Source organism: Vibrio sp. Vb1574, assembly GCF_033338675.1.
Window position 1 is genome coordinate 1 of sequence record NZ_JAWOTC010000045.1, and the last position, 44,702, is coordinate 44,702.

Here is a 44,702-nt window from a genome sequence, read left to right on the forward strand (position 1 = left end):
AATGTCTCACATGTTATCGCCGTACCGTCAGAAACATAGAACACATCACGACTTTGGTTATTTATTTGCATTTCTGTTTAATTTTTCAAAATCTTTTGAGTAGGATGGTAAACATAATATTAATAAATCAGTTTGGCTTTCAGTTAGGTTCACCACAGCTTTAAAAATTCTTTTGAATTTTTTTCAGCCAGAACGTAATCGTTTGCCTTTGATATCAATCTAAATGAAGCAATGTATGGTCAACGTGTAATAACAGCCAACATGCGATTGTTTAGAACGATTTAAGTCCCCCTACTAAGCTGCAATGTTTCTGGAGAAAGACATGCAAAAGAACACCCTCTGGTTCAATGGCCTATCCATGGATGATGTCGACAAAGTCGGCGGTAAGAATGCTTCACTTGGCGAAATGGTTTCTAACCTAGCGAACGCAGGCGTTTCTGTACCAAATGGTTTTGCGACAACCTCATACGCGTTTAACCAATTCCTTGACCACGAAGGTTTGGATGAGCGTATTCACCAATTACTTGATGAACTAGACGTTGAGGATGTGGAAGCTCTGCGTAAGACAGGTGCAACCATCCGTCAATGGGTATTAGAGGCCCCTTTCCCTGCGGACCTTGAACAAGAAATCCGTGAAAACTACCAAGAACTGATTGAAGGCAACCCTGAGCTTTCAGTCGCAGTTCGTTCATCTGCTACGGCAGAAGACCTGCCTGATGCCTCTTTTGCTGGTCAGCAAGAAACGTTTTTGAACGTGAAAGGCATCGACGCAGTACTAGAAGCAACTAAGCACGTTTACGCTTCTCTATTTAACGACCGTGCGATCTCTTACCGTGTACACCAAGGTTTCGACCACCGTGGTATCTCGCTATCGGCGGGTATCCAACGTATGGTGCGTTCAGACAAAGCTTCTTCGGGTGTAATGTTTACGCTTGATACTGAGTCTGGTTTCGACCAAGTTGTCTTCATCACCTCTTCATGGGGCCTAGGTGAAATGGTCGTTCAAGGCGCAGTAAACCCTGATGAATTCTACGTTCATAAGCCAATGCTTGAAGCAGGTGAGCACCCGATCGTTAAGAAAACATTTGGCTCTAAGTTGATCAAAATGATCTACTCAGACAACCAAGAGATCGGCAAACAAGTTGATATCGTTGATACTTCTGATGAAGAGCGCAACACGTTCTCATTGAACGACGACGAGATTAAAGAGCTCGCAAAACAAGCAATGATCATCGAAAAGCACTATCAGCGTCCAATGGACATTGAATGGGCAAAAGATGGCATTGATGGCAAGCTGTACATTGTTCAAGCGCGTCCTGAAACCGTATGTTCACAAACGGAACAAAACGTGATTGAGCGCTACGAGCTACAAAACAAAGCGGATGTTTTGGTTGAAGGTCGTGCAATCGGTCAGCGCATCGGTAAAGGCGTGGTTCGCTTGGTTGACTCTCTGGACCAAATGTCTTTAGTCCAAGAAGGTGACGTGCTAGTTACAGACATGACTGACCCAGATTGGGAACCAGTGATGAAAAAAGCATCTGCAATCGTAACCAACCGTGGTGGCCGTACTTGCCACGCTGCCATCATCGCTCGTGAGCTTGGTATTCCTGCAATCGTTGGCTGTGGCGATGCGACAAGCAAGTTAACCGATGGCGCAACCGTGACCGTATCTTGTTCAGAAGGTGAAACGGGCTACGTTTACCAAGGTGAACTTGAGTTTGATGTAAAACGCTCTTCTGTTGATGAACTGCCACTGCTACCAACAAAAGTGATGATGAACGTGGGTAACCCTGATCGTGCGTTTGACTTCGCACAAATTCCAAATGAAGGTGTTGGTCTTGCTCGTCTTGAATTCATCATCAATAAGATGATTGGTATCCACCCGAAAGCATTACTTAACTTTGATGCACAAAGCGATGAGCTAAAAGCAGAAATCACTCAGCGTATTCGTGGTTACAAAGATCCTATCGATTTCTACGTAAGCAAGCTGACAGAAGGTATCGCAACCATTGCTGCGGCATTTTGGCCGAAACGCGTTATTGTTCGTATGTCTGACTTTAAGTCTAACGAATACAGCAACTTGGTTGGCGGTAAAGCATACGAACCGCATGAAGAAAACCCAATGCTTGGCTTCCGTGGCGCGTCTCGTTACATTTCTCCAGTGTTTGAAGACTGCTTCGAGCTAGAAACTCAAGCAATCAAACGCGTTCGTAACGAAATGGGTCTGAAAAACGTTGAAATCATGATCCCATTTGTGCGTACACCAAGCGAAGCAGCATCAGTGATTGATTTGCTAGCGAAGTTTGATCTGCGCCGTGGCGATCAGGGTCTTAAAGTCATCATGATGTGCGAACTGCCATCCAACGCGGTCCTTGCCGATGAGTTCTTGAAGTACTTTGATGGCTTCTCGATTGGCTCAAACGACATGACTCAGCTAACGCTTGGACTTGATCGTGACTCTGGCGATGTTGCACATCTATTTGATGAGCGCAACCCAGCGGTTAAGGTGATGCTTCAGATGGCGATTGATGCGGCAACAAAAGCAGGCAAATACGTTGGTATTTGTGGTCAAGGCCCATCAGACCACGACGACCTAGCGGAATGGCTAATGGATCAAGGTATTAGCTCTGTATCACTAAACCCAGATACGGTTATCGATACTTGGTTAAAACTCGGTAAAGTTAGCAGCAAGTAACACACGATAAACTCTAGCCCTCACACTCCCCTTGTGAGGGCTTTGTTATTCACACGTCATTTCACAATCAGTTCGTGATTCCTCTCTCAAGTTCGTCATTTAGTCAATTTCATTATCAAAGTCTGATGACCTAAAATGAATGGTATATCGATAACTCCAGAGAGAATTTGATGAAAAAGCCTATCGCACTCCTTACTACATTGATGCTCCTGGCATCCCCTGCTTATGCCGATTGGGATGAAATTTCCAATAAAATGTCTGAGCTTGGCGACGCAGTTTCTGATACTGCCCAAGATGCTTGGGACGACACCAAAGCGTTTTCAAAACAAGCGTGGCAAGATTTCACGAATTGGTCCGAGGAAGCGATCAATACCGCAGGCGAATGGACAGAAGCCAGCATCGAGAAAAGCAAAGAATGGATAGATGCTGCCGACAAAAAAATTGATGAGCTGATGGAAGGCGATACGCCAGAAGAAGCTCGCCAAGCCGTGGACTTAATGGCAGATAGCGCTTTGCTCAAGTTATTTAATGAAAAGCCGGAGGCAAAAGCTATTTACGACAACGCGTACGGCTACGCGGTCTTTGATTCTCGTAAATTATCTTTGCTGTTTCACACCAACTCAGGGTCAGGAGTCGCAGTGAATAAGGAAACAGAAGAACGCACTTATATGAATATGTTTGGTTTGGGCGTTGCACTTGGGGCTGGCGGCAAATTTTACCAACAAGTGGTTCTGTTTGAGAGCAAAGAAGACTTTGATACGTTCGTCAACGAAGGATGGGAGGCCACAAGTGAAGCCTCTGCTGTTGCGGGCGAAGATTCAGAGCAACTTTCAAAACAATTTAACAGCGGCGTCGCCGTCTATCAGTTGAACGCTAAAGGTTTGCTCATCGATGCTAACGTGTCTGGTTCTAAATATTGGGTTAACGAAGAGCTCACTAACTCGCAGTAATGCATAGCAACTAATCGCTTAAATAAAACCGTTGTTATGCACCCTTATCAATAAGTTAACGGGGATATGATTCCTCAAAACTGAGCACTTACGCAACTTTCTCTATGGAAGTCACCAGAAGATGGCGACTTCCCTTTCTCGTTGGATTGCTTTTGGTTATGCTTGCGCAAAACCACCTGCAATTCGGTATCCCATGCCTGACAATAACTTTAATAATCTGCTAGCAGAAGCAATTTCTGCTCTTAACACGCCTAACTTTACTCCTAAACTTATGCGTGTCATTCGCACTCTTTTTCATTTTGATTGCGCAGTTATTTTAGGTTACCGAGAAGGTAAACATCCTATTTATCTCTACGACTCAATTGAGAACGAGCGAGAGTTACTTTTTCAACGCTACCTTACTGACTCATTTCAAAATGACCCTTTTTTTCTCAAACTAAACGAGACAAAGCAACAAGGCGTATTTACGCTCAAAGACGTGGCGCGTAAAGGCGTTGACTTCACCTCATACTGCGAGCAGTTCTATCATCAAACAGGGTGGAAAGACGAGCTTAGCATGCTAGTCGAAGTTGAATCTGGCCGTTGGGTCATGCTGTACTTCGGATATATGACTGATGGAAAATACTTTTCTCAGCAACAAATCAATAAGCTAAAGCCCTATTTCCCGATAATTCAGTCGCTTTGTCAGCAGCATTGGAAACAAACGGAATTTACCTTTTCTGAGCCTGTTTTTGCACAGAGTGCTTATTCTGGCAGTATGCGATTAGCCATTGAGCAAGCTTTAGCAACGTTTGGCGTAGAATCACTCACCCGTCGCGAACAAGAGGTGGCTTCGCTTCTCGCTCAAGGGTTTGACACCAAAGAAATTGCCGCGCGGTTACACTTAGTTCAAGGCACGGTCAAAAATCATCGAAAGCGAATTTACTCGCAATTAAATGTGTCTTCATTGAGTGAGTTATTCCAGCTTTTCCTCAATCACCTCATTCTCCATTCAAGATAAAAACTGTCCCTTAAGGGATATATCGAGAAAAGGTGTCGCGTTTTAGTCTAAATGTAACAACCACTAAGACAGACAAAAAGAATGACGACACCATTACTGCAAGATTTACAAGATCGTGGCTTGATTGCACAAGCCAGCGATTTGGAAGAAATTCAGACACTTCTCTCACAGCCACAAACCGTTTACTGCGGCTTCGATCCTACAGCTGGCAGCTTGCATATCGGCCACCTCGTGCCTTTGATTATGCTTAAGCGCTTTCAAGATGCCGGACACCAAGCTGTTGCCTTGATTGGCGGTGCAACGGGCATGATTGGCGACCCAAGCTTTAAAGCGACTGAGCGCAGTCTGAACTCAGAGGAAATCGTCTCAGGCTGGGTTAACGATCTTTCTAATCAAATTCAGCAGTTGATGAATCACCAACTGACCAAGCCGATGATCATGGTGAACAACGCTGACTGGATGAAAGCGATCAATGTGATCGACTTCTTCCGCGATGTGGGTAAGCACTTCTCGATCAATACTATGGTCAACCGAGAATCGGTAAAACAACGCCTGCAACGACCTGACCAAGGTATCTCCTTCACCGAATTTAGCTACGCCCTACTGCAATCGTACGATTTTGCCGAGCTAAACCGTCGATACGGTTGCCGTTTGCAAATCGGTGGCAATGACCAATGGGGAAACATCGTCAGCGGGATCGATTTAACTCGCCGTCAAAATGGTGAGCAAGTATTTGGCTTAACTCTGCCGCTGATCACCAAATCCGATGGTACCAAATTTGGCAAAACCGAAGGCGGTGCAGTATGGCTAGATCCTAGCAAAACCTCTCCTTACGCGTTCTACCAGTTCTGGCTTGGCGCAGAAGACGCAGACGTTTACCACTTCTTGCGTTACTACACATTCTTGAGCTGCGAAGAAATTGCCAGCATTGAAGCGCAAGACCAAGCAAGCCAAGGTAAGCCACAAGCACAACGTATCCTCGCTGAGGAAATGACGCGATTTGTTCATGGCGAAGAAGGCCTAGCTAGCGCCGAGCGCATCACTCAAGCTTTATTCAGCGGTAATGTGCAACAACTGAGTTTGGGTGAATTAAAACAATTGGAGTTGGATGGTTTACCAAGCATTGAGAGCGCACAACAAGATTTGGTTGAGCTGTTGATTGAGTCGGGTTTAGCAAGTTCGAAGCGTGTTGCACGCGAACACATCAGCAACAACGCCATCAGTGTAAACGGTGAAAAAGTGTCGGCTGATAACCCAAGTTTGAGCTTCCCACTGTTTGATCAATATTGGTTACTGCAACGCGGTAAAAAGCACTTCTGCCTCGTGAAGCGTGCCGCGTAGTAACACTCGCAGTACAAAGCCCATAAAAATTCCCCTCACCGCTTTCGTGATGAGGGGAATTCAAATTTGAACGATTTTAAGCCTAACAATAGGCAAAGGCGTTGCTTATTGCGTTCTTAAACGTTGCCAGTACTTTTCGTAAATCGCTAACGTTTCTGCGCCAACATCATTAATAAACTCGCCTTTTTTCATGTCTTCTGATGAAGGGAAAATAGTACGGTTATTTTTCAACTCTTCTGGCAATTTGTCACGCCCAGCGTTCGTTGCCGACGCATAACCCAAACTGGTCACGATTTCCGCTTGGTTCTCTGATTGGTACATGAAATTAATAAATTTATGCGCCAATGCTTTGTTTTTACTGCCAGACGGAATAGTGAAGTTGTCCATCCACAATACCGCGCCCTCTTCCGGCATCACGAACTTCAGCTCAGGCATTTCAACCTGTCCTTGGAATGCGTTGCCGTTCCATTGCATGCCGACCGATGTTTCACCGGACACGTAAGGGACTTGCGGCGCATCTGAGTTGTACAGTAATACGTTGTTTTTCAGCGCTACTAGAGAATCAAAAGCCTGCTCGATTTCAGCTTCGTCTTTTGTATTCACGCTATGGCCATTTTTCTTCAGCGCCATACCGAACACGTCGCGGACGTCATCAATCAACATAACTTGTTGTTCGTATTGAGACTCCCATAAGTCTGCCCATTTGGTCACTGGTTGCTCAACTATGGATTCGTTGTAGCTGATCCCTGTAATGCCCCAAATATAAGGCAGAGAGTAATCATTTTTCGGATCGTGCGCTTGGCCAAGTAAGCCGTCCATTGTGTCTTGCATGTTTGGCACTTGAGCGTGATCTATTTTCGAAAGCAGTCCTTCTCGACCCATTTTTTCAATGAAGTACGCAGAAGCAAAAACCACATCGTAACCAGAACCTTTTAGCAATTTTAGCTTGGTATACATTGATTCATTATTCTCAAAGGTCGAATAATTAATCGTAACGCCTTCTTGTTTTTCAAACGCTTTTAACGATGCTTCCGGCAAATAGCCACCCCATGCATAAACGTTCAACGTTTTGCTATCTGCATGAGCAAACATGCTGAGCACAAGAGCACTCAGCCCCAATCCTTTGATGATTAATTTCATGGTATGCGATCCAACCAGTCCAGCGACGCGCTGGGATTCGGGTGCATAATTAGGTAATTATTACCCAATTGAAAGAAAATTTAATTAATCTTTAACAGCAAAAATATTTATCGAATTTATAAAATTAACGCATGTTTTTAATAGCGACTGTGCATACCAAAATGATGAGACATTCCATCTTCCATTCGGCCACCTTTCCAGCCACCAGAACCGAGTAAATTAAGCACATCTTGAGCGGTATAATCGGCACCAGAAAAGAAATCATGCGCCACGTCTGAGCGTATTGCTTGCAACTCTGGTTGGTTTTCCAAATCAAGATGTTGCGGATCCGCATATAATGCCAACGCAATTTTTTGTTGGCACGCGCTTAACTCGCTGGTGCTCGTCTTTACCTGACCAACCGAAAAGTACTCACGACTGCCGTATCCCACCACCAATCTGGTACTCATTAGTTTAATCACTTTCTTAATGCGGCGACGTTGTATAAATCTCAACATGTTTTGTTATTCCTGTATTAAGTTGGCTATGGTCGTATTCTTTTGTTCGAATTAAAACACTCTGTTTTATCCGCGAAATTTCTCTAGCGCTTTTCGCGATGATCGGTTGTATAATACGATCCTGAAATATTTTGTTACCTCGGTAACCCCTGAGACTGCAACATGAACAACAGCAGATGGGTCGGCTTTATAGGCGGCACGATTGTCTTACTTAGTACCTTTATCCTCTTCGGATCTTCCGTCCACGCTGCTTGGTACCGAATCCCTGCGGAAGCCATTCATGGTATCGCCTTCACTTTGGCTTTTGGTTTAGGGTTAAACAGCCTGCTGGCGTACGCGACGGCAGTGATTACTCTTGCTGCACTATTCTACATTGGCTTTGTCGTTAGCTATCGGGTCCATCAGAAACTTAAATAGTCTTCTGTCTCAACCTGAGCTTAATAACGGATACTTGGTAACTAAAAAGGGAGCAAACGCTCCCTTTTTAGTTATCAGCATATAGATGTTCTATGCCCGCTTTAATCATTAAGGTGGCATACCCTCAACGACTGCTGCATACCTGAAACATCATCACCTAAATACTCAACCGTCATTGGAACATTGACCAACAGAGTAAAACTAGAGTCACTGAACCTTCCATCAGCATCACTCTCCAAATGAACAAAAAACGCAGGCTTATCCGCAATCAATGTAATTCGCCTCCCTTCAATAGAGACATCTATATTGGCTTTCACTATCGGCAAGGTTTTTAGCTCGTGAGTACTAAACCATGTGTTGCTTATTCTGTCTTCACCGATTTGCGCTTCAACATAGAAGAAGCCTGACGTAAGTTCATCCTTCTCGATCAATTCATCCAACTGCCACAAAATCGTATTGCTGTCTGCTATGACTGTTTGTTCTAAGCTCCAACATTGCTTTTCTTCCCCTTGCCAATCTACCCACTTAAGCAGTGCGTTGACGCTTGCGGACTCTTTTGCATCATTGAGCAAATGTAGGCTCAACTTGCCTGTATGCTCGGAAAATACCAAATACTGCGGCGCAAAAAAGCGTTTTGCATGGTAGTGCAACTGCTTCCATCGACCACTGTATTCCAAACTAGACCAAGAACTGACAGGCCAATTGTCGTTGAGTTGCCAGTACAGCATGCCGCGACAAACTGGAGAAATGGCACGCCAATGATCGCATGCAGTTTTGATCGCGATTGCCTGCTGAACTTGACTTAAATACAGCATGCTCTCAAATCCAGAGGGAAAACGAAAATAGCGCGTGAACATCTCTGTGATAATACTATTACCACGAGGGTTCTTCTGATGTTGTTCGAAAGTTGGGGATGTAATATTCCAGTCTTGCTCAGGGACAAACCGCTTAACTTCAGCAAAAGATGGCCAAGATTGAAAACCAAACTCAGAGCAAAAACGAGGATTCACGTCAAAGTAGGCACTGAATGATTTTCCTGAATGCCAAACGTCCCAAAAGTGCATATCGCCTTTACTATCATCATGCCACGCATCACCGAAATCCAGTTCACCATTACATGGGGAACTTGGCCAGAAACGGCGAGTGCTATCTTGCTCGGTAATCTCCTTCTCAATCATGCGGTTGAGGCGATCGTAGTTAACCGTGTATTTGACTTTGCTGCGCTTAGATTCGTCATACCAACCAATAGCTCCAATCACTTCATTGTCACCACACCAAAGTGCGATTGATGGGTGCTCCTTGAGCCTAGGGATTTGGAATCTAAGTTCTTCTTCTACCTCTTTTAAAAACTCGTCGTTTGATGGGTACAACGAGCAGGCGAACATCATGTCTTGCCACACCAACAAGCCAAGTTCATCACAAAGGTTATAAAAGATTTCACTCTCGTACTGACCACCGCCCCATACGCGAATCATGTTCATGTTGGCGTCAACCGCACTTTGCAAAAGGTTGCGATAACGTGTTTCGTACTCTCGCCCCGGCATTGCGTCAATAGGGATCCAGTTGGCACCTTTAGCATTAATCGGTACGCCATTGACGATAAATTCCATTGCAGAGCCGTGCTCATCAGCTTGATTATTTAGAGTTAGCTGACGCAAACCAATGTTGTGCGTTAACTTTTGCTCTCTGCAAGAAATGGTAATGGGATAGAGATACGCTTCGCCATAACCCGATGGCCACCAGCGTTGAGGCTCCAAAATGTGGAACTGGCAATGATAGTGACCACTTCCTTTTGTTTGAATACATTGACGCTCACCATTAAATTCAACCATCATTTCATGGCGTTGACTGTCCGTTTCCACTTCAACTACTACATCAAGAAACACACTCCCATCGGCTTGCCATTGCTGCTCTGTCGAGAAGCCTTTGAGCCAAAGCTCATTCACAATGTCGATTTGAATGGGGTCGTAAATACCCGATACCATCAAGCAAATGCCCCAGTCCCATCCGGAATGGCATTGTGTTTTGCGGATCAAGTTCATGTGTGGAATTTGGTTGTTGCCCATTGCCGACGGAATAGGAAATGGCAGTTTTTTTGCTCTTGCGATACCTTCTAAATCCGCCCGAGCAAACTCAACCCGAATCGTGTTAGTACCTTGCTTTAAATGCGGTTTAATATCCACACGTTGCTGGGTAAACATGTTGCTGCAAGTTAGTGCTAGCTCACCATTAACATAGAAGGTTGCCAAGGTATCTACACGAGTTAGCGTCATCCAAATTTGCTTGGCAGACAACGTAAACGCGTCGACGTCAAACTCACGTGAGATATGCCACTCACACTCTTCAATCCATCGAACTTTGTTTTCATTATCGGCAAAATAAGGATCTGGAATCTGCTCTGCTTGTAAAAGCGCCGACACATTATCGCCCGGAATAAACATTGGAATTTCAAGATTGGGACGCTGTGGCGAGGTAAGCATCCACTGCCCGTTAAGTTCGAAGTGAGTCATCGAGTTAAACCTTAGCTTGGGAAAAACATATTTTCTCAATGTAATCCTGATAATCCCATGCAAAAACAAGGGAAATGTTAATTACATACGAAATGCGGTGCATTTCACGTAAAAACTCTTTCTTTTGATCTCTACCCAAAAATCAGCAACTTGGCTAACCTGTTAAAAATTAATCGAAATCTAAGGTTATATTTGCAACTTCGACATGTTAACATCATCGGCTTTTTGAACATCCTCACACTTTTCGTTGAAACGATGTGAGGGGAAATGCACGGCTTCATAGCCCTAAAAAGCGAAGTAATTATGTCAAATATGACGAATGCCGCCTCCCACACAGCGCCTATTCAGGATGCTGACTATTCTGCTATTCATCCCCCATCTTTACTCAAGCGCCTCGAACTCACCAATCCTGTCTTTTGGTTAAGTGGTAGCTTCCTCACTCTATTCGTTTTACTTGCTCTAACGAATACCGACTCTCTAACCGCAATGGTTAACACCGGCTTCGGCTTTGCTACTAAATATTTCGGAGCTTACTGGCAAGTACTGCTTCTTCTGAATTTCCTAATTGGTTTGGCTCTTGCGTTTGGTCGCACTGGTTATGTGCGCCTAGGTGGTCTAGCGAAACCTGATATTGATAACTTTAAGTGGTTGTCAATCGTACTCTGTACTCTACTTGCAGGTGGTGGTGTGTTCTGGGCCGCAGCTGAGCCTATCGCGCACTTTGTGACTGCTCCGCCTCTATACGGGGAAGCCTCACCGAAAACTGCCGCAATCAATGCCCTATCTCAGTCTTTTATGCACTGGGGCTTCTTAGCTTGGGCGATCCTTGGTGGTCTATCTTCCATTGTCTTAATGCACTTGCATTACGATAAAGGCCTGCCTCTTAAGCCGCGTACTCTGCTTTACCCTGTTTTTGGTGATAAAGCCATTAAAGGCTGGATTGGTGATGTTGCTGACGCATGTAGCATCATTGCAGTAGCAGCAGGAACCATCGGTCCTATCGGCTTCTTAGGTTTACAAATTAGCTACGCGCTAAACTCATTGTTTGGCCTGCCAGATACGTTCGTAACGCAAAGCATGGTTATCATGGCGGCGATCCTGATGTATACCCTTTCCGCACTGAGCGGTTTGAGCAAGGGTATTCAAATCGTCAGTCGTTACAACATCATTTTGTCTGTACTATTAATTGGTTACATCCTGTTCTTCGGGCCGACAAGCTTTATCGTTGATGGCTACGTGCAAGGCGTTGGTCGTATGGTGGATAACTTCTTCCCTATGGCACTTTACCGTGGTGATACAGGCTGGCTAAGTTGGTGGACAGTATTCTTCTGGGGTTGGTTTATCGGTTATGGCCCAATGATGGCGATCTTTATTGCTCGTATCTCTCGTGGTCGTACAATTCGCCAATTAATCATGTCTATTAGCATCGCGGCACCGCTGATTACTTGCTTCTGGTTTAGTATCGTTGGTGGCAGTGGCCTTGCGTTTGAACTTGATAACCCTGGTTTGATTTCATCTGCGTTTGAAGGCTTTAACTTGCCTGCAGCACTGCTAGCGATTACTGGTGAATTACCTTACCCAATGATCATTTCGGTTCTGTTCCTGATCTTAACGACAACATTTATCGTGACGACGGGTGACTCGATGACTTACACAATCAGTGTAGTGATGACGGGCTCAACAGAACCAAACGCAGTGATTCGCTCGTTCTGGGGTCTGATTATGGGTATTGTCGCTATTGCGCTCATCTCAATGGGCTCTGGTGGTATTTCTGCATTGCAGTCTTTCATTGTAATTACTGCCGTACCTGTGTCTTTCATTTTGCTGCCAAGCATTTGGAAAGCACCCGGCATTGCAAGCAGAATGGCGAAAGAGCAAGGCCTCGTTTAAACCGCCTCTCTAACCAATATGCGAAAAAGAGCCCTTCATTGGGCTCTTTTTAATTCTGCGCTTTATCCTACGCTATCAATGCGAATCATCACTGCGTCTGGACGCCAATACTCGAATTCGCAGTCCATTAAATGCCCATCTTGTTTGTAGTTTACCCGCCGAATTTTCAGAACGGGTTGTCCTTCAGCTAGGTTCAACGCCTTAGCGACATGAGCAGGAGCTGACGTGGGAATCACATCAAAACGAGAGCGCTTTGTCTCGTAACCATACTTCTCACGATAAATGCCTGTCAGGGACATGGTGAGGTTCTCAGACAATATACCCTCAAACAGTGCCGCTTTGAGCACGTTCTCAACAAACAATACCGCTCGCCCATCAATAAAACGTAACCGTTCAATTACATAAATTGGGGTAATTCGCTCAACCTCTAACGATTTGGCATACTCACCTGCGGCCATTTCACTTCGCACGTTGAGTAGCTTAGTTTCTGCAATACGATGCTGCTCTCGAATCATCTGATGGAAGTGAGAACGAGACAACGGGTTGTAACAGATACGCTCAGGAGATACATACCAACCCCGGCGCTCTTCTCGATAAATAAGACCTTCCGTTTCCAAAGACACCAACGCATCTTTGATAGTGATTCGAGTCGTAGAAAACAGCTCACTGAGCTCTCTCTCTGACGGCAGTTTTTGTCCTTCCGACATGATGCCGGAAAGAATCTGCTGTTTTAAGCTGCTTCTAATTTTTCCTAATTGGGTACCAAATTGTCCGGTGCCTGTCGCTCTCATTCTGATCTAGTCCAACGATAATTTGACGAATAACATAAGGCGTTTACGTAACAAAAATATGACATTAATCAACAGAACACATACTGAACGTATGAAATATAAGTGCCATATAAAATCAGCAAAACTGTCAAATTACTTGCGCTAAATCGTCACATTCCATCCATAGCATACAAAGCGAACTTACTGACCTAGTCCAGAAGGATGGAGACAATGAAAACTTTGCTAAGTCGTTCAATTACCGCACCAGCGGCAATCATTGCGGTAACGCTCGCTACGCCAACAGTAGCGAAAGAAGCCGATATTGAATCTTTGGTAGCTGCAGCACAAAAAGAAGGGGCGGTTTACAGTGTGGGTATGCCTGACAGTTGGGCAAACTGGAAAGACACTTGGGCTGATTTAAAGTCAAATTACAACCTTAAGCACCAAGACACGGATATGAGCTCGGCTCAAGAAATCGCAAAATTCGAAGCTGAGAAGAAAAACGCGACCGCAGACATTGGTGACGTAGGCTTTGCCTTCGCACGTGTAGCGGTTAAAAAAGGCGTCACTCAGCCATATAAACCAACAACTTGGAATGACATCCCAGATTGGGCAAAAGACGAAGATGGTCATTGGGCACTTGCTTACACTGGCACTATTTCTTTTATCTCCAACAATAACCTCGTAAAAGACGCGCCAAAAACGTGGGATGACCTATTAAAAGGCGACTACAAAGTGACCGTAGGTGACGTAGGCGTAGCAGCACAGGCAAACAACGCGGTTCTCGCCGCAGCGTTCGCCAACGGTGGGGACGAATCCAACCTCAAGCCTGCGCTCAAATTCTTTTCTGAACTCGCGAAGCAAGGTCGTCTTTCATTTACCGATCCGAACATCGCCAACCTAGAAAAAGGCGAAGTGGAAGTGGCGATCATGTGGGACTTCAATGCATTGAACTACCGCGACAAAATTGACCGCGACCGCTTTACAGTGAGCATTCCTCAAGATGGCTCTGTGATTTCTGGTTATACAACCATAATCAATAAATACGCGAAGAACCCTAATGCAGCAAAACTTGCTCGTGAATACATCTTCAGCGATCAAGGGCAAATCAACTTAGCAGAAGGTTATGCGCGTCCAATCCGCACCAACATCACACTGCCTCAAGCAGTGCAAGACAAGCTAATTGCTAATGACCAATACAGCAATGTTCACCCAGTGACTGACTTCTCAGCTTGGGAAAAGTCCGCACGTAAGCTGCCACGTCAATGGCAAGAAAGTGTCTTAATCCACCAGCAATAAGAGTAAGTCGTTATGAGCAATAAGGTCATCCTTGTTGTTCTAGATGGACTGAACTATCAGGTAGCCCGTGATTGCATGGGCTACCTCAATGGTCTTCTAGAACAAAGTCGTTCCCAACAAGAAACTCGCGCAACGCTTTATCCTGTGCAGTGTGAGCTGCCCTCTATGTCTCGCCCACTTTATGAGTGCATTTTAACGGGCGTTCGCCCTGTAGAAAGCGGCATCGTAAACAACAATATCGTTCGTCTATCCAAACACGATTCCATTTTCAGTTTGGCAAAAGCCCAAGGAAAAGTGACCGCTGCGGCTGCCTACCACTGGGTAAGTGAGCTTTATAATCGCGCGCCGTTTGAACCTGTTCGCGATCGTTTCACGCATGATGAAACCCTGAATATCCAGCACGGCTGCTTTTACCATTGGGATCATTATCCTGATGAAGCCTTGTTCCTGGACGCAGAGTATTTACGCCGCAACTATCAACCTGATTTCTTACTGATCCATCCGATGAATATCGACGATACAGGACATAAGTTTGGCCTAGACTCTCGCCAATACCGCAATTGTGCGCGAGGTGCAGACATTATTCTTTCCAACTACATCGATCAATGGCTTGCTGATGGGTATCAAATCATTGTGACTAGCGATCATGGCATGAACAACGATCTTTCTCACGGTGGGATTTTACCTGAAGAGCGAGAAGTTCCCCTGTTTGTCATTGGTGATAAGTTTACCCATCAAGATTGTCATATTAAGCAAACTGATATTTGTGGCACCGTTTGTCAATTGCTAAACCTTGACCACACGAAGCCATACACTCAGGAATTGTTAGCACTATGAGCAGTTCAGTCCTCTCCCCAAGCTCCAGCGAATCACGCTCAAATTTGGCAAGTACTTGGTTAAAGCGCTTTAAGCCAGCCATTTGGTTGGTGCCTTTCGCGCTGTTTTTCTACCTATTTCAACTCGCACCGATGATTTGGGTACTGTTAAACAGCTTTATCTACGATGGCGAGTTTGCCTTCGATAACTACATTGAAGTGCTCGACTCCGCCTTTATGATGCAGGCGTTTGGCAACAGTTTGTGGTTAGCTGTATGGTCGAGCATTTTTGGCTTAGCCATTGCGACTCTGTTGGTCTCTTCTCTGCGCAGAGTCGATTCTAAAGTCCGCGACGGTGTGATTGCGTTTACGAACATGAGCAGCAACTTTGCAGGCGTACCTCTGTCATTCGCTTTTATTATTATTTTGGGCACCAACGGGGCGATTACCCTTTTGCTCAAGCAGTATGGCTTACTAGGTGATTTCGACCTTTATGGTAAATGGGGCCTGCTGGCCATTTACATCTACTTCCAAATCCCGCTGGCGGTATTGTTGATCTACCCTGCGTTCGACGCGTTGAGTGATGATTGGCAAGCTGCTGCTGCGCTACTGGGAGCCAAAACATCACAGTATTGGGCGAAAATCGCGCTGCCAGTGCTCTCACCAGCCTTATTCGGTACCTTTATTATCTTAATAGCCAACGCAATTGGCGCTTATGCGAGTGTTTATGCGCTGACCTCCGGTAACTATAACGTCATCACAATTCGAATTGCGAGTCTGGTATCGGGAGACCTGTTCCTTGAACCTAATCTCGCCGCTGCAATTTCGGTGATTCTAATGGCGTTACTTGCCTTTATCACAGTGATTAACCAATGGCTCATTTCGAAAAGCTATGCAGGTAGGAAGTAGTCATGAACAACGTTAATACTCGATTCCATAAAACGGTGGTTTATTCCATTGTTGGGATCATGCTCATCCCGATTTTAGCGACCTTTGTCTATTCGCTTTCATCACGCTGGGGCGCCACGGTGCTTCCAGATGGTTTCACTTTTGATTGGTACGTTAAATTGCTGACCGACCCACGCTTTTTGCAAGCATTTGGGCGTTCGCTGTTTATTTGTATTGCTTCGCTAACCCTCAGTGTGATTCTAGTTCTGCCAGCGATATTCGTGGTGTTTTACTACTTTCCAAGGCTCGATAAGCTCATGAACGTATTGATTTTGCTACCATTCGCTGTACCACCAGTGGTGTCCTCCGTCGGCTTGCTTCAACTTTATGCTGACAGTGAAATCTCCCTTATCGGTACTCCTTGGATTCTAGTAGGTACTTACTTCACCATCGCGTTACCGTTCATGTATCGTGCGATTTCTAATAGCTTCGAAGCAATTAACCTTAACGATTTAATGGACGCTGCACACTTGCTAGGAGCAAGCACAACCAAAGCGTTTTTGATGGTCATTTTACCTAACCTCAAAAAAGGACTGATGGCATCGCTTTTCCTTTCATTTTCATTTCTATTGGGAGAGTTTGTGTTCGCCAATATTTTAGTCGGCACACGTTATGAAACCCTGCAAATCTACTTGTATAACATGCGTCAGACGAGCGGCCACTTTACGTCTGCCTTAGTGATGACTTACTTCCTATTTATTTTTTTACTGACTTGGTTGGCAAGTCGTTTCAGCCGAGGAGTCAAACAATGAGCTACGTAACAGCGAAAAATCTGACTAAACGTTTTGGTGATAACACCGTATTTGAGGACATTCACTTTAACATCGAGCAAGGTGAATTCATTACGCTTTTGGGCCCTAGCGGTTGTGGTAAATCGACACTACTTCGCAGCCTTGCTGGGCTTAACCCTGTCGATGGAGGCGAGATTTGGGTAAACGGAGAAGATATCACGCATCAAGTCCCGCAAGAGCGTGGTATTGGGATGGTCTTTCAATCGTATGCGCTGTTTCCCAATATGACCGTCGAAGGCAACATTGCATTTGGCTTAAAAATGAAAAAGCTTGCGAATGATGATATTCGACGTGAAGTGGCTAAAGTCATCAAACTGGTGGATCTGGCAGGTAAAGAAAAACACTATCCGCATCAACTTTCTGGTGGTCAGCGCCAGCGTGTCGCACTCGCTCGAGCGTTGGTGGTGAAACCTCGCATATTATTGCTTGATGAACCACTTTCTGCGCTTGATGCCAAAATCCGCAAACACCTTCGTCAGCAAATCCGAGATATTCAGAAAGAGATGAATCTCACCACTATCTTCGTAACTCATGACCAAGAAGAGGCGATGATTATGTCTGATCGTATCTTCCTAATGAGTAAAGGAGAAATTGTTCAAGCAGGAACACCTGAAGAAATTTATACTCATCCTGCTAACGAGTTTGTGGCCGGTTTCATGGGGCACTACAACCTTGTAGAGGCCAATAAAGCCAAGCAACTCTTCAACATTGATACCGAATGGAAAGTGGCGATTCGCCCAGAGTCTATATATGTAAAAGAGCAAGGTCGTCAATATGATAGCCACATCTCAGCGCCACAAGTAGGTACGATCACCAACCACCAGCTTCTAGGTAATGTTATTCGCTATCAAGTGAACGTTGAAGAGTGTGAGCTCACTGTTGACTTGCTTAACCGCTCTTCAGAACGCTTACTAGCGAATGGCAGCCAACTAGAGCTACTCTTTAACCTAAACGAAATTCAACCAGTGAGAGCCTAAACATGTCCAAACCTTTGTATGTTTTTGATATGGATGAAACCCTAATAAACGCTGACTGCGCAATGATTTGGAACGAGTTTATGGTTGATAGAGGCATCGCGACTGATCCTTTATTTATTATGGAAGATCAGCGTCTAATGGCCTTGTACTCTGAAGGCAAAATGGACATGGAAGATTACCTAGCGTTCTCCATGAAGCCACTAGAAAACATGCCGATTGAAGAAGTAAACGCCTTGGTTGAAGAATGTGTTGAAAGCCATATTCTGGCTAAACAGTTTCCTCAAGCCAAAACCCTGATTGAGCAACTGTCTCGTGATGGTATAGATATGGTTATCATCTCTGCCAGCGTCACTTTTTTGGTGGAAGCCGTTGGTCGCCGTCTTAATATTCCAACCGCACTCGGAATTGATTTAATCGAGAAAAACAACCGTTATACTGCTGAAATCGACGGTATTCCGAGTTATCGTGAAGGCAAAGTCACGCGATTAAAACAGTGGCTAGAAAATCAGCCTGAGCCTTATTCCGAAATCCATTTCTATACCGATTCAATCAACGATTTACCGCTTTGTGAATACGCGAACTACGCTTATCTGGTAAATCCATGCCCACAACTAAAAGAACACGCCAACAGACCGAATTGGAGTGTGTTAAGTTGGGGGTGATCTAGCCTCAAAAGGCCGTTCTTCCTAAGTAAATACTTTTCTATTTGTTCAAAGAGCAGTTCTTTCTGCTCTTTTTTACTTCTCTTCATCACAAATTAATCACTTGATTAAATACTGATTAATTTTTCACATGTCGCATGAGAAATCAGCGTCTTATAATTAATCAAATGTTTAATATTTTGAGAGAAGATTGTGACGGAAGCGCATCGAAGGGCGGGAAGACCCACAGATAATATCGACGCACGGGAAAAACTGATTTTCCACGCGCGCGAACTCTTCACCATTATGGCTTATGACAAGGTCTCTACTCGCCTAGTCGCGCAGAAAGCAGGCGTGAACGTGGCGATGATTCGTTACTACTTTGGCAACAAAGAAGGCTTGTTCGAGACCATGTTGCGCGAAACACTGTCACCGATGCAAAAGCAGATGCAGACGTTGGTATCCAACAGTAACGAGCAAAACTTTCTCGATCTAATGCGCACCTACTACCGCGAAATGATCAAGGTACCACAGTTCCCACGCTTAGTTGCCCAAGTTATGAATATGCCCCCATCGGAAACCCAACGCAAACTGCTCGAAAAAGTCTTCGCAGATATCAGCAAGCCAATGCAAGGCGTGATCTTTGATAAGTTGATCGACAGTGGCGTTTTACGAAAAGACGCCGACCCTCAACTTTGTCGCGTCTCTTACATCAGCTTGATGGTGTTTCCTTTTATGGCACCACCAGCACTGCTCGCCATTCATGGCATTGAACTTTCTGAAGCCTTCTTGAACCGATTATTCGAACACAACATACAACTGATGAAACATGGATTTTTGGACTCGGGCGACCAATATGAAGATAAATAAAAAGCTGCTGTTCTTTCCTGCTCTTGCGGTGGGGGTCGTCATTCTGTTTTTGGCGATTAGCCTAAAACCAGATTTGCCCGTAAAACCCTCTGGAGATCGTGCACGGTTGGTCGAGACGATTCCACTTGAGCTAAAAGCCATTGCTCCAGTAGCCATAGGGTTTGGCAAGATCGCCCCAAAATTGGAATGGAAAGCGATAGCCGAAGTGACGGGTAAAGTGGTCTACCGCCATCCGCAACTGGAAAAAGGACAAGTGTTGCAAGCAGGGACAGAAATCTTGCGCATCGACCCGCTCGATTACGAGTTGAAACTGGTTCAAGCTCAAGCCGATCTCAAATCTGCCCAAACCTCTCTGGCTAAGCTGAACCAAGAAGAAGCGAATCTCAAAAGCACACTCAAGATAGAAGCCAACCGTCTGGTTATCGCCAACAAAGAGTTAGACCGTAAACAAAACCTACGTAAGAAAGGCTTAACCTCGCAATCGGATGTAGATCAGCAAGAGCAAAGCGCGCTCTCTCAACGTAAGTTAGTACTGGATATTGAAAATCAAATTGGTTTGATGCCGGATGAGAAACGAGTCGCGGAAGCCCTAGTTAAAGTTAATGCATCAAAAGTGGATGAGGCCGAACGCTCGCTTGATAAAACCATCATCACGCTTCCTTACGATTTGCGTATTGCTGACGTAGAAATTGAGAAAAAGCAAGTGGTTAACCTCCAACAAACCATGGTGACAGGACATGGTATTGATGTCATGGAAGTGGAAGCTCAACTATCCATTCATGACATGCAAACTTTGGCGGCGAGCATCGGTGAGTTTGTCCGCGATGAATCTGGTATTCCACAACCTGATATGAATGCGATTCATGCCAACATTGAACTCAGCAGCGGTAACCTCTCTGCAAGCTGGCCTGCGAAAGTTGCACGCATCAGCGAAACGGTTGATCCAAGCCAAGCGACGGCCGGTGTGATTCTGGAAATTGAACAAGACTACCGTGCATTAAACCCAACGTCTGCGCCTCCATTGGTGAACGGCATGTTTGTGCGAGCCTTAATTGAGGGGCAAGAGAACCCGAGTTGGGTCATCCCAGAGCGTGCGCTTCATGGCGATAAGATTTACCTGATGGGCGATGACAACCGTCTGCAAGTCGTCACGGTTGAAGTGTTATATCGTCGCAATAACCAAGTGGTGATCGATGGTGAACTAGAGCAAGGTCAGAAGCTGATCATCAACGATTTGCTGCCTGCGATTAACGGCATGCTATTGAAAGAGTCACCTGAACAGTCAGAAACGGCTATTGAGGAGTCTGATTCATGATCCGATTCTTCGCCAAGCATCCAACAGCAGCCAACTTGCTGATGCTAACGCTGCTGATATTGGGGATTTCTTCACTTTCCACGATTAAGCGTGAAACTTTTCCTGAGTTTGATCCGCCCTACATCCTAGCTGGTGTGGTTTACCCCGGCGCTTCCCCTCAAGAGGTAGAAGAGAGCATCTGTATCCGAATGGAAGATGCTGTCGATGGCCTTGCCAACATTAAAGAAACTCAGTGTGAAGCGATTGAGGGTTCTGCGCGTCTTATCTTAAAACTGAATGAAGAAGCCGACATCGGCCGCATGCTGGTTGATGTTCAGACTCAGATCAACTCGATTAATGACTTCCCACAAGAGATTGAATCCCCCGTTGTACAAGAGTTGGATTGGAATGAGCCAGTTGTCGATGTCGCGATCACTGCAGACACCACATGGCCAGAGCTAAAAGCCTATGCAGAACAACTTAAACGCACATTAAAGCTCGATTATGATGTGTCTTTGGTTGAAGTTGCAGGCTTCTCTGACCACCAATACCGAGTAGAGTTAGACACTCAAGCTATCCGACAACTTGGTTTGAGTGTTGGTGATATTGCAGAGCAGATTGGTCGTCAAAACGTCAAGTTGCCAAGTGGTAATGTCGAAACGCCAGATAAGAACTTTCTGATCCGCTTTGATGAACGACGTGTGACGCCAGAAGAGCTTGAGACTATCGTCGTGGGCTCTGGTCCAAATGGATCAATCATCCGTCTAAGAGACATTGCAACGATTACCGACCGATTTGAATTGGACGAACAGAAAGTCCTCTTTGATGGTCACCCTTCTGCCCTACTAAAAGTCAGCAAAAACAAAGAAGACGATGCACTGCGCATTAAAGAACGTGTTGCTCAATTTGTCGAAGAACAACAAGCCATCGCGCCAGACGGTGTGATGCTACAAATGACCAATGACCTTTCATCCGTGCTTTGGGATCGCCTGACCATGATGGTCAAAAACGGTTGGCAAGGTATCATTCTGGTCTTCGCCACCATGTGGTTGTTCTTTAGTTTTCGCTACTCTTTTTGGGTCGCAGCTGGTTTGCCCGTGGCCTTCTTAGGTGGGTTATTTTTGATGGCGCAACTTGGCTTGTCTATCAATATCATGTCATTGGTCGGGTTACTCATGGCCATCGGTATCATGATGGATGATGCCATCGTTATTGCCGAATCGATTGCCGCTCACCTCGACCGAGGAAAAGAGATCGATGATGCCGTGATTAAAGGAGTGAAAAAGGTACTGCCGGGGGTCATTTCTTCCTTTTTAACTACGGTGTGTATTTTCGGTAGCTTGTTATTCTTGCAAGGTGAAATGGGTGCGGTACTTAAAGCGGTTCCTCAAGTTCTGATCCTCGTACTGAGTTTAAGTTTGGTGGAAGCCTTCTTGATCTTACCTAACCACCTTTCTCATTCACTGCATAAACAAAAGCAAGAGCGAACAACACCGAAGTTCAAACAAAAGCTGCTCGCTTCTTTTGAAAACTTCCGCAACACCACCTTGGTCAACGCAGTCGATAAAGTGGTCGAGTATCGCTATGCCTTTATGGGCGGCGTGGTTGCGTTACTTCTTATCTCCGCTGCCACGTTAGTTGGCGGTTTGCTCAAGTTTCAACCCTTCCCTGAACTGGATGGCGACATTGCAGAAGCGCGCATTATTCTTCCACCAGGTTCTTCTCTGTCTCAAACGGAAGCTGTCGTCGATAAGATCGTCGCTTCCGCTCAAAAGCTAGATAAAGAATGGACAGAGAAAGTGGAAGACGGCAATCCATTGGTTCTACACATCACCAGTCAATTCAACGCTAACGCCGACGCGAATGAATCTGGCCCTCACATTGCCACGGTACGTCTGGATTTGCTGGGCGCCGAGAGTCGTAACACACTCATCGATGAATTTATCGACGCATGGCGTGAAGACATTGGTGAACTTGCGGATCCTATCTCACTGGTATTTAAACAACCGACCATGGGGCCAGGTGGCCGGGCGATTGAGATTCGAGCGAAGCATGATGATCTGGATGCACTCAAAGCAGCCTCTATCGACATTCAACAATACTTAAATGAGTTTGACGGTGTCCATGGCGTGTTGGATGACATGCGTATGGGTAAAGAAGAAGTCTTGGTAAAACTGCGTCCGGGCGCAGAAGCTTACGGGATTAACGGCCAACTCATCGCCAATCAATTGCGTGCAGCTTTCTTTGGCCAAACCGCAGACGAGATTCAAGTTGGGGTAGAAAACATTTCAATCGAAGTTCGCCTCGATAAAGCACAAGCCGGTGACTTACAGCAATTGGCAAACTTTCCGATTATCTTGTCCGATGGCAGTCAAATCCCCCTCGCAACCATTGCGACTTTGGATTTCCAACGTAATTACGTAAGAATCCAGCGCATTGATGGCTTGAGGACTGTGAGCGTATTCGGCGATATCGACAATACGAAAGCCAACTCAACCGCCATTATTCGTCAGTTCCAACAGGATGAAGCGCCAAAGCTTATGCAAAAGTATCCTGGTCTTCGCTTTGATTTTGAAGGTGAAGCCAAAGATACCGCTGAAACTGGCGCATCAATGGGTAAAGGCTTCTTGCTTGGTTTGTTTGGCGTGTTTGCGATTCTGAGTTACCAATTCCGCAGTTATTTGGAACCATTCGTCGTCATGCTTGCGATTCCCCTCGCCTTTATTGGCGTGGTATGGGGACACATCCTACTCGGTCACTCATTAAGTATGCCAAGTATGATGGGCTTTGTCTCACTAGCGGGGATTGTGGTGAATGACTCGATTCTGTTAGTTCAGTACATACGCCATCATGTGGATGAAGGGGATAATGTGCATGACTCGGTAGTCAAAGCCAGTCGGGAACGCTTTAGAGCAGTATTCCTAACATCAATGACCACTGCAGCAGGTTTGCTTCCGTTACTGACTGAAACCAGTTTGCAAGCACAGGTTATCCAACCACTGGTTATCTCCATCGTGTTTGGTATTTTCGCATCCACTCTGCTGGTGTTGTTTATGATCCCTGCTGCGTATGCCATTTTAGCTGACTTCGGCCTAGTCCATAAGCACGAAGAAATCTAAAACGACTGATAAGTAAACTTATCAAAATGAACAAGAGCGGCTTAGGTCGCTTTTTGTTCAATACCAATGCGTTAAAAAACACACAATCACTTAACAAGCAGAGGGTTATTGTGTCTCATTAAGTGTAAATATGAACAGTTAAGGATTAAGTATGTTGAGTTTTATATAACCAAATCAAATAACCAACACAAGATTTATAATATGTTTTATTGTCAAAAACGGCATTTCACAGAGTAAAAATACACGCAGGCAACACATTCACAATTTAAACTCACGATAATGAAAACATTGATTGAAGAATTAACATTTTAACAATCATTACAACAATGTTAACTTTAGCCTCGTTGGTCGCGCTGGTGGTAAGCCTCTCACCAAGCCTATTGTCAGTTTTATATGGACGTTCGACCACCTCCAAAATGAATAGACACCCAATTTGGTGCCCTTTTTTCGCCCGTGAAAGCATTCTTCGCGGGCTTTTTTCTTTAAGTTAAGTATGAACGCTCTGGATCAACTTTTTTTGCCAACCTTTCGGATTTGGAGGTAGTATGCGAATCAATAAGCGGAGACAGTGCTAGCAACTCTAAAACGTTTTTTTCAAAGATTTCATCCGCGTGTCTTACCCAATCTAAAAACTTTTTTTGAGCAAACATAGGCTCGATTTCATATAAAAATTCAATACTAAAGTAAAACTCATTTTTGATAGGCAAATTGTACACTCTTCGATAGTCTTTTTTATACTCCAAATTTCCTTCTACATATTTTGAAAATGTATTTTCACCAATCTTGATATCTTGGCATTTGATTGGAGGATAACCACGAAGAAACTCTCCTACAAGGAACTCTTCTTTCGCTCTCTTTTTTTCTTCGTTTATCGGGTCCATTCCCCAACGATGATTTGCATACGCAATGGCATCATTCATCAACTCTGTATGATCACCTTTTTGAGAACCGTCAGGTGACTCTACAGCATGATAAAAATCCACGTACTCTTTCTCTATAAATGAAGATAGTTGATTAACACTAGTAATATATTTATCTGAAGATTTAATCCTTAACCGAATATATAAGCTACCTTGTTTATTGATTGGTAATAGTGGATTTATTATTTTATTTTGAAAAGAGAAATAAATCGTGGCCAAGTTTATAAGCTTTTCATGCCGCTCTACTTTTGAATCAATATTGAATCGTTGTAATTCAATAAAATCTTGGTATACATGACCTTGATATATATTGTTCGGACATTCAAATGATAGTACTAAGTCATCTATCTGGAACGCATTATGTAATAAATTAGAGAAATCCGGCTTTCCTCTAAAACCATCTTTACACATTTTAATAAAACTCATATGTCTATCTCTTATTCTTCAAATATGCATCAATACCTTTAAACGAGAGCCTGCAATATGAGTTCTAATTCAAGTAAAGGTAAGCCACATACTAAGGTAGTATGAAGGTCAAAAAGGAGATCGGATCTTTTCTAAATTTTAAATATCTAACATCACCTCCACTTTACTGAAATCTACACTTTTGAAAGTTACATCCGCTCCATCCAGCAATAGCTCATCAAACACGCCAACTATTGATAATAGGCTTGAGGATCTGATCTCCACCCATGAAATGAGAAACAAAAAAGCCAGCCTTAAAAGGCTGGCAAGTAGAGCAACAAGGTCAGTGCTTACTGCTAACTAACACCGAACTCGTATTGGATTCATTTTCGTCTGTTAGTCTCTTTTATCGGCGTTTATGACTTGCTTGCTTTCTCTTTGTGGCACGTTACCTTTACTAACTGTTCTTGCTCATCTTTAATGTTTTTCACGATACGCTCATCACGTGCGTGAATGGCATCCATGTTCATTTGCTGAATATCTGCTATAGCTTCATGTTTCATTTCAGAAAAGTCCTGACGTAAATCTGAGCTCCACTCCTCTTTGTCTAAAGTGTTAGCAGCAGCGATTGGTGATGACATTACAGCAATAAGACTTAGAGTAGATAGAAATACGCTTTTCATAATAAGCTCCTTGAGGATTAGCAGTTAATTTTAATTACAATTTATATATTGCACATACGATGCCAACTTTTATTTTGTTATTTTTCAACAACTTAAATAAAACCTCATATTCAACGTTATCTTCGTCTGGTAAATTTCGCTAACCAAGTGTCAAATTAACCATGCAAATTTAAAACATTAGAAACATACATATTAGAAATACTTTGTCAGGCAGTTTTCTCATCAGATAATTACGTAACTGCCCACTAAAAAATCACTTTGAATCAAAATGCGGAAACAAAAAAGCAGCCCGAAGGCTGCTCCTAATCGTTAACATCAAGCTTGTTAACTCGATACGCTTGCTTCAACGCTCGACGTCACTGGCGACTTTCTGAAACGATTAATCAAACGATGGATAAACCTCTTAATCGATCTGAAAATATTTTTAATATCTTCAAGCATTAAATACAAACAAGGCACCAACACTAAAGTCAGAACCGTTGCGTACAACACCGCAAAGCCCAAAGCGACAGCCATCGGTATGACAAAACGCGCCTGCAAACTCGTTTCAAACATTATCGGCAATACACCCGCAAACGTCGTTATTGAGGTGAGCGTGATAGCTCGAAAACGAGCACAACCCGCCTCAACAACCGCTTGTTTGATGTTCATACCCTTTTCTCTCACTTGGTTTACGTAATCTGTCATAACCAGAGAGTCGTTAATAACCACGCCAGCAGCGGCGATCAAACCAAATGTCGACATCATACTGATGTCTAAACCTAGCCAGAAATGGCCCCAAATCGCCCCCGTCAGACTAAACGGAATGACGGACATTACAATCAAAGGTTGGGTATAACTTTTTAACGGTACAGCTAACAAGATGTAGACGATGATCATGCCTGCAATAAAGAACAAAATCTGTTCATTACGCTGCGCAGCCTGCTCTTCAATATCACCGCCCAATTCTGTTTTCACAGTTGGGAAGGCTTGCTTCATGTCCGGTAAGATATTGTCGTCAATGACCTTAACGATTTCTTGAGGTTCAACCAATTCTTCGTCTATGGAACCATAGACATAAACGGTTTGATACCCGCCTTCACGTCGAATGCTACTCACGCCCGGCTGCTCGTTGATCTTCACCACATCACCTAGCATGACCTTCTTACCTGCTGGTGTGGTAATCACAGCGTAACGCAATGATGAGAATGCTTCACGCGTCAATTGCGGGTAACGCACCATAACTTTAATTTCTTCACCATCACGAATAATGCGCTGTGCTTCGCCACCATAAAAGCTGCCACCAACTTGCTCTGCGATCATGGTGAGATCCAGACCGAGATCGTACGCTACAGGCGCAAGAGACAGGAGTACTTCTTTGCTTCCAGAATCAATAGAAGATGAAATATCATATAACCCTTCTTCCTGCTGTAAACGCTCTATCAAGTAACGCCCAGCCTTGTTGAGCTCATTGATGTTAGAACCAAACAACAAGTAACCAAACTCATCTCTGTCACCACCACCCGCACTCTGCTCGCGGATTTTGATGCTCTTCATACCTGGAATAACAGGCATAGCTTCACGCCAACGTCGAGCCAGTTCAAATGTATTGAACGGGCGTAACTCTTCATCAACCAGAGGTACTAATACACGACCTTCGGTGCGGCTTCTGTTGTACGACAGCACATCACGAATCATTCCTTGACCATGTTCCGCAATGGTCTCAGATTCGATCTTTTGCATGATACGTTCAATAGTCTTGAGTGCACTGATTGTCTGCTCACTTGAAACGGTATCATTCATTTCAATAGTGATCGCAGGATAGTCAGTCGGCACTTTAGGGTTAGGGATCACCCGAACATAATTCGCGTTGATCAAAGCCGCGCTGATCAGCAGTAAACCACAGAACACCGCAAACACTGTCCAGCGCCAATGGGTGCATGTTGTTACAAAGTTCCGATATGGACCATTTACAAAACCAAAAAAACGTTGGTTAAATCGGTCACGCCAACCACCTGGTTTAACTGGCTTAAAATGAGTATGCGCAAGGTGTGCAGGAAGGATCAGCTTCGATTCAATCAAACTGAAGATCAAACACAGAATCACGACACCAGCAATGCCGTAAAAGAAAGCGCTATCAATACCACTCGAAAGCAAGAATGGTGCGAATACAGCAATCGTTGTCAGAACACCAAATGTCGCTGGCGTAGCAACACGTTTGACACCGCGTACCACGTTCTCGACACCGCCGCCCTTTTCTTCGATTTCACTGTACGCACTTTCTCCCATGACGATGGCGTCATCCACCACAATTCCGAGCACCATGATGAAAGCAAACAGCGAGACGATGTTCACTGTAATACCCAAAGCTGGCATCATCATTACAGCACCGAGGAAACAGACAGGTAGCCCAATCATTACCCACATAGCCAAGCGGAAACGTAGGAAAATGGTCAGCATAATCGCGACTAATGCAGCGCCTTGCAGCAAGTTTTTCAACATCATGTCGAGACGCCCATTTAAATAATAAGTCGTATCAACTAAGACTTTGAGCTTAACATCCTGCGGCAATGTCTTGTTTTTTGCTTCAATATAATTACGAACGGACTGTGCAACAGGGATAATGTTCTGATCACGAGTGGCTTCAACAGACATGTAGATCGCATTTTGCCCTGAGTATTCAAAATAGCGCTCTTCTTCCGTAAAGCCATCTTTGATCGTGGCGATATCTTGCAGTAAAACCTTCGCACCATTTGCGCCAAGCTTTACAGGAATATTTCTAAACTCATCACCACGGTAGTATTGGTTTTCAATCCTTACTGCAATCATCCCTGAGTTTGTTTTTACTTCGCCCGCAGAAAAGTTGGCTGAGTAACGGCTGATCGCGCTGCTGATATCGCTCAACGTCAGGTCGTATTTACGAAGAACAAGTGGGTCAACTTCAATCGCTATTTCTTCTTCTGGCGCACTCAGATACACCAGCATGACGTTTTCTAACTGAAGTAATTCATCTTCGATTTGCTTAGCAATCGGTTTAAGCTCCTCGAGCGGTCGGTCCCCAACTAACCCCATTTCGATTACATCTTGGCGCCATTCAACTTGGTAGACATTGATTGGTTCCATACCCGCTGGTAAGTTAGACAAGGTATCAATACGTTGGTTTACATCATCTAAGACACGCTTGATATCGGCATTAACGTCTACCTCGATGGAAACATACGCGCTACCTCTAGAGGCCGTTGAGACTGCTTTTTTAATCCCGGTGACGTCTTTAATCGATTCCTCGACCTTAACGAGAATACTCTCTTCTATCTCTTGAGGAGAAGCGCCAGGATAAGTCGCACGAACATCAATGTAGTTCACCTCAATATTCGGAAACATCTGCCTTTGAATAAAGAGAAAACTCACCACACCCATGATAATGATGAACACCATCAAAAGGTTGGCAGCGACGGGGTTATTCGCAAAATAGGCAATCAGGCCCTTTTGTTTAGTATCTTCCATGACAAACTCCTACTTACTGTACGACGGTTTCGGAGTCGTCACTCTTTTTTGCGATTTGTACCGCCATGCCTTTTTGAGGGTACTCGGGCAAGGTCAGTACCAACTTATCACTTTGCTCTAAACCTTCGCCCACCAGCAAAAACTCACCTTCTGCTCTCAAAACCGTGACAGTTCTGGGTTGAAGTTGATTATCGCCATTCACCACCCACACGGTACGGTTTTTAACTAATTCCTGTGGTAAGCGATAGATATGCTTAAGTTCCTTACCAGTGAAGCTCACTTCAACGTAGGAGCCGAATTTAATTGGAGGCTGCTGGTTATCGACACCGTATGGGTCCGCGATTTGAATGACCATGTTAATCATTCGGGTAGCACTATCAATCATGCCTAAATCACGAACTACTCGACCTTCTCTAGTGGTAGAAAACACACCTTGCTGCGTCACTGTCGCAGTGAGTTCACCAATGGATTCGGGTAAAAATGCACTATCAAAACCGGCAATGGGTACGTGCACCTCTGCCACTTCGATGTTGTTTAACGTGGCAACTCGAGAACCAGATGTAACAAATTGACCAACACCAATATCACGCTCAACAACCAGCGCATCGTAAGGTGCAACGACTTTGCAATTTTCTAACTCTCTTTTTGCTCGTTTGAGTGCCGCTTGAGCCGACTTCACTTGGGCTTGTGCGCTCAAAACGTGAGGCTTGCGTAAATACAGATCCGTCACTTGCTTATCGCTCAGTCTCTTTGCCTGACGTTTTGCCACTTCGGCTTTCGCTTGTTCCTCAATCAAGTTTGCGCGTGCACTAGCTAAATCGGCTTCAGCTTGTAAAACCGACGCTTCATAGTTGTCACTTTCAATTGTGAAAAGAACCTCTCCTCGTTTTACGATGCCACCCGTCACAAAATTCGGGTGCCAACTTGTAACTTCACCACTAACTTGCGCGGAAAGGTGTGTTTTTTCAAAAGGGACTAATTCACCGTGACTAGTAATCACCACTTTGTGATCGGTAGGAAAAAGAGAAGAAGCCTGAACAGTAGGTTCTGTAATTGCATCTTTGGTTGACTCTTTTTCCGGCGCAGTTGCGGCAATTGCAGCATATCCTGCATAAGAGCCTCCAACGACGGCGAAGGGTAAAAGCCAACGTAATATGGGTTTTGCTAACATCGAAAATCCTTTTTTATTGTTGTTTTCAACACCACACTTTTATTCAGTCCATTGCTCCCGGTAAGCATGGTGGTGAGAGAATTGAATTTGAATAAACATCAAAGCGGCGCTTGCCTAGTCTTTTAAGCAGCGAACTAGATAGTTATTGCCAATTCAAAGTTAATAAAATTAACAAAAAATTAACCAACTGCGCAAGTTGCTCTGACTTAACTTGTATTCTAAACAGCAAATGACATGCCAAGCATTTATTTATTAAAAATCATATGGTTATATAAAAACCATTATTTTATCCAGTGTGCTATTGGTCATAATCACCAGATATTAGTGATTATGACCAATACGGCCATAATGATAATTAAAATAAATGATTATCTGCGCTCTAAAAGTTGAACTTAGTGCAGGCTCTATGGCAATTCATTGATTAATCGCTCGTTATCAAACGGTTCTGGGTGCATGTGGCGTCAGCTTAAGTCTATAATTTGGAGTAGGTAACACTCTGTAAGACAAGGAAATGTGCTTTGTTACAAACACTCGCCAAGTTGCTCTTCCCCTCGCTGCTCACTCTTTTATCGGCATGCTCATCCGTATCGTTGAATGACGCCAGTGAAAAGTCCACCAGCTTTCAGCTCGGTTATCAAAAGGATTCTGTTCTTGCGCAGTACTTTGACGCTTACGGGAGAGACCCTAAGTCCATAACTGGCTTTGCACCGTTAAATCAGGGACACGATGCCCTTCTTGCTCGAACCTCTTTGATCGAGTCCGCCCAGAAAAGCCTTGATCTTCAATACTATATTTACCGTGGTGACGAAACGAGTCAGCTAATAACGTGGCGCTTGTATGAAGCGGCAAAGCGTGGTGTTCGAGTAAGGCTGTTGCTTGACGATATGCAAAAGCGAAACGACGATGTGATGGCTGCCCTCAATGCACATCCTAATATAGAAATCCGCTTATTTAACCCGCATCAGTATCGCGACTCCCGTTGGTTCGCTCTTGCTAGCGATTTTGAACGTCTTAATCGTCGTATGCACAATAAGTCTCTGATTGCAGACAGTGTTTCCGCCATTGTCGGAGGTAGAAATATCGGCAATGAATACTTCTCTTTTGAATCGCAAGTTGAGTTTGGTGATTTTGATCTTCTGCTCTATGGTGAGGCGGTACAACAAACTGCCGATCAGTTCGACCTCTACTGGAATAGCGCCTATGCGATACCAATGGAATGGATTACACCGAATTCACAGCAAATTACCGACCAAGCGATTCAAAAGCAGGTCAATAAACTCCGGTTAGAGGAAAAGTTTTCAACCGGCCGCTATGACTTCACACAACTGGATATGTACCAAGATCTAAAACAAGGCAAACTCAAGCTCTACTGGGGAGAAGCGAAAGTATGGTTTGATCTGCCCGATAAAGTCGCAACCCGAGAGAGCCAACTTATTGATAATTTGTCGGAACTGGTTAAAAGTGTTGAGGATTCATTTGTGCTCATTTCTCCTTATTTCGTTCCAACTAAAGTAGGTACTCAAGCATTAAGTAACGCGGCCAAGCGAGGCGTTGATATCACGATTGTGACCAATAGCCTCGCGTCTAACGATGTGTTTGCCGTGCATGGTTGGTACGCAAAATATCGAAAAGATCTACTCGAAGCTGGAATCAAGCTTTGGGAAGTAAAAGCGAGCGCAAAACTCAAAAGTAAGTGGAGCCTCACGGGGAGTAGCAGAGCAAGTTTACACGCTAAAGCAATGACGATTGATAACAAAACACTTTTCGTTGGTTCAATGAACTGGGACCCACGTTCGGCAGCTTTGAATACCGAAATGGCCGTTGTTATCGAACAGCCAGAATATGTGCAAATGTTTCTAGAACAACTGCCGAATCAACTGTCGAGTAACGCCTATGCCTTAACTCTGCGCGACGGGGACATTGTCTGGACCGACGTAAAAACAGGCGAAGAATACGACTCCGAACCAGAAGCAGGAGTATGGCGAAAAATGGGCGCTTGGTTCTCCGGAATATTACCAATTGAAGATCAGCTATAACAGTTGCCAATACTGCAAATCTCCCCAGTCACGCAAAACAAAATGGACGCTAGTTTTGGGGCTGGGGACACAACCAACATAAGGAAGTTCAATGCCAGCGCAATGGAATGAATACTATCAGAAGATTTTAAGCCAACCTCACCGCCCAAACGTGGAAAATGCCGTAAACCTACTTAAGGTAGAAGGCAAAGTCGCTCTCGATATTGGCTGCGGAATAGGTCGAGACAGCCACTTCCTCCTCGAAAAAGGATTTAAGGTTCACGCATGTGATAGCAATGAAGATGCAGTAAAAACTTGTTTAACACGCTTTGAAGGTAATAAACGATTTTCGGTTTCGCAGTGCTGTTTTACTGAATTTAATTATCCTCAGTGCAGCTTGGTTATCGCAAATGCCAGTTTGTTCTTTTGCCCTGACACAGGCTTCAAACAAGTCTGGACAAAAATAGACAGCGCATTACAACCAGGCGGTATCTTCTGCGGCGATTTCTTGGGAGTGAAAGACTCCTGGGTTACCTCCGAAATGCATCCAAACATTACCGCATTAACAAAAAAGGAAGTGGAAAGCTTATTCGAGGGTTACGGCCTCATTTCATTGCATGAAAGAGATGAAGACGGGACCACTGTAGTAGGAAGCCAAAAAAATTGGCACATGTTTAGTGTGACCGCTCGAAAGCGCTAAAAATGGTCTCTCAATAAAGAAAGCAGCACTTCAAATCAGTGCTGCTATCAGAGATTAATTGACGGGATACACCACTTCAAAACGCTCTAAAACCAGCGTACGTTTCTCATGCCAATCGATGTTCAACTCATCGCATTCAGCTTTAAAAAATGCAGTATGTGCATCACGCCACCAGTTTAAGGTTCTATCACCTTCGCCTTCTGCGAAGGCAAACTCTGCGGTTACATCCTCATATTTGCATGTATTTACGTCAGTAATTCGTATCACGCAAACCGGGTCCCCATCCCAATTCGTCACTACTTGTAAATGACCGACTTGGGGCATGATTTCACCATGCTCTCGATACCAAAGCTCCAAACTGCACGATGCTGTTTTCTGTCCAATACGAACCAAATCTGCGCATACATTCGCGTTGTATTCGTCGGCACAATAATAGTCAGCACTGACTGATGGTACAGCTTCCCTTTGTTCTGGTGATAATAATTCTAGGAATTGTTCTAAGTAATCCTTAGCTCGCGCGTCCATGCTCACTCCATTAATCATAAATTCGCAAGGAGGATAAAAGATATCACAACAAATAACCACCAGGAACAAACTGAAAAACAACAAGAATATGACTTCTACGTAGACGACTGTTATTTCTTTTGTAATAACTTTGCTAAACGTTTGTGCTATTTGCTATTGTTGCATGGTCTATCTGTACTCTTCTCGTGAAAGGACGTTATATGCGCTTATTTATTGGTATTTTTTTCTCGCTGATACTTGCCTTGCCAACAATGGCATCGGAGGAAAAGTATTCAGAATCGGATCTGTTAGATAGACCATTAATGGAACGCTATATTTTAGATGAACTAAAAGCGCTACGTCAGGACTATCAAAGCCTAGAAAAGCGAATGATCACAGAGATCACCGATCGCGAGCTAACGGTCGCAGATAAATCGTTGAACTATGCCAACGTGACCGTTACATACTTCTTCTACATCATTGCTGGTGTCGCATCGCTGATTGCCTTTGTCGGATGGCAATCTCTGCGCGAGTTTAAACACAACACCAAAGAGATGGCTGATAAACGATTGGAGAAGATCGCCCAAGAATACGAGAAAAAGTTTGTCGCCCTTGAGCGAGATTTAAAACGCAAAACTCGCATTATCAGTGAAAACAACAAAGAGATTGAGAAAATCAACGAGATCCATAACTTATGGCTACGTGCACAAAGCTCTCAAACTCCAGAACAACGTATTGAAATCTATGATGAAATCTTATTAATTCGTCCAGGTGATTTAGAAGCGTTGACTTACAAAGCCGACGCAGCGATGGAAATCAACGAATACCATTGGGCACTTAGCATTTGTAACCGCGTACTTGAAGTCGATTACACCAACGGCCCTGCACTGTATCAACGCGCGTGTGCATACTCTCGCCTTGGTATCGAAGAGCAAGCTATTGAAGACTTGGAACGCGCAATTGAATACAGCCCATCCATTCGTGATTTACTTGCCGAAGAACGAGACCTCGAATTGCTGCACGGTAATGAGCGTTTTGAAAAGCTCTTACATCTAGCAAGCGAATAATGGAATAAACAGCATGAGCAGCCACTTTAATCTAGAAGACGCTAGCCAAGTATTGGTTGGTGCTTTTGCCCTAGCAGTCCCGATCTCATTTTCGGAGGAGGCGTGGCGATTGGGTGAGAGCCTACCAATGGCAAACTTGCTCATGCTGTTAAGTCTTTCTGTCATTTTCCTCAGTTTTTTCGCGTATCAAAGCGTGTTTCAAAGCCACATCAAGAATCGCGTATCCATCTTTATTTTTCGTGTGGTTATCGCGTACCTCATTGCGGCCGTTGTGGTAGCGTTAGTTCTTTTCTGTCTTGATAAGCTGCCACTCATGAATGAGCCTTTGGTTGCGATAAAGCGCGTTATCGTCATCACAATGCCTGCTTCGATGGGCGCGATCGTAGTCGACAGTTTCGACAAAGAATAGAGATAATCGCTACTCTTCTTCTAACGTTAAGTTCGACCCCGAGTGGTCTTTCCCTAATACATCTTCTGGGTTTCGCAGTGCGCAGGTTTCTAACGACAAGCACCCGCAGCCAATGCATCCGCCTAAATCGTTTTGCAACGCTTTAAGTTTTTGAATCTTTTGTTCTAACTGTTCATGCCAATGGCTTGCCATTTCTTCCCATTGCGCTTTGTTAGGGGCTTGGTGTTTCGGCAGTTCATCTAACGCATGTTTAATTTCTTCTAACGACAACCCAACTTGCTGCGCTGCTTTGATCACCGCAACACGGCGCAACACACTGCGATGGTAGCGACGCTGATTACCTTGATTTCTCCAGCTCGAAATCAGTCCTTTTTGCTCGTAAAAATGTAGGGCAGATACTTTCACTCCAGAACGTTTTGCCACTTCTCCTACGCTGATTTCCATCCTTGACTCCCTGCGTATCAATTTTGTTAAAAAAATGCTTTACCTCAAGTTTACTTGAGGTTTTAAAGTTGCACCATCTTAATTAACGCTAAACCCCGGCGATCTCAAGATAATGTATTCAGCGCGAACGACTTGGTTGTTAACCACAAGACAGTTGGACATCAACCTTTTGAAATCCATCGGGAGTTAGAGGCAAACATAATGAAAAATAAAACTCAGCCGTACTTAGCTGGCCGCTTCTTCGACAGTATCTCCTCTGGCTTATTCATGATGGCGCTGCCATGGGTCATGCTTTCCGAACCTAACATGGGCACTTTCGTAGCTTTAGTTTCTCTGAGCTGCACCGCGATTTCTTTTCTAGCAACGCCTTTCTTTTCCACTTTAATTGACCGACATTCACGCAAAGTACTACTCGTGCTCAATCAATGGATTCAATCGGGTATGGCTTTGGTGGTGTTCATTGCTTATTGGTTAGGGTTTGAGTCACACTGGTTGCTGGCTTTTGCGCAATTGGTGTATTGGGTTTCGAGTAATTTTGCATGGACGACCAACAACGCCTTCACCCAAGAAAATTATCAGCACCATGAGTATGCGAAAATTTCGGGTCAGCAAGAAATTGTAATGCAATCCACAACCCTCGGAGCTGGCGCGTTGGGTATTGTTTTGCTTGAAATGTGGGGTATGAAAGAGTTTGCTTTGTTTGCGGCCAGCGCCTCTGCGTTAGCAGCGATGTTCTATATTCTGACGCCTTATACCCAACAATTAAGGGCGTCAAAATCCGTTGCTTTCATCGCGCAACTCAAAGAGAGCAAACAAATATTCCGTCTCGAACCCCGATTTTATGGCTTTATTCTGCTCTCTTGCCTCTCTTATCCTGCATTGACGTATTTGAGCAAACTGGTGCCGATTTGGTTTTCTGAACAAGGCATCTCTGGCGATTGGTTTGCAGGGTTCAACATCAGTTTTGGCCTCGGTTCGTTGCTAACCGGCTTTATTGTCACCAAAGTGCTAAGCCGTGCCTCCCATAGCCACATTATGTTCGCTTCGATGGTTATGGTATCTTTTGCGCTTATCGGGATGAGTTTTGCGATGAGCCCGCTGACCATCTTATTGTTTACGGCGCTGTTTGGCGTATTTAACGCGCTAAATCGCATTGCGAGAGTCAACTGGATGCATCACACCGTAGCGGTTCATCAACGAGGTCGCGTCGATGGCGGCATCAGCATGTTTGCCACCACCATTCAATCTCTCAGTTACGTCCTGATTGCAATGTTGAGTCATTACGAACTAACACAATACGGTTTTGCAATCGCAGCTGCTGTCATGGTGTTAGCAGTGATTTTGATGGGATTACTCAGTCGAGACGTCGAGCCGTTTAACGACCTGCCCCTTCATGCAGCAGCAAAGTGAAGCATAGAAATTGAGAAGTTGAGAAATTGAAAAAGCGAGATAGGAAGGCAACCAACATCGTCTTCCTATTTTTTACGCCAGCACTTTTGCCTCTATCGCTTATCAGCAAGGTTGGGTATTCTGAAGTGACCAACATGAGCAGGGGGAAATCGCAGTGAACTTAAGGCAATTAGAAGTCTTTTACGCCATTATGCAAGCAGGAACGGTGTCAGGCGCGGCTCGCTTACTGCACGTTTCCCAACCTAATGTCACTCGAGTTCTCGCCCATACAGAACAACAACTGAGCTTCGCTTTATTTGAGCGTGTAAAGGGCCGTCTCGTTCCCACTCAAGAAGCCAAAGCCTTATTGCCAGAGGCTGAAAAAGTCTATCAACAACTCGGACAATTTCGCTCTCTGACCAACAAAGTCAAACAGGGAACTCAACATTTACGAGTTGGTGCTCCGCCTGTTTTGGCCGCACACTTGTTAGCGCCGACTGTCGCGTTGTTATCGAAAGAGCACAGCATCTCCTTTGAGCTCTTAACGGCCAATCGCGATGAGCTGTGCTCAGGTTTACTGAAACATGAACTGGATGTCGCCATTGCGTTCGGTGAAGAAACACCACCAGCGATCATGGGGCACGTGTTATTGAAAGAAAACTTAGCACTGATCGCTCCTAAAAGCGCAGCGATACCCGCAGAAAAAACCGTCATTTTAGAAGAACTCATCAGTCACGATTTACCCATTATCGGTTTAGATAGCCGAGACCCTCTGGGCTTGCTGTTACATCAAACCTTGTCAGCGCGTGACGAGCATTATCAACATGCCATTACCGTCCGCAGCTACTCCGCGGCGGCTGAACTGGTGAAAAACGAAGCAGGATTCGCGATTGTAGACCCTTGGACTGCAAAACAATATCGCCAAGATAATGCCGTTTCCGTGCATGCTTTGGAGCCAAATATGTCCTTCTCTGTCTCTATTTTATTCGCAGAGCACACACCTCAATCCATTGCGACAAAGCAATTTATCACCGCCCTAAAACAACAGATGGTTTAAAGGTATAACCTGAAGTTATACCTGCCTAACAAATAAGCATTCGGTTTCCTAAATCAGTCTGGCTACATTAATGAGCAATAACGATGACGAAGGGAACCATCATGCAAATTGCTCAACCTTACCTACTCTTTCTTGGCGACGTAACCGATCCACTCGCAGCAAAAACCGCGCGTGGCATATATCAATGGCGACCTGAGATTTGTCTTGGCCAAATCCGCCTGACGCCAGAAACCGTATCGCTTGGTTTAACCGACATGACACTACAAAAAGCGCAGCAGCAAGGAGCAAAAACGCTGGTGCTTGGCACGGCAAATCCAGGAGGCGTCATTCCCGAAGCTTGGCAAGCAACCTTACTTGAAGCGGCAGAGATGGGATTTGAAATTGCATCGGGCATGCACCAACGTTTGGCGGAATTTGCTCCTCTTGCCGATCTAGAACAACGTGGATTAACCAAACTGTATGATGTTCGCCATTATGATGCCCCGCTCAAGGTCGGCAATGGCAAAGCTCGCGCAGGCAAGCGAGTACTTACTGTAGGAACAGATTGCTCCGTTGGCAAAATGTACTCTGCCCTCGCCATTGAGCACACATTAAAGCGTAAAAACTGTCGCGCAGAGTTCAAAGCAACGGGTCAAACTGGAATTCTCATCGCAGGCAGTGGCATTTCAATTGATGCCGTAGTTGCCGATTTTATCTCCGGCGCAGTAGAAACGATCAGCCCTGAGTTCACCGATCACGATTGGGACATCATCGAAGGGCAAGGTTCGTTATTTAACCCTTCGTTTGCTGGCGTAAGTTTGGGCTTACTTCACGGCGCACAAGCTGACGCTCTGATACTGTGCCATGAGATTGGTCGCCCGCACATCCGCAACTTACCACATGCGAGCTTGCCAACTATTGAACAAACGATAGAAGCGAATCTGGCCGCTGCTCGCCTAACAAATCCAAACGCTCAATTAGTGGGTATTTGCTTAAACACTTCGGCGCTCAGCGAAGAAGATGCAGCCCAGTTATGCCAGGATTGGAGCGACAAATACCAAGTGCCCGTCACCGACCCTGTACGTTTTGGCGTTGATGCGGTTGCAGATAGGCTCCTTACGATTTAAGAAACATTTACGGTTTAGAAAATAACTGTGGTTTAGGGAAAACTAGTGAGATGAAAATTCATGTAGAACCTGTCACGCTTGCCATGGCGACACCATTTCGCATCTCTCGCGGCAGTCGGACAGAGTGCCACGTAGTCCGCGTGACAATTGAACATCGAGGCATGATCGCCCAAGGTGAATGCACGCCATACCCTCGTTATGGTGAATCGGTTGAATCGGTGATTAAGGCGATTTCTCACGCCGCGCATGAGCTGCAAAGTTTGTATGCCAAAGGCGAAGCTGATGTCATGGTTCTCAAAAGCCAGCTTCAATCGTTATTACCCGCAGGGGCGGCAAGAAATGCATTGGATTGCGCCCTTTGGCATCTTCACGCGCTTTTGAGCCAAAAGCAGCAGGTTCACGACCTCTTTACGTTACCCGAGGCGATTGTGACGGCGATGACGGTTTCTATCGACAAGCCGCAAGCGATGGCAAAACAGGCACAAGCTTACCTTAGCCAAGGCGCAAAACTGCTTAAGGTAAAACTGGATGGTGAAAACGTGATTGAGCGCGTTGCAGCAGTACGCGATGCCGCGCCGCACGCACAAATTGTCTTAGATGCGAATGAAGCGTGGCAAAACCTCGACCTCGCGACGGTATTTGCTCAACTCGAACCGTTTAATATCACCATGATCGAGCAACCGTTGCCACAAGACTGCGACGACGTACTCGCCAGCATTCCGCACCCCATTCCACTTTGCGCCGATGAAAGTTGTCACACCAGAGAGCAATTGCATCAGTTGGTTGGCAAATATGAAATGGTGAACATTAAGCTAGATAAAACTGGCGGGCTCACTGAAGCACTATTATTATCCGACGACGCCCAAAAACTCGGTTTTAGCCTCATGTCCGGTTGTATGTTGGGGACGTCGCTTGCGATGCGTGCTGCCTTACCCATTGCTGCTCAGGCAAGCGTTGTCGATCTTGATGGCCCGGTGCTGCTCGGACAAGATGTAACGCCAAGCTTGGTTTATTGCGACGGCGAAATCGTTCTTTCCAAATAGCCTAAACAATCCAGAGGTTTTGCTCCAAAAGTCAGAACCTCTGAGTTTATGATCTCGATTAAAAAACAATCAGCCCCATCATGAAATAAGTCACATAAATTATATGGTTATTGATGCATGCTAAGATTCCAGTAGTCCAAGAAGGTGGTCTTATGCATCGAGTCATCCGGAAAATGACGTGGAAAACGAATAGGCGGTAATCCCGCCCTACTCCAATGCAGTGCGTGGGTTTCTATAACAACCCACTTCCTAGCAATTCGTAGGTTTTTCACGCCATCTTGCAAGGAGGCTTTATGCCTATCAATAAAATACGCAATATCGCTTTTGTCGGTCAAACCGGGACCGGTAAAACCACACTGATAGAAAAACTGCTCTTCACCTGCGATGCCACCCACCATTTAGGCAGCGTAGAAAAAGGCGATACTGTTACCGACTTCGACCCTCAATCCATCCAATATCAACACAGTATTGAAGCAACGCCAGTCGCACTGCGCTGGAATAAACACCGGCTCAATATCATCGACACTCCGGGACAAAACGAGTTACTTGGCCGTACTATCAGCGTTTTTCCTGCCGTTGAAACATCCGCCCTTGTCATCGACCCTCAAACACCACTTAACCAAACTTCCGATCGCTTATTCACCTTTGCAAAAGAGCAGCAAAAATGTCAGATGATCATCATCAATAAGCTCGATAACCACGGTAGTCAGTTAGAAAGATTGATGGAGAACATCGTTGAGCATTTTGGTGACCACTGCTTGCCGATCAACTTACCTTCGGCTGACGGGGAATCTGTAGTTGACTGCTATTTCGAACCAGAATTGGGACGAGAAACCTTACTTGCAACGGTAGATGAAGCTCATGAGACCTTAATTGACCAAGTCATCGAAGTCGATGAAGAACTGATGGAACTGTATCTGGAACAAGGCTCCGAACTCACCGCAGAGCAACTGCATGATCCGTTTGAAGAAGCACTGAGAACTGGACATGTGATTCCGGTCTGTTTTGTCTCAGCACAAACCGGCGCGGGCGTCGAGTTGCTGCTGCGCACCTTGGCGGAGATCATGCCCATGCCAAACGAGGGTAACCCTCCTCTACTGGAAAAGAACGGCAAAAAAATCAAAGTAAATTGCGAAACCTTAGAGCACACCGTCGCACACGTGTACAAAGTCAGCGTCGACCCATATATGGGAAAACTTGCCTACTTACGTGTGTATCAGGGTGAAATCAATGCGGGCAGCCAGCTTTATATTGGCGAAAGCAACAAGGCATTTAAAGTTGGGCACTTATATCAACTGCAGGGCAAAGATAGAACCGAGATCCCTCGCGCGCTTGCAGGCGACTTCTGCGTTTTAGCCAAAGTGGATGATCTCGAATTCGATTCAATCGTTCATGACTCTCACGAAGAAGATGGTGTTCAACTCAAAACGTTGGACCTTCCTGACTCCATGTATTCTTTGTGCTTGAAGCCTCTTAAGCGTGGAGATGAGCAAAAATTAGGAGATGTGCTGAATAAAATTGCCAGTGAAGATCCTTCGCTGCGCATCGAACATCGCGCTCGCACCAACGAAACCATCATCAGCGGCCAAGGGGAGTTTCACCTCAAAGTCGCATTAGAAAAGATGGCGAACGTGTACAAACTGGACGTCGAAACCTGCCAACCAAGCGTCGAATACTTTGAAACCATCACCAAACCTGCCGAAGGGCATTATCGACACAAAAAACAAAGTGGCGGTGCAGGCCAGTTTGGTGAAGTGCAATTGAAGGTTCGTCCACTCGAACGTGGTGTCGGATTTAAGTTCATCAACAAAGTGGTGGGTGGCGCCATCCCAACCGCGCTCATTCCTGCTGTAGAAAAAGGTATTTTGCAAGCGTTAGAGGAAGGCGCGATTTCTGGCAACCCAATTAAGGATGTGGAAGTCACCGTTTATGACGGTAAATATCACTCCGTCGATTCGAAAGAAATTGCGTTTGTCATCGCAGGTAAGAAAGCCTTTTTAGATGCGATTAACAACGCCGATCCTATTGTGCTGGAGCCAATTGTCCAAATGGAGTTACACGTCCCAACCACAAACGTCGGTGACGTGTCTGGGGATTTGTCAGGTAATCGAGGATTAATAGAAGGCACCGAACCGATTGATAGCCAATTCACGTTGTTGAAAGCCAAATCGCCAGTAAACGAGTTGCAAGATTACGCTCGTCGATTACGAGCTATCACGGGTGGTGAAGGCAGTTTTAGTATGACTTTAAGCCATTACGAGCCCGCGCCACCAGCAGTGCAAAAACAGGTCTGCCAAGGCAGTACACAACAAGGTTAATTCCCTAAGATTCAAATCAATCACATAAACAAAAAAGCGCCCTCATTTTGAAGGCGCTTTTAGGTAAAAGAAAAATTATTTATCGAGAGACAAACCTATCTGACTGATTTTGCTTTCAAACTCTTCGATGCTGTTCGCTTTGTAAGTCGGAGCACCGTTAAAGTAGCGCGGTTTCTCTGGCAGCATCGCATTTTTCAGCTCTTGTTCTTGATCGATATTGTCATGGTAAACCGTTACACGATTTGGAATATCCTGCTTCATTACAGCCATTTTGGTTCTCCTTTATTAAGACGAATAGTAAGCGTAGAACGAATTTATCGGAGTACAGGCGAGACTGTGTAAAATTTAGACACTCACAGCAAAATCATATTTAAACGGTTGCATTTAATATTTTTGAGGCACTTTGTCGTGGCTATTGGCAAACGTGAGTGCAGCGATTAAGGTGAGATTTCTCTACATGAACACAGGAAGTCCGGTGTCGCAACAAGAACTCAACCAAATGGGCAGTGCCAAAGTTTTTCTCATCGAAAAAGATGGCGTCCAAGTAATAGAAAAACGTAACCCTACTCAAATAGAAGTGGCGTTTTATCAACGCTATGCCGAGCAGTTTAACGCGCTTGGAATACACGTACCGCGCTTGATTCAACTCGACGACCAGAAAAACGTTCTGCACATTGAATACGTTCCCCACGCAGTCGAGCAAGCATTCTTACTTGAAGATCCTCGAGTCATTGAACAACTCGTCAAACTGCACCAACTTCCACCAATATCAGATGGTATTTATCACCGCCATCAGTGGACACCACAAGCGACCCAACAAGCACTCGCAACACTTGAACTGGGCTCAGAGACAGAACAGTTCTTCCACAACCTCCAACAACGATCGGCGCACCTTTTCGATGGACAGAACTTGATCTCCGGAGACTCGAATGCTGGAAACTGGGGACAGCGTAGAAATGGCGAGCTGGTGCTGTTCGACTGGGAGCGCTTCTCTACAGGGCATGTCTCGATAGATTTAGCGCCGCTCATCGAGGGCATGGGCACATTTGATGATTACTTGAACGTAGCAGGCAAGTATATAAAGTGCGCAGAGAAAGGTGAAACAACAGCATTGGCGCGCGATATCGGACTAGCAAAAGCGTGGATCGTTGTCGAGGTAGTCAACATACTGGTCTCCAGAGAGAATCCGCAGACCAGCAAGTATTTGGACTGGTTTCGGCAAACCTTGCCGCAATGGGCCAAAAGCCTTAGTGCTCAGGTGATGAGTTAGGCTCTGAGATTTGATGTAAACGCCTTTCAGGTTCTGCGCATGAGGTTTCGCAGTTGCATACTTTATCAACACCGACTTTGTTTAAACCGCCGCAACTTCCTTGAATACGCTTGTTATGAAAAATGACACCAAGTGACATCAACAAAATGATTGCGAGAAAACCAAGAAAGGTAAATAACCAAACCATATTAACCTGCCTTATTAGCCATCGACTCTAGCTTAAGTATAGCAGGGCTAGATGTTGCTTTGAGTAGCGCTTTAGGTCTTGCCAACAAGGAGGTTTTTGATTTTTGGCCACCACAACCACAGGAGCCGCAGCCGCCTTTTTGTTTGTGAACACTTTTCTTATGATTGTTTGATGGGCGTCCTTGAGAGGGCTCAATCAAAGGCTCTCTTGGAACCGCAAGCACATCTTCCAAGGAACTACGAGTAGACAGCCTAAATACTGGCGTGCCACTGCTAAGTAGCTTTGCCAATACACGTTCACCGATATTTCGCACAAGAACAGCATCCACGTTGTACCCTTGTAGAGACTGAATCAACTGAGACTTCGCATTACAACCCGCTTGTGGCATAGAAGCAATGTTCGCTAAGTTTTTTAGCATACCGTCAGTATCAGAATAAATAGCAATGTATGGTGCTTTTACAAAGTGGTTTGCCACCCGCTCACCATCATTAGGAATAGCATAAATCATAAGTTTGACTCCTCATTCGGAAAAACTAATGCATGACCTTCAACTAAACTTTTTGCGAC

38 protein-coding genes are annotated in these 44,702 nt (G+C 44.9%); 25 read left to right on the plus strand and 13 right to left on the minus strand.

What is annotated here, in order from left to right; all coding sequences use genetic code 11:
* Window positions 1-322: 322 nt before the first annotated feature.
* The 4 genes from ppsA (at window position 323) to tyrS (ending at window position 5,986) form a co-directional block, all read left to right on the plus strand.
* Complete coding sequence (ppsA, locus tag R7O12_RS20140) at window positions 323-2,695, plus strand: phosphoenolpyruvate synthase (protein ID WP_053304595.1); 2,373 nt, start codon at window positions 323-325, stop codon at window positions 2,693-2,695.
* Window positions 2,696-2,865: 170 nt separating this feature from the next.
* Window positions 2,866-3,645, plus strand: coding sequence for a hypothetical protein (locus R7O12_RS20145; protein WP_005373824.1), 780 nt, complete (start codon window positions 2,866-2,868; stop codon window positions 3,643-3,645).
* A 193-nt stretch (window positions 3,646-3,838) separates the two neighbouring features.
* A complete protein-coding gene (locus R7O12_RS20150; protein ID WP_021707696.1) occupies window positions 3,839-4,645 on the plus strand; it encodes a response regulator transcription factor in 807 nt (268 codons plus the stop codon).
* A gap of 81 nt (window positions 4,646-4,726) precedes the next feature.
* On the plus strand, window positions 4,727-5,986 hold the full coding sequence (tyrS, locus tag R7O12_RS20155; RefSeq protein ID WP_054577720.1) for a tyrosine--tRNA ligase: 1,260 nt from the start codon (window positions 4,727-4,729) through the stop codon (window positions 5,984-5,986).
* Window positions 5,987-6,091: 105 nt separating this feature from the next.
* Here the strand turns inward: tyrS and R7O12_RS20160 are convergent, their stop codons facing one another.
* Window positions 6,092-7,126 (minus strand): PotD/PotF family extracellular solute-binding protein, encoded by a 1,035-nt coding sequence (locus R7O12_RS20160; protein ID WP_054577719.1) that lies wholly within the window; start codon window positions 7,124-7,126, stop codon window positions 6,092-6,094.
* A gap of 137 nt (window positions 7,127-7,263) precedes the next feature.
* Window positions 7,264-7,623, minus strand: coding sequence for a DUF6559 family protein (locus R7O12_RS20165; protein ID WP_054577718.1), 360 nt, complete (start codon window positions 7,621-7,623; stop codon window positions 7,264-7,266).
* Between the two features lie 162 nt (window positions 7,624-7,785).
* Between R7O12_RS20165 and R7O12_RS20170 the strand changes: the two genes are divergently transcribed.
* On the plus strand, window positions 7,786-8,040 hold the full coding sequence (locus R7O12_RS20170; RefSeq protein ID WP_005387084.1) for a hypothetical protein: 255 nt from the start codon (window positions 7,786-7,788) through the stop codon (window positions 8,038-8,040).
* A gap of 101 nt (window positions 8,041-8,141) precedes the next feature.
* Here R7O12_RS20170 and R7O12_RS20175 read toward each other — a convergent pair whose 3' ends face one another.
* Window positions 8,142-10,550, minus strand: a complete 2,409-nt coding sequence (locus R7O12_RS20175) for a beta-mannosidase (protein ID WP_318126306.1) — start codon at window positions 10,548-10,550, stop codon at window positions 8,142-8,144.
* A 303-nt stretch (window positions 10,551-10,853) separates the two neighbouring features.
* On the opposite strand from R7O12_RS20175, the gene R7O12_RS20180 reads away from it, so the two are divergent.
* Window positions 10,854-12,440, plus strand: a complete 1,587-nt coding sequence (locus R7O12_RS20180; RefSeq protein ID WP_005373846.1) for a BCCT family transporter — start codon at window positions 10,854-10,856, stop codon at window positions 12,438-12,440.
* 62 nt (window positions 12,441-12,502) lie between these two features.
* Here the strand turns inward: R7O12_RS20180 and R7O12_RS20185 are convergent, their stop codons facing one another.
* Window positions 12,503-13,231 carry a UTRA domain-containing protein gene (locus tag R7O12_RS20185; protein ID WP_005387087.1) on the minus strand — a complete coding sequence of 243 codons (729 nt, stop codon included), beginning with the start codon at window positions 13,229-13,231 and terminating at the stop codon, window positions 12,503-12,505.
* A 210-nt stretch (window positions 13,232-13,441) separates the two neighbouring features.
* Between R7O12_RS20185 and R7O12_RS20190 the strand changes: the two genes are divergently transcribed.
* From R7O12_RS20190 to R7O12_RS20230, 9 genes are all read left to right on the plus strand, one after another.
* A complete protein-coding gene (locus tag R7O12_RS20190; protein WP_005373851.1) occupies window positions 13,442-14,509 on the plus strand; it encodes an ABC transporter substrate-binding protein in 1,068 nt (355 codons plus the stop codon).
* A 12-nt stretch (window positions 14,510-14,521) separates the two neighbouring features.
* Complete coding sequence (locus R7O12_RS20195) at window positions 14,522-15,346, plus strand: alkaline phosphatase family protein (RefSeq protein WP_005373854.1); 825 nt, start codon at window positions 14,522-14,524, stop codon at window positions 15,344-15,346.
* Window positions 15,343-16,233 (plus strand): ABC transporter permease, encoded by an 891-nt coding sequence (locus R7O12_RS20200; protein ID WP_005373856.1) that lies wholly within the window; start codon window positions 15,343-15,345, stop codon window positions 16,231-16,233. Before R7O12_RS20195 ends, R7O12_RS20200 begins: the two co-directional genes overlap by 4 nt.
* A 2-nt stretch (window positions 16,234-16,235) precedes the next feature.
* The gene (locus R7O12_RS20205; RefSeq protein WP_005373859.1) at window positions 16,236-17,024 is read left to right on the plus strand and encodes an ABC transporter permease; all 789 of its coding nucleotides are present in this window, start codon (window positions 16,236-16,238) and stop codon (window positions 17,022-17,024) included.
* A complete protein-coding gene (locus R7O12_RS20210) occupies window positions 17,021-18,040 on the plus strand; it encodes an ABC transporter ATP-binding protein (RefSeq protein ID WP_005373862.1) in 1,020 nt (339 codons plus the stop codon). The genes R7O12_RS20205 and R7O12_RS20210 overlap by 4 nt, the downstream gene beginning before the upstream one ends.
* Before the next feature lie 2 nt (window positions 18,041-18,042).
* Complete coding sequence (locus R7O12_RS20215; RefSeq protein WP_005373864.1) at window positions 18,043-18,702, plus strand: HAD family hydrolase; 660 nt, start codon at window positions 18,043-18,045, stop codon at window positions 18,700-18,702.
* Window positions 18,703-18,894: 192 nt separating this feature from the next.
* On the plus strand, window positions 18,895-19,551 hold the full coding sequence (locus tag R7O12_RS20220; protein WP_021707693.1) for a TetR/AcrR family transcriptional regulator: 657 nt from the start codon (window positions 18,895-18,897) through the stop codon (window positions 19,549-19,551).
* Complete coding sequence (locus R7O12_RS20225; RefSeq protein WP_005373868.1) at window positions 19,538-20,866, plus strand: efflux RND transporter periplasmic adaptor subunit; 1,329 nt, start codon at window positions 19,538-19,540, stop codon at window positions 20,864-20,866. The genes R7O12_RS20220 and R7O12_RS20225 overlap by 14 nt, the downstream gene beginning before the upstream one ends.
* On the plus strand, window positions 20,863-23,964 hold the full coding sequence (locus tag R7O12_RS20230; RefSeq protein WP_005373870.1) for an efflux RND transporter permease subunit: 3,102 nt from the start codon (window positions 20,863-20,865) through the stop codon (window positions 23,962-23,964). The genes R7O12_RS20225 and R7O12_RS20230 overlap by 4 nt, the downstream gene beginning before the upstream one ends.
* 482 nt (window positions 23,965-24,446) lie before the next feature.
* Here R7O12_RS20230 and R7O12_RS20235 read toward each other — a convergent pair whose 3' ends face one another.
* The 4 genes from R7O12_RS20235 to R7O12_RS20250 all read right to left on the minus strand — a co-directional run bounded on the left by R7O12_RS20235 (window position 24,447) and on the right by R7O12_RS20250 (window position 30,626).
* Window positions 24,447-25,310, minus strand: coding sequence for a hypothetical protein (locus tag R7O12_RS20235; RefSeq protein WP_005373874.1), 864 nt, complete (start codon window positions 25,308-25,310; stop codon window positions 24,447-24,449).
* Window positions 25,311-25,705: 395 nt separating this feature from the next.
* Entirely contained in the window at window positions 25,706-25,972 is a 267-nt protein-coding gene (locus R7O12_RS20240; protein ID WP_005373876.1) for a hypothetical protein, read from the minus strand.
* 324 nt (window positions 25,973-26,296) lie between these two features.
* Window positions 26,297-29,455 (minus strand): efflux RND transporter permease subunit, encoded by a 3,159-nt coding sequence (locus tag R7O12_RS20245; protein ID WP_005373879.1) that lies wholly within the window; start codon window positions 29,453-29,455, stop codon window positions 26,297-26,299.
* Window positions 29,456-29,468: 13 nt separating this feature from the next.
* Complete coding sequence (locus R7O12_RS20250; protein ID WP_005373881.1) at window positions 29,469-30,626, minus strand: efflux RND transporter periplasmic adaptor subunit; 1,158 nt, start codon at window positions 30,624-30,626, stop codon at window positions 29,469-29,471.
* Window positions 30,627-31,144: 518 nt separating this feature from the next.
* Between R7O12_RS20250 and R7O12_RS20255 the strand changes: the two genes are divergently transcribed.
* Complete coding sequence (locus R7O12_RS20255) at window positions 31,145-32,662, plus strand: phospholipase D family protein (protein WP_318126308.1); 1,518 nt, start codon at window positions 31,145-31,147, stop codon at window positions 32,660-32,662.
* Window positions 32,663-32,753: 91 nt separating this feature from the next.
* Window positions 32,754-33,341: a class I SAM-dependent methyltransferase gene (locus R7O12_RS20260; RefSeq protein WP_318126310.1), complete on the plus strand. Its 588-nt coding sequence runs from the start codon at window positions 32,754-32,756 to the stop codon at window positions 33,339-33,341.
* Between the two features lie 54 nt (window positions 33,342-33,395).
* On the opposite strand, the gene R7O12_RS20265 is transcribed toward R7O12_RS20260, so the two are convergent.
* A complete protein-coding gene (locus R7O12_RS20265; RefSeq protein ID WP_318126311.1) occupies window positions 33,396-33,866 on the minus strand; it encodes an ASCH domain-containing protein in 471 nt (156 codons plus the stop codon).
* Window positions 33,867-34,066: 200 nt separating this feature from the next.
* Between R7O12_RS20265 and R7O12_RS20270 the strand changes: the two genes are divergently transcribed.
* Together R7O12_RS20270 and R7O12_RS20275 are read left to right on the plus strand one after the other, a co-directional pair.
* Window positions 34,067-34,912 (plus strand): tetratricopeptide repeat protein, encoded by an 846-nt coding sequence (locus tag R7O12_RS20270; RefSeq protein ID WP_005373890.1) that lies wholly within the window; start codon window positions 34,067-34,069, stop codon window positions 34,910-34,912.
* A gap of 13 nt (window positions 34,913-34,925) precedes the next feature.
* Window positions 34,926-35,321, plus strand: coding sequence for a DUF2391 family protein (locus tag R7O12_RS20275; RefSeq protein WP_005373896.1), 396 nt, complete (start codon window positions 34,926-34,928; stop codon window positions 35,319-35,321).
* A gap of 9 nt (window positions 35,322-35,330) precedes the next feature.
* On the opposite strand, the gene soxR is transcribed toward R7O12_RS20275, so the two are convergent.
* The gene (soxR, locus tag R7O12_RS20280; protein ID WP_005373898.1) at window positions 35,331-35,765 is read right to left on the minus strand and encodes a redox-sensitive transcriptional activator SoxR; all 435 of its coding nucleotides are present in this window, start codon (window positions 35,763-35,765) and stop codon (window positions 35,331-35,333) included.
* Window positions 35,766-35,966: 201 nt separating this feature from the next.
* Between soxR and R7O12_RS20285 the strand changes: the two genes are divergently transcribed.
* From R7O12_RS20285 to fusA, 5 genes are all read left to right on the plus strand, one after another.
* Window positions 35,967-37,175 carry an MFS transporter gene (locus R7O12_RS20285; RefSeq protein WP_017635140.1) on the plus strand — a complete coding sequence of 403 codons (1,209 nt, stop codon included), beginning with the start codon at window positions 35,967-35,969 and terminating at the stop codon, window positions 37,173-37,175.
* Between the two features lie 154 nt (window positions 37,176-37,329).
* Window positions 37,330-38,211, plus strand: a complete 882-nt coding sequence (locus R7O12_RS20290; RefSeq protein ID WP_005387199.1) for a LysR family transcriptional regulator — start codon at window positions 37,330-37,332, stop codon at window positions 38,209-38,211.
* 101 nt (window positions 38,212-38,312) lie between these two features.
* On the plus strand, window positions 38,313-39,317 hold the full coding sequence (gene dgcN, locus R7O12_RS20295; protein ID WP_222716472.1) for an N-acetyltransferase DgcN: 1,005 nt from the start codon (window positions 38,313-38,315) through the stop codon (window positions 39,315-39,317).
* 50 nt (window positions 39,318-39,367) lie between these two features.
* Window positions 39,368-40,360: an N-acetyl-D-Glu racemase DgcA gene (gene dgcA / locus R7O12_RS20300; RefSeq protein ID WP_222716443.1), complete on the plus strand. Its 993-nt coding sequence runs from the start codon at window positions 39,368-39,370 to the stop codon at window positions 40,358-40,360.
* A 293-nt stretch (window positions 40,361-40,653) separates the two neighbouring features.
* The gene (gene fusA, locus R7O12_RS20305; protein WP_025768000.1) at window positions 40,654-42,678 is read left to right on the plus strand and encodes an elongation factor G; all 2,025 of its coding nucleotides are present in this window, start codon (window positions 40,654-40,656) and stop codon (window positions 42,676-42,678) included.
* A gap of 75 nt (window positions 42,679-42,753) precedes the next feature.
* Here fusA and R7O12_RS20310 read toward each other — a convergent pair whose 3' ends face one another.
* Window positions 42,754-42,948, minus strand: a complete 195-nt coding sequence (locus R7O12_RS20310; protein ID WP_005373920.1) for a hypothetical protein — start codon at window positions 42,946-42,948, stop codon at window positions 42,754-42,756.
* A gap of 187 nt (window positions 42,949-43,135) precedes the next feature.
* Here R7O12_RS20310 and R7O12_RS20315 point away from each other — a divergent pair, with 187 nt between their 5' ends.
* Window positions 43,136-43,948, plus strand: coding sequence for a phosphotransferase (locus R7O12_RS20315; protein WP_318126312.1), 813 nt, complete (start codon window positions 43,136-43,138; stop codon window positions 43,946-43,948).
* Here R7O12_RS20315 and nqrM read toward each other — a convergent pair.
* Together nqrM and R7O12_RS20325 are read right to left on the minus strand one after the other, a co-directional pair.
* Entirely contained in the window at window positions 43,926-44,135 is a 210-nt protein-coding gene (nqrM, locus tag R7O12_RS20320; RefSeq protein WP_318126314.1) for a (Na+)-NQR maturation NqrM, read from the minus strand. The two genes, R7O12_RS20315 and nqrM, sit on opposite strands and share 23 nt — an antisense overlap.
* A 1-nt stretch (window position 44,136) precedes the next feature.
* Window positions 44,137-44,643 (minus strand): NifB/NifX family molybdenum-iron cluster-binding protein, encoded by a 507-nt coding sequence (locus R7O12_RS20325; protein ID WP_005373923.1) that lies wholly within the window; start codon window positions 44,641-44,643, stop codon window positions 44,137-44,139.
* Window positions 44,644-44,702: the final 59 nt, after the last annotated feature.

Bases quoted from the DNA above. Each gene is read 5' to 3' on its own strand.
- ppsA (WP_053304595.1), top strand. From the start codon at position 323: ATGCAAAAGAACACCCTCTGGTTCAATGGCCTATCCATGGATGATGTC.
- R7O12_RS20145 (WP_005373824.1), top strand. From the start codon at position 2,866: ATGAAAAAGCCTATCGCACTCCTTACTACATTGATGCTCCTGGCATCC.
- R7O12_RS20150 (WP_021707696.1), top strand. From the start codon at position 3,839: ATGCCTGACAATAACTTTAATAATCTGCTAGCAGAAGCAATTTCTGCT.
- tyrS (WP_054577720.1), top strand. From the start codon at position 4,727: ATGACGACACCATTACTGCAAGATTTACAAGATCGTGGCTTGATTGCA.
- R7O12_RS20160 (WP_054577719.1), bottom strand. From the start codon at position 7,126: ATGAAATTAATCATCAAAGGATTGGGGCTGAGTGCTCTTGTGCTCAGC.
- R7O12_RS20165 (WP_054577718.1), bottom strand. From the start codon at position 7,623: ATGTTGAGATTTATACAACGTCGCCGCATTAAGAAAGTGATTAAACTA.
- R7O12_RS20170 (WP_005387084.1), top strand. From the start codon at position 7,786: ATGAACAACAGCAGATGGGTCGGCTTTATAGGCGGCACGATTGTCTTA.
- R7O12_RS20175 (WP_318126306.1), bottom strand. From the start codon at position 10,550: ATGACTCACTTCGAACTTAACGGGCAGTGGATGCTTACCTCGCCACAG.
- R7O12_RS20180 (WP_005373846.1), top strand. From the start codon at position 10,854: ATGTCAAATATGACGAATGCCGCCTCCCACACAGCGCCTATTCAGGAT.
- R7O12_RS20185 (WP_005387087.1), bottom strand. From the start codon at position 13,231: ATGAGAGCGACAGGCACCGGACAATTTGGTACCCAATTAGGAAAAATT.
- R7O12_RS20190 (WP_005373851.1), top strand. From the start codon at position 13,442: ATGAAAACTTTGCTAAGTCGTTCAATTACCGCACCAGCGGCAATCATT.
- R7O12_RS20195 (WP_005373854.1), top strand. From the start codon at position 14,522: ATGAGCAATAAGGTCATCCTTGTTGTTCTAGATGGACTGAACTATCAG.
- R7O12_RS20200 (WP_005373856.1), top strand. From the start codon at position 15,343: ATGAGCAGTTCAGTCCTCTCCCCAAGCTCCAGCGAATCACGCTCAAAT.
- R7O12_RS20205 (WP_005373859.1), top strand. From the start codon at position 16,236: ATGAACAACGTTAATACTCGATTCCATAAAACGGTGGTTTATTCCATT.
- R7O12_RS20210 (WP_005373862.1), top strand. From the start codon at position 17,021: ATGAGCTACGTAACAGCGAAAAATCTGACTAAACGTTTTGGTGATAAC.
- R7O12_RS20215 (WP_005373864.1), top strand. From the start codon at position 18,043: ATGTCCAAACCTTTGTATGTTTTTGATATGGATGAAACCCTAATAAAC.
- R7O12_RS20225 (WP_005373868.1), top strand. From the start codon at position 19,538: ATGAAGATAAATAAAAAGCTGCTGTTCTTTCCTGCTCTTGCGGTGGGG.
- R7O12_RS20230 (WP_005373870.1), top strand. From the start codon at position 20,863: ATGATCCGATTCTTCGCCAAGCATCCAACAGCAGCCAACTTGCTGATG.
- R7O12_RS20235 (WP_005373874.1), bottom strand. From the start codon at position 25,310: ATGAGTTTTATTAAAATGTGTAAAGATGGTTTTAGAGGAAAGCCGGAT.
- R7O12_RS20240 (WP_005373876.1), bottom strand. From the start codon at position 25,972: ATGAAAAGCGTATTTCTATCTACTCTAAGTCTTATTGCTGTAATGTCA.
- R7O12_RS20245 (WP_005373879.1), bottom strand. From the start codon at position 29,455: ATGGAAGATACTAAACAAAAGGGCCTGATTGCCTATTTTGCGAATAAC.
- R7O12_RS20250 (WP_005373881.1), bottom strand. From the start codon at position 30,626: ATGTTAGCAAAACCCATATTACGTTGGCTTTTACCCTTCGCCGTCGTT.
- R7O12_RS20260 (WP_318126310.1), top strand. From the start codon at position 32,754: ATGCCAGCGCAATGGAATGAATACTATCAGAAGATTTTAAGCCAACCT.
- R7O12_RS20265 (WP_318126311.1), bottom strand. From the start codon at position 33,866: ATGGACGCGCGAGCTAAGGATTACTTAGAACAATTCCTAGAATTATTA.
- R7O12_RS20270 (WP_005373890.1), top strand. From the start codon at position 34,067: ATGCGCTTATTTATTGGTATTTTTTTCTCGCTGATACTTGCCTTGCCA.
- R7O12_RS20275 (WP_005373896.1), top strand. From the start codon at position 34,926: ATGAGCAGCCACTTTAATCTAGAAGACGCTAGCCAAGTATTGGTTGGT.
- soxR (WP_005373898.1), bottom strand. From the start codon at position 35,765: ATGGAAATCAGCGTAGGAGAAGTGGCAAAACGTTCTGGAGTGAAAGTA.
- R7O12_RS20285 (WP_017635140.1), top strand. From the start codon at position 35,967: ATGAAAAATAAAACTCAGCCGTACTTAGCTGGCCGCTTCTTCGACAGT.
- dgcN (WP_222716472.1), top strand. From the start codon at position 38,313: ATGCAAATTGCTCAACCTTACCTACTCTTTCTTGGCGACGTAACCGAT.
- dgcA (WP_222716443.1), top strand. From the start codon at position 39,368: ATGAAAATTCATGTAGAACCTGTCACGCTTGCCATGGCGACACCATTT.
- fusA (WP_025768000.1), top strand. From the start codon at position 40,654: ATGCCTATCAATAAAATACGCAATATCGCTTTTGTCGGTCAAACCGGG.
- R7O12_RS20310 (WP_005373920.1), bottom strand. From the start codon at position 42,948: ATGGCTGTAATGAAGCAGGATATTCCAAATCGTGTAACGGTTTACCAT.
- R7O12_RS20315 (WP_318126312.1), top strand. From the start codon at position 43,136: ATGAACACAGGAAGTCCGGTGTCGCAACAAGAACTCAACCAAATGGGC.
- nqrM (WP_318126314.1), bottom strand. From the start codon at position 44,135: ATGGTTTGGTTATTTACCTTTCTTGGTTTTCTCGCAATCATTTTGTTG.
- R7O12_RS20325 (WP_005373923.1), bottom strand. From the start codon at position 44,643: ATGATTTATGCTATTCCTAATGATGGTGAGCGGGTGGCAAACCACTTT.